This window comes from Rhizobium sp. WYCCWR10014 (assembly GCF_001657485.1).
Taxonomy (GTDB): Bacteria; Pseudomonadota; Alphaproteobacteria; order Rhizobiales; family Rhizobiaceae; genus Rhizobium.
On the sequence record NZ_LXFU01000039.1, the window covers coordinates 57,672 to 110,863 of the forward strand.

Sequence of the window (53,192 nt, forward strand, 5' to 3'; positions counted from 1 at the left end):
CCCCCGCCGACAAGGATGCGCTCGCCGGCGACCGCATCCCCAATCTCGGCATCATCACCGCCTATAACGACATGCTCTCGGCCCACCAGCCGTTCGAGACCTATCCGGCGATCATCCGTGAGGCGGCGGCCGAAGCAGGCGGCGTGGCGCAGGTGGCCGGCGGCGTGCCGGCGATGTGCGACGGCGTCACCCAGGGACAGCCGGGCATGGAGCTCTCGCTCTTCTCGCGCGACCTGATTGCCATGTCGGCGGGCGTCGGCCTGTCGCACAACATGTTCGACGCCGCCCTCTTCCTCGGCGTCTGCGACAAGATCGTGCCGGGCCTGGTGATCGCGGCGCTCTCCTTCGGGCACCTGCCGTCGATCTTCGTTCCGGCCGGTCCGATGACCACAGGCCTGCCGAACGACGAGAAGTCGCGCGTGCGCCAGCTTTTCGCCGAGGGCAAGGTCGGACGCGCTGAACTGCTGGAAGCGGAATCGAAATCCTATCACGGCCCCGGCACCTGCACCTTCTACGGCACCGCCAATTCCAACCAGATGCTGATGGAGATCATGGGCTTCCACATGCCCGGCTCGTCCTTCATCAATCCCGGCACGCCGCTGCGCGAAGCGCTGACGCGCGAAGCCGCCAAGCGGGCGCTGGCGATCACCGCACTCGGCAACGAATTCACGCCGGCGGGCGAGATGATCGACGAGCGCTCGGTCGTCAACGGCGTCGTCGGCCTGCATGCGACCGGCGGCTCGACCAACCATACGCTGCACCTCGTCGCCATGGCGCGGGCAGCCGGCATCCACCTGACCTGGCAGGACATTGCCGAGCTTTCGGAAGTGGTCCCGCTGCTTGCCCGCGTCTATCCGAACGGACTTGCCGACGTGAACCATTTCCAGGCGGCCGGCGGCATGGGTTTCCTCATCAAGGAGCTCTTGAAACACGGCCTGGTGCATGACGACGTGCGCACCGTCTTCGGCCAGGGTCTCCAAGCCTATACGGTCGATGCCCGTCTCGGTGAAAACGGCGCCGTCCTGCGCGAGCCGTCGCCGGAAAAGAGCGTCGACCCCAAAGTGCTTTCCAGCATCGAAACGCCGTTCCAGGCGAATGGCGGGCTGAAGATGCTGCGCGGCAATCTCGGCAAGGCGGTCATCAAAATATCCGCCGTCAAGCCGGAGCGCCACATCATCGAGGCGCCGGCAATCATCTTCCACAGCCAGCAAGAGCTGCAGGACGCTTTCAAGGAAGGCAAGCTCAACCGCGATTTCATCGCCGTCGTGCGCTTCCAGGGCCCGAAGGCGAACGGCATGCCGGAATTGCACAAGCTGACGCCGCCGCTCGGCGTGCTGCAGGACCGCGGCTTCCGCGTGGCGCTGCTCACCGACGGGCGCATGTCCGGCGCATCCGGCAAGGTGCCGGCCGCGATCCACGTCACGCCGGAAGCGGTCGATGGCGGTCCGATCGCCCGCATCCGCGAGGGCGACATCATTCGCCTCGACGCGATCAAGGGCACGCTCGAGCTGCTCGTCGATGCGGCTGATTTGGCCGAGCGCGAGCCGGTGACCGTCGATCTCTCCGACAATGAATTCGGCATGGGCCGCGAACTCTTCGCGCCGTTCCGCCGCGCCGTCGGACCTTCGGACCAGGGCGCGAGCGTGCTCTTCCACCACTGAGCGTGGTCACTGGAGATAGACAAAAACCCACGGGGCGCGCAGCACCCCGTGGGTTTTTAATATCGGTGCAGTGATACCCGTCAGGCGCGGATATCGAGAACGTAGTCGCGGTGCGCCGGATGGGTGCTGTAGACGAAGATCTTGTTCAGCTCCTTCTGCGTCAGCAGGCGCAGGAAGCGAACTTCCACTGTGTTGTTGGCGTTGACCTTCATCAGCAGGCATCCGACCTTGGTGATGCGGGCATCCGGAATATCCAGATAGAACTGCTTCGGCAGGCTGAACTGGGTCAGGATCGCGAGCGTCGCGCTGCTCATCGAGATCCGGACAATGTCGCAGCGGCGCGAAGCCGCGTGCATGACGCCCTTTTCCGTATATTCGATGCGCGCGGCGTTCATGGTGTCCTCCATTTTGAACCGCGCCTCGCGGTCATACATGAAGGATTCTTCCTTGCTCAGGAAATGAGATTTTGGCTGTGACGGATTGGAAGCGGCCACCTGCTTATCCCCCTCATAAATTGACAGGGAAAAGGTAGCAGCCGATCTTTAACAGAAAGTGAGAATTCGGCCCGCCCCGCACAATTCTTAGGACCATCACCCCAAAAATGGCCGCCTCATTTCCGGTAGGTATGGCCGGTTGCGTCAAACAGATGCAACTTCTGCCTGTCGGCGGCAAACCGCATCCTCTGGCCCTTCTTCACATCATAGATGCCGGGCAGCTTGACGACGATCGGCTCGCCCGGAACCAGACCCTCGATATAAAGCAGCGTCACTTCGCCGAGCGCTTCGACGATCGACACTTCCCCTTCGAAAAGGTAGTCGGCGCCATCGGCAACCCGGAGATCCTCCGGACGAACGCCGAAGCTTGCCTGCTTGCCCATTTCCGACGCGTCGGTCGCCACATCGAGGGTCACCGACATGCCGCCGGTCAGCGTCACCGTCGTCTGGGCTCCGGTTCCGGCGACCGTTGCCGGAATGATGTTCATCGCCGGCGAGCCGATGAATTTCGCGACGAAGAGATTTGCCGGGCGCTCGTAGAGGTCCAGCGGCGCGCCGACCTGCTCGATATTGCCGGCTGAGAGAACGACGATGCGATCGGCAAGCGTCATCGCCTCGACCTGGTCGTGGGTCACGTAGATCATCGTCGTATCGGCCATCTGTTCGTTGAGGCGGGCGATCTCGATGCGGGTCGCGACGCGCAGCGCGGCATCGAGGTTGGACAGCGGCTCGTCGAACAGGAAGACCTTCGGATCGCGGCAGATGGCGCGGCCGATCGCCACGCGCTGGCGCTGGCCGCCGGAAAGCGCCTTCGGCAGGCGACCGAGATATTGGGTCAGCTGCAGGCTCTCGGCCGCCGCTTTGACGCGGCGATCGATTTCCTGCTTGCTTTCGCCGGCGATCTTCATGCCGAAAGCCATGTTATCGAACACGGTCATATGCGGGTAGAGTGCATAGGACTGGAAGACCATGGCGATGCCGCGCTTGGAGGGCGGCACGTCATTGACGAGATGGCCGTCGATATACATCTCACCGCCGGTGATCGCCTCAAGACCGGCGATCATGCGCAGAAGCGTGGACTTGCCACAGCCGGACGGACCGACGAAGACGATGAATTCGCCCTGCTTGATATCGAGGTCGATACCGTGGAGAACGTCCACGGAACCGTAGGATTTGCGGATATCCTTCAGCGTCAGTCCAGTCATTTCTCTCTCCCCTGTTCCTTAGGCAAGACGGGCGAAATACGCCCCCCAGGCCGGAATATCGATCTTGTCGCCATAGTTGTTGCTGGTAAAGCCATGGCCCGTCAATGCCTGCCATTCTCCCGCAGGCAGAATGACGGCGACCTCGGCCGGGCTCATGTTGAAGATGCAGAGCAGTTTCTCGTTGCCGTATTCACGGGTGAAGACCAGGCTATCGCCCTGTTGTTCCTCGAATTCGATCTCGCCCTTGGCAAAAGCCGGGTGCAGCTTGCGAAAGGCGATGAACCGCCGGTAGTGCTCCAGCACGGAAGCCTCGTCACCCAGCTGGACGCTGACGGCACGCAGGATATGCTCGACCGGCACCGGCAACCAGGGCTTGACCGTCGAGAAGCCGCCCTGGGCGACCTGGCTGTCCCAGACCATCGGCGTGCGGCAGCCGTCGCGGCCCTTGAATTCCGGCCAGAACTGGATGCCATAGGGGTCCTGCAGATCCTGATAGGCGAGATCGGCCTCGGTCAGCGCCAGCTCCTCGCCCTGATAAAGGCAGACGGAGCCGCGCATGGTCATCAGCAATGAGGCATAAAGCTTGGCAAAGGCGTCGTGATCGGCGACCAGCCCGCCCCAGCGGCTGACATGGCGCATGACGTCGTGATTGGAGAAGGCCCAGCAGGCCCAGCCATCGGGTGCGGCAGCTTCGAAATCCTGCATCACCTCCTCGACGCGCTCCGGTGTCAGCGGATCGGGCGCCAGGAATTCGAAGGCGTAGCACATATGCATCTTGTCATTGCCGGAGGTGTATTCGCCGACAATTTCAAGGCCGCGCTGGCTGTCGCCGACTTCGCCGACGGCGGCGATCGCCGGGAATTCCTCGAGAACGGCGCGGAAGCGCTTCAGGAACGCAAGGTTCTCCGGGCGGTTCTTGTCGTAAAGATGCTCCTGAAAATTATAGGGATTGACCGCCGGCGCCGTCGAGGCGTTGCGGCGCTCGGGCGCAAGCGCCGGATTGTCGCGCAGCTGCGTGTCGTGGAAATAGAAGTTGATGGTGTCGAGGCGGAAGCCGTCGACGCCGCGATTGAGCCAGAAGCGCACCACGTCGAGCAGACGGTCCTGCACCTCAGGATTATGCAGGTTCATGTCCGGCTGCGAGGTCAGGAAATTGTGCAGGTAATATTGCATGCGCGTCGGATCCCACGCCCATGCCGAGCCGCCGAAGATCGACAGCCAGTTGTTCGGCGGCGTACCGTCCGGCTTGGCGTCGGCCCAGACATACCAGTCGGCCTTGGCGTTGGTCTTGCTGGAGCGGCTTTGCACGAACCAGGGATGCTGATCCGAGCTGTGCGAGATGACGAGGTCGATCATCACGCGGATGCCGAGGCGATGGGCCTCGGCGATCATCGTGTCGAAATCCACCAGCGTGCCGAAGATCGAATCTACATTCTCGTAGTCGGAAACGTCATAACCGAAATCGCGCATCGGCGAGGTGAAGAAGGGCGAGATCCAGATCGCGTCGACGCCAAGGTTTGCCACATGCGGCAGGCGAGCGGTGATGCCCTTCAGGTCGCCGATGCCGTCACCGTTCGAATCCTGGTAGGAGCGCGGGTAGATCTGATAGATCACCGCGCCGCGCCACCAGTCCTTGTCGGGGGTTGAGATCGATTGGGAAGCCACGTTCATAGAATATCCTGTTTGAAGTCACGGTCGGGAATGGTCAGCCTCCCTTGACCGAACCCGCCAACAGACCGCGCACCAGGTAACGCTGCAGCCCGAAAAAGACGAGCAGCGGCACGATGATGGTGACGAAGGCTGACGCCGTCAAAATCTCCCAATTGCCGCCGCGCGAGCCGAGCAGAGCGTTCAGGCTGCCGGTCAGCACGATGTGGTCCTTGTCGGTGCCGAGGAAGACCATGGCGACGAGCAGGTCGTTCCACACCCACAGGAACTGGAAGATGGCGAAGGAGGCGAGTGCCGGGAAGGACAGAGGCAAAACGATGCGGACGAAGATCTCGAAATCACTCGCGCCGTCGACGCGGGCGGATTCGATGATCTCCTTCGGCAGGCCGGCGATATAGGCCCGCAAGAGATAGATGGCGAGCGGCATGCCGAAAGCGGTATGAGCCAGCCAGATGCCGGGATAGGTCTTCGACGGCTGGCCGAGCATGTTGCCGATCTCGTTGTAGAGACGCAGCAGCGGGATCAGCGACATCTGCAGCGGCACGACGATGAGGCCGACGACGAGCGCAATCAGCAGCCCGCGGCCGGGAAACTCCATCCAACTCAGGGCATAGGCGGCGAAAGCGGCAATCAGGATCGGGATGATCGTCGCCGGGATCGTCACAGTCAGCGAGTTGATGAAGGATTGGCCGATGCCCTCGCCGGTCAGAACCGTGTTGTAGTTCTGCATCGTGAATTCCGGCGGCGCCGAGACGGATGCATAGATGCGCCGCGGGCGCTGGTCGGGCGAAAAGGCGGCGTTCTTCACATAGCGATAACTGCCGTCGCTGTTGATCTGCAGGGTTTCACCGTCGCCGAGATCGGCGGTCTCACCGGCTTTAAAGGCAGCCGGCTGCTGCACGCGGTTGCCGAAGGCCTTCACCGCGCGGCCGGTCTGGCCTTCCAACACGTTGCCCGCAATGACGTAGGCGGCACCTTCCTGCTGCTGCTGGTCCGGCGTGCCCAAGCGAACGGCCACGGTCTGCGTCGAGCCGACGAAGGCCGTCCACCAGCCGGAGACGACGATCTGGTCTTTGTCGCGCAGCGCGCTGACGAAGATGCCGAGCGTCGGGATGAGCCAGATGATGACGATCAGCAGAACGGCGAGGTGAACGAAGAGCCGGGCGGGGCCGATCTTGAAGTAGCTTCCGATAGCGGTCATATCAGTGCCCCTTCAGTTCGCGATTGGCGCGGCGCACGTTCCAGACCATGATCGGCGTGACGGCGAGCATGATGATGATGGCGATGACCGCACTTCGGCCGGAATCGCCGCCGCCGCGGAACATCCAGTCGAACATCAGGTTCGCCAGCACCATCGTCTGCCACTGGCCGTTGGTCATGGTCAGCACGATGTCGAAGACCTTGAGGACGAGGATGGTGATCGTCGTCCAGACGACGGCGATGCTGCCCCAGACCTGCGGCACCATGATGCGCCAGAAGATCTGCCAGCCATTGGCGCCGTCGATGACCGCGGCCTCGATCGTCTCTTCCGGAATGCCGCGAAGAGCGGCCGACAGGATGACCATGGCGAAGCCGGTCTGGATCCAGATCAGGATGATCATCAAGAAGAAGTTGTTCCAGAAGGGAATGGAGATCCACACTTCCGGCGTGCCGCCAAAGGTCTGGACGATGGCGTTCAGCAGGCCGATCTGGACGTCGTTGCCGCCGCGATATTCATAGATGAATTTCCAAATGACCGAGGCGCCGACGAAGGAGATCGCCATCGGCATGAAGACGATGCTCTTGGCGATATTGCCCCACCAGATGCGATCGGTCATCACTGCGATGACGAGGCCGAAGAAGGTGCAGGCAGCCGGCACGACGGCGAGCCAGAGAATGTTGTTGAAGATCGACTGGCGGAATTCGCGGTCGCCGAGCGCCCATTTGTAGTTAGCGAGGCCGACGAACTGCAGACCTGCACGGTCGTAGAAGGAGAGGATGAAGGTCGCAACGACGGGATAAACGAGATAGACGAGGAGCAGGAAGAGCGCCGGGCCGATGAACAACCAAGGCCGGACAAGTGCACGCCGGTTGAGATTGCGCGATGCGGCGCGGATGTCGCCATCCTTCACCGGCAGAGCGAGATCCAGGATCTTGTTCGAAAAATAGAAATAGGCCGAGCATGCGATAACGGCTCCGACCACGACGCCCAAAGCGGACACTATCTGCGACAGCATTTCGTCCCTCCCCTGCTTCCCCTGATCTTATTCCGACCGGTTTTTATTCTGACGGGTCAATGCCGGTCACCGTCAATCTATTTATATAGCCCAATCACAATATATCCTGCGATGGCCGGGCTCTTTGCGAGCCCGGCCAGTCATGCAAGCCATGCCGCCGGCAAGCCGGCGGCATAATTTTGAAAGATTACTTGATGCCGTCCCAGGCGCTCTGGATCTCGCCAGCGGCCTCTTCAGCGGACTTCCCGCCGACGAAATCTACCATGCCCGTCCAGAAGGCGCCGGCGCCGATCTTGCCCGGCATCAGGTCGGAACCGTCGAAGCGGAAGGTGGTGGCCGAGGTCAGGATATCGCCTTCCTTCTTCATCTGCGGGTTGGCATACGCCTCGGTGCTGACGCCCTTGTACGGCGTCAGGAAGCTCGACTGCGCCATCCAGACCTCATGCGCGATCGGGGTCTTCAGGAAGTCGATGAAAGCGCGGGCCGTCTTCGAGTCCTTGGCGATCGAGACGAGCGTGCCGGCGCCTAGAACCGGCTTGCCGAGTTCGGGATGCGAAGCAAAGGTCGGCATGTAGAAGAAGTCGGCATCCTGACCGAGCTTCGTGCCTTCGGGGAAGAAGGACGGGATGAACGACGCCTGATGGTGCATGTAGCACTTCGGCGGAACCGCGAAGAGGCCCTTCGGGCTGTCGCGGAAATCGGTCGAGGCCACGGCTGCGACGCCACCATCGACGTATTTCGCGTTCTTGGCGAACTTGCCGAACTCGTCGATCGCGGCAACGACGGCCGGATCGGTGAACTTCAGCTCGTTGGTCGTCCACTTGTCGTAGGCTTCCGGCGGCTGCATGCGCAGCATGATGTCCTCGACCCAGTCGGTCGCCGGCCAACCGGTGGCGCCGCCGGAACCGAGACCGATGCACCAGGGAACACCGCCGTCCTTGACAATCTGGTCGGTCAGGGCATGCAGTTCTTCCATGGTCGTCGGGATCTTGTAACCGGCTTCCTCGAAATTCTCCGGAACATACCAGACCAGTGATTTTACGTCGGCCTTATACGGAAAGGCGTAGAAGGCTTCCTTGCCATCCTTGCCCTTGTAGGTGCCGTAACCGACCCAGCTGTCGCCGGCGCCGTAATTGTCCTTGATCCACTTGGAGTTGTCATCGCCGAGCGGCGTCAGGAAGCCCTTGCTGGCGAGATCGGCCAGGAGGCCGGGCTGCGGCAGAACGGCAATGTTCGGCGGCGAGCCCGCCTGCGTGTCGATGACGATCTGCTGTTCGTAGTTTTCGGAAGAGGAGTATTTGGCATCGATGCCTGTGGCTTCGGTGAAATAGGCAAGCACGCTCATGAAGAACGCCTCGTCCTCGCCGCGCCACGGCCCGAAGATCGTCAGCGGCTGACCTTTCAGATCGGCATGCGCAGCCTTGAACTCGTCATAGCTCTTCCAGTTGAACTTGGAATCCTGTCCCGGGGCAAATTTCAAATCGGCCGCGGACGCAGCTCCGGCAAAAAGCGCTGCCACGGCAACGCCCATCAAAAATGACTTTTTCATGTGATCAACCTCCCATCACAATCCCAACAGCGCCGAATTCCCTCAATAAAGAAATTTCAAAGCGCTTTGACACCCAACTCATTCCACTTTCGGTGGAAAGGAGTCAAGTCAAATCGCGAAAACCCGCTGTGAACACCCCAGATATCGCGGCATATCGCGGCGCAACAGCGCCTATCGGGAAATATGGAGCGATTTTTCTTGAGTCAAGCGCGCCAGATGATACATATTTGAAAGCGCTTTGGATGCCACTGGGAGGCGGCGGGCCTTTTCAAGACGGCTGACGGGCGGGCCGGGAGGAAGCATAGCAGGTGAATCTCAAACAGCTATCGGAATTGCTGGGGCTGTCGCAGACGACGGTGAGCCGGGCGCTGAACGGCTATCCCGAGGTCAATGAGGCGACCCGGGAGCGTGTGCTCCAGGCTGTCAAGGAAACCGGGTACCGGCCGAACAAGGCGGCGCAGCGGCTTGCGACCGGCAAGGCAGGCTCGATCGGCCTCGTCATGCCGACGGCGCCCGGCCACCAGTCCGACGTGCATTTCGGTGAATTCCTGGCCGGGCTCGGCGAAGAGGCCGTGCGCCACGACTTCCACTTCGTGATCATGCCGGCCGACCCGGATGACGAGGTGGCGGCGCTGCGCCGCCTGGCGATCAGCGGCAATGTCGATGCCCTGTTCGTCGCCTATATGCGCGGCCACGATCCGCGGCTCGCCATGCTGAAATCGCTCTCTATGCCTTATGTCGTGCACGGCCGGTCCTTCGGTTCTGAGCCGGACTATCCCTATCTCGACATCGACAATGAAGGCGCCTTCTACGATGCGACGCGGCTCTTGCTGCAGCTCGGCCATACACGCTTTGCGCTGATGAACGGACCGATGCATCTCGATTTCGCCATCCGCAGGAAGAACGGCGTCATGTCAGCCCTTGCCGAGCGCGGGCTCACGCTCGAGGAGGGCTGCGTGAGCCACGCGCTGATGACAGACGAACAAGGCCTGCTGGCGATGGAACATTTCCTGCAATTGCCGGAGCGGCCGACGGCGATCCTCTGCTCCAGCACGGTGCTGGCGCTCGGCGCGATCCGCGCGGTCAACCAGGCCGGATTGCGGCTCGGTGAGGATATCTCGCTGATCGCCCATGACGACGTGCTGCCGCTGCTGAAACCGGAAAGCTTTTCCGTGCCGCTGACGACGACACGCTCTTCACTGCGGGCGGCGGGCGTTCGCATCGCGCAGCGGCTGATCGGCACGGTGAAGCAGGCCGGCCCCTTCCCCGACCAGGAGCTCTGGAAGACCGAGCTGATCGTCAGGGCTTCGACCGGTCCCGTTCCCCAGGCCTAGAGCCTTTCCTGGTTCAAAACTGCGGCGGTGTCTGCCCTGCTGTGCGATGGGCGGCGATGACCGTGTTGGCCATCAGCATGGCGATGGTCATCGGCCCGACGCCGCCGGGAACCGGAGTGATGGTGCTCGCAACCGCCGAGACCTCTTCGAAGGCGACGTCGCCGACGAGCCGGGTCTTGCCCTCGCCTCTTTCGGGGGCTGGCACCCGGTTGATACCGACGTCGATAACCGTCGCACCTGATTTCACCCAATCGGCCCTGACCATCTCGGGCCGGCCGACGGCGGCCACCAGGATATCGGCGTTGCGGCAGACCTCGGCGAGATTCTTCGTCCTGGAATGAGCGATCGTCACGGTCGCATTGGCGTTGAGCAGCAATTGCGCCATCGGCTTACCGAACAGGTTGGAGCGGCCGATGACGACGGCGTTGAGGCCGGAGAGATCCTCGCCATGGGTACGGCGGACGAAGACCATGGCGCCGGCCGGAGTGCAGGAGACAAGTCCGGTCTTCAGGTCGCCGGTGGCGAGCTTACCGGCATTGACGACGCTCAGACCGTCGACATCCTTTTCCGGCAGGATCGACTGGATGATCGCCTCGCTGTCGAGCGGCTTCGGCAAGGGCAGCTGCACCAGAATGCCGTGGATCGACGGATCGGCGTTGAGGGCGGCGACGAGAGCCGCCAGATCCTCCTGCTTCGTTTCGGCCGGCAGCGTGTGCTGAACGGATTTGAAGCCGCATTCCTTGGCCATGCGGCCCTTGGAGCCGACATAGGCGTGGCTTGCCGGATCGTCGCCGACGATGACGACCGCAAGGCCGGTGGTGACGCCGCTGCTCTTTTCCAGCGCTGCCGTCGCACTCTTGACCGTCTGAATGACCGATGCTGCTACGTTCTTGCCGTCGATTACTGTCGTCACGCGTCTCTCCGCCCTGTTTCGCGTCAATCTATGGATAGTTGACGAGCGTCAAATGCCCGCTAACGCCCTATCCTGTCGGAAAGCGGCAACGCAATATCAAAAATGCAAGGAAATGTTCGTTCAACGCAGCGGCTGCCGCGCTTCGAGCGCATGAACACGAAGCCGGTCGCGCAGGCCGGAGATTTGGGAGCGCAACAGCTCCATTTCGTCGACCGGCGCAGGGGCCGGCACAGGCATCGAGGGCGGTGGGGCCTGCGGCCGGGATACCGGCATTTTCTCGCTTGCGGAATCGGCGACAGGCCTACGCAGCCGGCGCAGGAAAGCCGCGGCAAGACCGGCCGCAAGACCCGCGGCTGCGCCCATCAGCGAGCGGCTGATCCGTCCATCCGTTGCCGATACCGCCGTCGTCAGCGCCGGCTTGAGGAGAACGATACGACCGTCGGCGGCCGCTACCACCGCTGCCGACGTCGCCTCTTCGAGACGCGAGCGCGCGGCATTGGCTTTTTCGCGCAACTCCGTCAGGCGTGACAAATCGACGCCGGTGTCCCGGCTCTGGGCGATCAGCGTGTTGCGGCGATCGTTCAGGCCCTTGCGCGCCTCGACGGCGGCCTTGGCGGCGAGGTTGGCAGTCTGGGCAAGACGGGTAAGCTCCTTGCCCATATTCTCCTTCAGACCGTCCGTTTCGGCCTGCTGCTGCAAGAGCCGCGGATGGCGCGGGCCGAGCTCGGCCGAAAGCTGCGCGAGCGTCGTTTTGGCGACGGCATATTTGTCGCGCCAGTCCTGCAGCGCCGGCGAGAGCATATCGGAGGGGAGCGAACCGTCGAGCACTTCGGCAAGTTTTGCGGCCTTGAGCCGATCGGTCTGCGCCTTGGCGGCAAGAATATTCTGGTCGGCCGCTTTCAGATCGGCATCCAGTTGGTCGATCTGACGACGAAGATCGATCGCCACCTTGACGTTGCCCTCGCCGCTCTTCGCCGTGAAGGCGGCAAGCTCCGCCTTCGCCTCGTCATAGGTTTTGCGCAAGGCGGCATCGGTTTCGACGTTGCCGGCAGGTCCGTCTGTTGCGGAAACCGCTTCGGCAAGCCTTGCGGCGATGCGCATGGATTTGCCGCTGTCGCCGGTCGTCACCTTGACGAGGATGGTGCCGGCGGCGGCATCGGGCAATATCTCGACCGCATGCTTCAACGCCGCCTCGGCGCGTGAGGCCGGATCGGCAGCGGCGCCGGTCGCCGAAAGGAGATCGAACGCAACGCCGAGCGCATTGGCACTGGCGCCGGCAAATTCGGGATCATGATCGAGTTTCAGGGCTGCGACCGTCGAAGCAACCACCTTCGCCGACAGCAGCCCTTTTGCCGCGGCCTGGGTGAAGGCAGCACGGCTTGCGGCATCGCTCTTCACCGCAAGCGTCGCCTCGGCACGGTAGAGGGCCGGCGAAGCTGGCATCAGCGCCGGCAAGCCCGCGCCGATGATCGTCGCGGCGCCCACCATCATCGCAAGGCCGATCCCGCTCGCCCGATGCCGCGGCGCTACCGGCCGGGGCTCGGCGGGTTCTTCACGGACCGCGGCCAGCGGTTCCTGTGAGACCATCTGCTCGTCGGCTGGAACGCTCAGCTCTTCATCGCCCGCCGGCTCCTGAGGAAGCGGATGGCCGACGTCGTTGGCGGCCCGGAGGCGGTTGCCGAGGATGGTTTCGATGCGGTCGACCAGCGGTGCGGTGCGCGCCGCTCTTGCGCGCTGTTCTTCCAGCGCGCGGCCGATGGCGCGCAGCAATTCTGCCTCAGGCGGCGCGATATCAGGCCGGCCCGACCGGGGCGCCCCATAGGAATCGTCATGGGGGCGCGGCCCTGCGGCTGCGCGATCCTGGAAGCTGTTTCTGGCCCTGATATCGTACATTTGCGCCACATCTCATGCACATGATGGCCGAGTTCGCTCATCCGCACGGACGCAGATGATTAAGCCACTCTAAATATTCATGGCAAAGAAATCGTTAACCGCAGCGGGTAAGAACTAAGCATAGTCCCTTAAATCGGAAACGATTTGAGGACAAAACTATGCGGCAATTTAAGGTGCTGCAGCGTCCTTTGCGCGTCTCAAAAGACGCGCGGCGCTGTGGGGTCAGCTCGCCTTCTTACGATCCGACTGCGGCTGCAGCGCGCTGCCGTGCTCTTCCGGATAGCTGAGGATCCTTTCGCGCCGGCGGAAGCGGTAGCGCAGGACATGGAAGAGGAAGACCGGGATGCCGATGACGTAACGGCGCCAGAGGCGCGCCGGCTCCTGCAGCAGGCGATAGGCCCATTCCAGGCGCATCATCCGCACCGTCTTCGGCGCACGCGGGACGGCGCCGGAGACAAAGTCGAAGAGAGCGCCGACGGTCAGCACCAGGCGCGCATGATCGGCGCGGATATTGTTGTGAACCCATTTCTCCTGCAGCGGCGTTCCCATGCCGACGATCAGGATATCGAGCTTCTGGTGCTCGAGCTCCTCGATGACCTCGGTGGAATCGACCTTGTCGAAGTAACCGTCGGAAACGACGACGAATTCGTGCCAAGGCGCGTGCTTGCGGAAATTTTCCGCCGCCGCCTCGACGACCGAGCGCTTGCCGCCGATGAGACCGATGCGGCGCGGAGCCTCCATGAAGGTCAGGAAGGCCGGCACGAAATCGGTGCCGTTCAGATTGGCGGGAAACGGCGCGCCATGAGCGATCTGCGATGCGATATTGAGGCCGATACCGTCAGGCAGCACCAGATTGTGCGACATGATCCGGTAATATTCGTCGTCGCGCAGCGTCGTCAGCATGTTGTGGGCGTTGACGAAGCAAACCACGGTCTGGCCGACGGGAATGGAGGCCAACTCGTTGATGAAAACGAGGGCGTCGTCCCAGCCGAGATCGCAGACCGGCAGATCGAAGATCGTCCGCCGCGATGCGAGCACCGCGAAGTTTGCAATCAAATTCATTCCTACCTCCTGCCGAGGGTGCTGCATGCGCCCGACATCCCGGAAAACAAGCCGATATTTCCGCACCGGAGGTCTCGAAAGGACCGGTCGCGTCCCGCCGGGTGGGCGTCGCTCCGATCCTGGAAAAGCGGCGCATGCCAAGCTGTGACACCTGATATAACAGGACGGTTTCAAACAACCCTTAGGAAAATTCCTTGAATTTCCATGCTCGCATAAGTGGATTATTAACCACACGCGCCAACGACAAACGGCGCCCTCGGGCGCCGTTTGTCGTTGCTGACCTGATAATGTCTAGTGGGCCGCTGCCGCCGGTGCTTCGGCGGCCGGTACGGTCTCGACGATCTTGACGGGTTTGCCGACCTTCTTCGGCTGACCGGCGGAGCTTTCCTTGACCTCTTCCTTGGAGAGATAGTCGAGCTGCTCCAGTATCACGTCGGCGACGTATTCGCCGCCGAGGCGCTCGTTCATGCCCTTCTTGATCTCCTCGCGGAAAGCCTTCGGATCGAAGGATTTGATGTGGGCGATATCGACCATCTTGTTGCCGACGAGCAGGCTGAAAAGCTCGTCCGTCGTCATCTCGCTCAGCGGCAGCGTCACGCCTTTCAGCATGTCCTTGTTCATCATGAACGAAACGCGGCCGAGGAAATAACCGGTGATCGCACCGTTGCCGATGATCGGCACCGTGATCGTTTCGCCCTTCACCAGTTCAAGCGCGCTCTGCTTGGAATCCGTTGCTGCGGGCGCCGGCGCGGTCGCCAGGTACACCGAGAAATAGACCGATGCCAAGGTGATGGCGCAAACCCAGACACCGGTGAGGACGAGCTTGATCATCAGTTTCCACGCGCGGCGAATTGTTCCTGGGAATAGGTGCCGTCGGCGTCGGCGTCCTGAACTGCGTTCTTCAGCAGGTCGGCGACGGCGCGAACCGCTTCGAGATGCGCCTCGACGCGACGGGCATTGAGAACCAGCTTCTTCTTCAGGCCATGCAGCTGATCGAGATGGGCAGCGGCAAGCTCGGCCGGATCGGTATCGCGGAAAAGCATCGACAGCTCGTAGAGGCAGCGGCTCTTATGCGCATTGGAGACTTTGAGATCGAACTGCGGATCGTTGCCGATCCGGGTGTTCTCATTGTCGATGATCATTTCGAGGCGTCCGAGAACGGATTTGATCCTGTAGTCGTTCGAAATTATTTCCATTGTACCCCCGGTTATGCGTCGCTTAGAGCATGATGCCAAAAACTGTGCGCGGTTTTCGGACGACATCACGCTCTAACTCTTTAATTTAGAACAGGATTCAGATTTCAGGCCAACGGACCTAAAATCATCCTGTTCTATTGGCCTTGGCTTCCGCCGTCGGCGTGCCAAAGGTCTTACGCTGGAAGTCGTCGATCATGCTGAGCGCGGTGTTGCGGTCATCGTCGTCGGTGGAGGCATTGACGATCTTGCCTTCCTGCCGGCGCAGCTGCTCGCTGTACATCTGCTTGGCAATGCCGATGCCGTCTCCCTTGGCCATGACGTTGCCGAGCTGTTCGGCCATCATGCCTTTCCAGATATCGCCGGTCGCGCCCTTGCCGTAGACGTCTTCGCTTTCGCTCGGCAGCATGGACTTGACGAAATTCTGCAGGACCATGGCCTCGAACTTCCGGTAGCTTTCCGGAGCTTCCTCGGACTTGGTGCGGTTCTGGATATTGTTGAGGCCGCTCTTCTGGCCGACATGATCGAGAACGTCGACCGTATTGGAGAAGCCCTTGCCATTCTCGGCGAGGCTCGTTGCGGCAAAGGCCGCACGATTTGCCTTCAACTTTTCCTGGGCCGCCTGAACCTCCATGGGGTCGGCAGCTTTGACAACGTCCAGGACCAGATCACTGGGGGGCGAAATAGCCACGTTACAATCCTCTAAATTTAAGATCGTAACGACTATGGTTTTTGAAGCTTGCTGGAGGCTGGCGTTGCGAATTGCTGATCGATGACATCGTAGACGGCATTGTCATCGGCCTCGCGGCGCTCGGCCTCGAGGGCTTCCTTCATGCCGTCTTCGAGGCGGTCACCCTTGGCGCGCTCGCGCGTCAGCCGCATCTCGTGGATCTGCTGCATGCCGGTCAGCTGCTGGTCCTTGATGGTGAGCCTGCCGAATCGGTCGGCGTAATTCTGCGAGAAGGCGTGGTGGACAGGGTCCATCGAGCCGAGCGCGAGGATGACGTCGTCCATCGCCACATTGACCTCGACGCGCTGACGGCTGGTTTCGGCCAGGTCGTTCTCGGCCATTCTTTCGATATGCCGCTGCACCGAGAGCAGCCGCTTGAGCTTCTGGGAGCGCTTCTTTTCGATCATATCAGCCTCACCGCCCGATATAGATCGAGCCGAAGGACTGGCCGAACTGGCTGACCATCGCCGCGATCGAGAAGTAGATCAGGAAGAGCCCGCCCATCAGCAGATAGGGCGTGGAGATGAAGTAGACCGGGATCTGCGGCGCCAGCTTGTTGATGAAACCGATCGAGACGTTGAAGATCAGGCCGTAGATCAAAAACGGGCTCGACAGCCGCAGCATGATGTAGGTGGTCTGCTCCAGCGTGTCGGTAAAGGAGATCAGCGTCGCGCGCACCTCCATCATGCCGCCGAAGGGCATGGTCGTGTAGGAATCGATCAGCGCGCGGAAGACGATGTGATGGAAATCCATCATGAAGAGAATCATCATGCCGGCAAAGGTAATGAAGCCGGAAAGGCTGGTCTCCGGCGTGTCTTCGAGGATGTCGGCGGAACCCGGCTGGGTGTAGCCGACCATCATGGCGGTGATCGTCGCTGCGAACTGCATGCCAAGCGTGTAGATTCTTGCCAGCATGCCGTACATCACGCCGATCAGCGATTCGCTGAAGATCAGGCCGATATAGGTTCCCGCACCGGTGTGAACGGCCGGATAGACGGTGTCCCAGAGCAACGGCATCACGGCGATCGAGAGCGCGCCGGCGATGAAGACGCGCAGCTGTTCGGGCACGCGCGCCGAGGAAAAACCCGGAAGAGCCAGCACACAGCCACCGATCCGGCAGAAAACCAGAAACAGCGCGAGAACGGTCCCTTGCGGGTCTGTTATCATGAAATAGAGCCCAAAATCTTTATCTCGATGCCCTTGGCCAGTTCGACATGCGATAGGACCGGGAGCGTGGCGAAAAGCCTCTCGATGATCATGCGCACATAGGAGCGTGTTTCCGGCGACGTGACAAGTGCGAATGGCAGGCCGCGATCCATGAACTCACGGATAACTTTGGTGGCCTGCTCGCTGAACTCCTCCAGGCTGCGCGGATCGATGTCGAATTCGATCACCTCGCCCTTGGCGTCGCGCTTCAGCGCCTGGTGGAAAGCCAGGTCCCATTTGCTGCCCAGCCGCAGCACACGCAGCACGCCGTTGTCGGCAAGGTCGCCGCAAAGCTGCTGGGCCATGCGGATGCGGACATGCTCGACGATCTGCTCGGTCTTCCTGACATGCGGGGCGAGCTCGGCCACCGCCTCGAGGATGAGGTGCAGGTTGCGGATCGAGACACGTTCGGCAAGCAGCAGCTTGAGCACCGCCTGCAGGCCGGAATAGGACATGTGCGACGAGCAGATCTCGTCGGCGAGCTTCTTGTATTCGGGGTCGAGCCGATCGATCAGCACCTTGACGTCCTTGTAGGACAGCAGCTGCGGCAGGTTGTTGCGGATGACCTCGCTCATATGGGTCAGCACGACGGAGACATTGTCGATCGGCTGGAAGCCCTCGCGTTTCAGATCGTCGGCGAAGTTTTCGAGGATCGAGACGGCAGGCATCCCAAAAGCGGGTTCGCGGATTTCGTCGCCGGGAATGCTCGGCCGGCGGCCGGCACCGGTCACGACGAGGACTTCGCCGACGCGCAGCAGGTTGGAAGCGACCGTCGTGCCGTGGATACGGATCTGATACGACTTCTCGGCGATGGCGATATCGTCGGTCACCTTGATCTCGGGCACGACGAAGCCGTATTGGGTGGCGAACTTCTTGCGCATCTTGCCGACGCGGAAGGCGAGCTCCTGGTGGGCGCCGAGCAGGCGCGTCGAGACCATCTTGCCGAGTGCGAGCTCGATTTCGGAGGTGCGCAGCACTGCCTTGACCGAATCCTTTTCCAGCTCCTTGTTCTGGACGACCTTCTTTTCTTCCTGCTCGCGGCGAAGCATGTTCTCTGCCTCGACCTGACGTGGGATGAACCAGGCGCCGAACGCGAGAAGACCGCCGAGGACCACGAAGGGCACAAAGGGCAGACCCGGCATCAAGGCCAGGATGAACATCAGCACCGCCGAGACGGAAAGCGCACGGGGATAACCGCTCAACTGGTTGACGACCGCCTGGTCAGTGGAACCGGTGGTGCCGCCGCGAGAGACGAGAAGGCCGGCGGCGAGCGAGACGATCAGAGCCGGCATCTGTGCGACGAGGCCGTCGCCGACCGAGAGCTTGACGAAGACGTCAGCGGCTTCGCCGATCGGCATGCCGTGGCGGAAGTAGCCGATGATGATGCCGCCGAAGATGTTGATGCAGGTGATGATCAGGCCGGCAACCGCATCGCCGCGCACGAATTTCGACGCACCGTCCATCGCGCCGAAGAAGGAGCTTTCCTCCTCGAGTTCCCTGCGCCGGCGCTGGGCTTCCCTCTCGTCGATGATGCCGGCCGAGAGATCGGCGTCGATCGACATCTGCTTGCCGGGGATGGCATCGAGGGTGAAACGCGCGCCGACTTCGGCGATACGCGTGGCGCCCTTGGTGATGACGATGAAGTTGATGGTGATGAGGATCAGGAAGACGATCAGACCGATGACGAAGTCGCCGGACATCACCAGGCTTGCAAAACCGGCGATGACGCCGCCTGCCGCATCGTGGCCCTCATGGCCATGCGAAAGGATCACGCGTGTCGTCGCGATGTTCAGCGCCAGCCGGGTCATCGTCGCGATCAGCAGAATGGTCGGGAAAGACGAGAAATCGAGCGGTTTCTGGATCCACAGCGCGACCATCAGGATCAGCACCGAGAAGGCGATCGAGAAGGCCAGTCCCATATCGATCAGGAATGGCGGGATCGGCAGAAAGAGAATGCAGATGATGCCGATGATGCCGAGGGCAAAACCGACATCGCGCAGGCTCGGGGCGACTTTTGGAAGGGGGAGTGCAGGTGGTTGCGCCATGACGATTCCGTCTCTTCATGAGAGGAGGCAGACATGCAGCCCGCCCAATTCGGATCGAGAGTTAAATGGCGAAGCTTGCGCGAAGGTGGCTCAGAAACCGGACTGGATGCGCGAGAAGACCAGATTGGTGAAAATCGAGATCTGCGAGCCGACGAAAGGCGCGGTGACGCCGACCGTGATCAGCACCGCGACGATCTTTGGCACGAAGGTCAGGGTCGCTTCCTGCACCTGGGTCAGCGCCTGGATCAAGGCAATGACGAGACCTACCACCATCGCCGCGATGACGGCGGGACCGGCGGCAATCAGCACGGTCCAGATCGCCGCCTGAAACAGATCCAATGCATCAGCTTCATTCATCCGAAGGCAACCTCATATCGCCTTGAAGCGGCCCCGCCGTGGCCGGACCGCCATTGATTGGTATCACCCGAGCATGCGATGCACCGGCGCCGTGGGTATCAGGTATCGCTGGTTGGCGCCTTGTCGGCAACAGTGATTCCCGCCTGCACGAGTATATTGCCGCCATCCGTTGTCGTCGCTATGATTCCATCCGAATAAACCTTGACGGATTCGATGGTGCCTTTGACGGTGCCATCGGCGCTTTCCATGTACTTGCCGACGTAGCTGCTGGCCTGGGTGAGGCTCGAGCTTGCAAGCAGCGTGTCCAGCTTGGTGTTGGTCTGGATCGTCTGCTCGACCTGCGAGAAGCTCGCCAGCTGCGACATCTGTTCGCTGGCGTCGACCGGATCGGTCGGATCCTGGTTCTTCATCTGCGCGATGAGCAGCTGAAGGAAATTGTCGTAGTTCAGCGTCGCCTTCTGCTGGGCCGAGCTCGTCGTGTTCGAAGTGCTCGTCGTGCTGACGCTTGATGTGGCATCTACCGCCATGGTGCAATCTCCCTGCGAATCTGCTCGACCATCGTCGGCGGCATTTCGTGGTTGTTGAGAATATTGTCTTCGATCGCGTAGAGGCCGCGGATCGCCTTGAGCGCGTCGAAGGCGCGGCCCGTCGAGACGAGCGCATCGATGCGCTTCAGTTCGGCGAGAATCTCCTCGTTCTTGAAGCAGGAGAGCAGCATGGTGATCGACTTGCGGAACAACGCCGTCGAGTGGTCCTTGCCCTCAGGGTTGATGAGGATCATCTGCGCGATGAAATAGAGCTGACGCAGCGGCGTCGTCGCGCCCTCCGGCTGGAGGACGTGGTTTTCGAGAAGGAACGTCACATCATTCAGGAATTCCAGCGCGACCTTGCGGTCGACGCGCAGGACGGCGCCGTTGATGAAGATTCTTTCTCCGGCTTTCAGAGAAATGCGAAGTGTACTTTTCATTTAAGTCCATCCCTGATGATGGTGGTAACGTCGATGATGCCCTGGTAGTTATTAGACTGACGTTTTCTGATCCTGTCGCATTCCTTCAATATCCAGATCGCGATCGAGATGAGGTTGGCCCTCAGCCCGATCTCCAGCTGGTTGTCGGGATGTTTGAGATCCTCGATGAAACTGATCCAGACCCGGCGCGTATAAAACAGGGCTTCAATGGCTTCCCGGCCGTATTTTTCCTTTTCGCGCGCCAACGACAGAAGGTCTATGGACCGGTCAAGAACCTGCCATTCCCGCTCTTTCGCGTCGGCCACCGAGTCCTGCATGACTTCGGCATATGAGAACTGATACATTCATGCATCCTTCTTTATTGCGCGCCTTTGCTCATCAAAGGTAGTTTACTAGACTCAACTGCTGGATCTTCGAGACGATCGTGTAAGCCGTTTCAAGCTGCGTTTCCAAAGTCTTGACGAGGGTCGATGCTTCGTAGGGATCGACGCCCTGGAGATCGACGAGCTTGTTCTTGATGATGTTCGATTGAGCGTCGAGGGCGTCGTTGGACTTCTTGACGCGCTCCTGCGAAAGGCCGAGCTGGCTTGCCTGGGTGACCAGGCCGCTGGTCGCCTTCGTCGTGTAGCTGATCGCCTGCTTGGACACCGTGCTCATCGCATCGCTGCTGAGGCCCTGACCCAACAGTGCCGAGGTCATTACCGAGGCGAGCGCGAAGTAACGCATGCCCTCGGAATTGGCATTGGTCGAGGATTCGATCACTTCGGAGTTGCTGATGCGGCTCGTCATGTTCTGGCTCGATGCCTGCGACCAGCCGGTCGTCGGATCGGTCCAGGCAGCCTCGGTAAACATCGGCTCTACCTTCGTGGTGATGAAGGTGCTCATTTCGGCGCCGGTCAGATCCTTGACCGCCTTCGGTGGGACAAGAGCGGCGGCGTAGGCATTCAACTGCGTGACGATAGCGGCACTCGTCGCGGTCGTCTTGTCGGTCAGCGGCTGCACATCGGTGTTGATGCCGGAGAACAGATATTCGCCGTTTACCATGGTATTGGCCGTGTCCATCATCGTGGACAAGGCGCTGGTCGCCGACTGGATGGCGACGGTGATGCTGCCGGGATCGTGGCTGCCCTGGAGCGCCGTCAGCTTCGAAACGAGGCCGTCGCCGACGTCCTTCATCTTGGAAAGGCCGAGCTGCGAGGATTCCATGCGCGCAGTGACAAGCGAGTTGCTTGATTTGATCGAGGCTATCCTGTCGACCTCGCGGCTGAAGTCCACGCTCCTGGCGGCATTGCCGCCGAGAGAGACACCGATATCCGCATAGACTCCCGTCGTCGCTTCCATCGTCGCCTTCGTCATCTGGTTCTGCGCCTGACGGATCGTCAACCGCATCGCATTCTGAATGGCCGAACTTGAAATAAATGAGCTCTTCATGGCTTAACTCGCAATATCCAGCAATGACTTCAACATTTCGTCAACGGCGTTGAGGATTTTGGTCGCCGCCTTGTAGGACTGCTCGATGTCGAGGAGCAGCGTCAGTTCCTCGTCGAGGTTGACGCCCGTCTCATTCGAATAGGCTTCGTCGGAGCGTGACAGCGCCGCCGAGGTGTTTTCCGCCGCCGTCGTGGCGTTGCTGCGGTACTGTTCCAGCCAGCCAAGCGAATTCGTGGCGAATTCCATGATGCTGACGTTTGAATCGATGCCTGTCGTGGCGTCGAACCCGACAGGCGTCCCCGCCGCTGGATCGAAATCGATGTCGGAGCCCAATGCGGTATAGAGACGATCGAGTTCAGTCGTATAACCGCTGGCGCCTGACGTGTTCAGGACGAGGCCGGTGGCGTTGACGCCACCATCGCGCAAGCGCATCGGATCGCCGCCTTGCGAGGTGATGACGCGGCTGCTGACCGTGATGGTCGCCGCCATGCCCGCCACCGCGGTGGCGCCGGTATCGACCGTGCCGCCGCTCCAGGTGAAGAGGCCAGGCACATAGGCCGGGCCGGCCACCGTGTTCTGCTCCTTGAAGAGAGAGACCAGGCCGCGGGCGACTTCGTCGAGCTGCTTCTGGAAGTTCGGCGCGATCTCGTCGCGCACCTGGAGGAGAGACTGAAGGCTTCCCTGCCCCGTCGTCGTCGATCCGCTGCCGCGCGGGAGCGCCACGCCGTCAACATAGACCGAATTGCCGGCGATGGTCGCGGTATAGACATCCTGGGACTTGAACGTCACCTTGCGCGGGATCGTCTCGAAGAGGATCGTCCCGTCAGACGTGCTCAGCACCATGTCGTTATTGTCGCGCGTCGTCGTGTTGACGCCGACGATCTGCGAAATCTGCTTGAGAGCCTTCTCACGCTCGTCGAGGGCGCCGGAAGCATCCGCACCGGAGGCCGTGGCAGTCTTCACCGCATTGTTGGCCTTCTCGAAGTCGCTGAGAAGCGTATTCAGTTTATCGACGTCGGTGGCGATCTGCTTGTCGGCGGTGGCGCGGACGTTCTGAACGGATTGCGAGGCATTGTTCAGCGAGTTGGCGACGTCCTGCGCGGCGGTGATGGCGCCCTGAGCGGCGACCGTGCTGCCCGGCGTCGTGCGGAAGGCCTGAAGCTTCTGCTGGAAAACACCGAGATAGGTGGATGGCGACGTTTCGTAGTCGTTGCCACCCACGATCGACTTGAGGTCCTCGAGACCGCCGAGCAATGCCTGCTGGGCACTGTCCTGAGAGGATGTCTTCAGGTATTGGCGCAGCAGCGCCTCTTCTTGCGCGCGGTCGATCTTGACGACCTGCGCGCCATTCAAGGACGTGGTGAGCATCGCCTGCCGGCGCACGTAATCTTTGTTGCCCGCATTCGAGATATTGTTCGATACGACACCGCTCTGAGTGCCCGTATTGTTGAATATATTCTGCGCGGTATTAAGTGCTGACGTGAGCGACATGGCTTACCCGGTACCTTGCTTATCTCTTGAGGTTGACGAGAACGTCCATAATGTCGGATCCCGTCTGGAACACCTTGGAATTGGCGGTATAGCTGCGCTGCGATTCGATCATCTCGGTCAGCTCGCCGGCGAGGTCGACGTTCGAGCCTTCGAGAGCACCTGATTTAATGGTGCCGAGGCCGTTGGTCTGCGGGAAGCCGGTGACGGTGACGCCCGACTGGCCGTTGGCGCTGTAGACGTTGCCGCTCATCAGCGTCAGTTTGTCGGGGCTGGCGACATTGGCCAGCGGAATGCGATAGAGCGGCTTGGTGCTGCCGTCTTCATATTTGGCGTAGACGATGCCGTCGCCATCGACAGTTACGTCCTTGACCGGGGTCGCTGCCTGACCGTTCGGCGTACCGGTGCCGGAGAAGTCGGCGCCGAGCTGGGTGAAACCGGAGAAATCCATGGCGATCGTCTGGCCAGTCACAGTATCGGCGATGTTAACGGCGCCGCCCGTGAGCATCTTGCCATCGCGGTCGAAGGTCAGCGTTCCTGTGCCGACAGCGGCAGCGGCACCACCGGGGGCGTATGGGAAGGAGGTCGTGCCACCCACCGCTGCGTCAGCGTTGCGATAGATCGAAACCTGCCAGGTGGCGGCCGTACCTGTCGCCGGCGGCGGTGTGACGACAGAAGTCTTCGTGAAGTAGAAGTCGTACATCACCTTGTTGCCGAGACGGTCATAGGCGACCATCGAGACCTTCTTGGTGTCGGTCGTCGTCGTGGCCAAGTTGTCGCTCGGCAGCGTCGCAGGAGCGACGGGAGCGACCTTGGCGTTGGAATCGAGGTTGCCCTTGAAGACACCTGAGGTCGAGGCAATGGCGGTCAGACCGTCCTGGTTGACATTGACGGGAACGAGGCCGTCGAAGCCGTTGACGACGACAGCCGGAGCGCCGGAGTCGTAGGAATAGCCCATCAGCTGGAAGCCGGCGGCGTTGACGAGGTTGCCTTCATCGTCCTTGGTGAAGTCGCCGGCGCGGGTCAGGACCGGCGTGCCATCTGCACCCTGGACGATGAAGAAGCCGTCGCCTGAGATTGCAAGATCGGTGCTCGACGTGGTGTAGGAGATGTCACCCTGGTCGGAGACGGCCTGGCGGACGGAGGTCTGAACTCCGCCGGAATTGTAGTTGCCGCCCGAGGAGGGCAGGACCAGCGACGAGAAACTCGTCGACACAGCCTTGTAACCGGTGGTGTTAACGTTGGCGATGTTGTCGGCGACGGTGCTGAGGCGGTTGGCCTGAGCGTTCATCCCCGATACTGCCGTCTTCATGCTGCCGAAAATGCTCATCTGAAAACCTCGTTTTACCTGTTATGCACGAGAGTATTTGTCGGGCCTTGCGTGAAGCTGTCTGTCATGGCGAGTTGCTAGGCCAACTTGCGGTTCAGCCGGGCGCCGCCGCCCGGCCGAGAAATCAGGCCCAATCGATGCAGTAACCAAGGAAGCGCTTGGAATCGACCGGATCGACGCCGAGCTTTTTGCGCAGCTTTTTGCGCAGCTTCGAGATGTGGCTTTCGACGACGTTCTCCTCGACCTCTTCATCGAAGATGCCGTAGATGGCGTTGAAGATCTGGGTCTTGGTGACCCGGCGACCGCGATTGGCGATCAAATATTCGAGGATGCGGCGCTCGCGCCGGGGAAGTGCGAAGACTTCGCCGTTGATCTCGGGGTCACGACCATCCGAGAAGACGCGGATACCGCCGATCTCGGTGTAATTGGTGATCGCCTTCAGCCGGCGCCGGATCGCAGCCGCCCTTGCGAGGATCTCGCGGGGATGCACCGGTTTGCGCACCACGTCGTCGACGCCGCAATCGAAAAGCGCAAGAGTGTTTTCGAGCGAGTGCTGGTCGCTGACCGCAATCACTGGCGCCATCGACCGGTCCCGGATCGCCCGGGGCAGTTCGAAGTTGCGCTGGCCCTGACCGATCAGAAAGGCCTCGACTGCAGCTATATCGGAATCGGCGGCGGTCTGTACCCACTCGCCAAATTCCGCTGGATCAAAGCCGGTTGAGGGAATGCCCTCACGACCGAACAGAGATGTGTATCCATCTTTCACGAGCTCACGCTCATCAACCACTACGATCATTCGTCCGCCTCCGAATCAGTGTGGCACTTCGATGATCTATGGGTACGAATCGCACGAATCGGCGACAACTCGTTAAAGTTAATGGCAGAAACTAATAATTGATTAAGATCTGGGTAGCGATTTGATCTATATCTAGTGGGTGCGCCTGATTATGCACACCAAAATTTCGTGGAAAAGTTAACGAGCGGTTAAATATGGCTTGCGCATGGGATTCATGCCGGATTCCCGCCACATTGTGACACAGTTTCGTCACAATACGCCTCTTCCATCTTTGGTTGAATCAATTTCGGCAAAAGTTACTCGCATTGGGAGTCCACTTGCCATAGCCCGTGGCGACGAGATTGGAGATGACGCGGCAGACATATTGCTTCTGCGCCGGATTATTGTTCGGTCCGGCATGGTATCTGGCTACCGCCATCGTCCATGTCTCGTGACGGTCATGCAGATTGCGGAGGAATTTTGCCGCATACTCGACGTTGCGATGCGGGTCGAACATCTCCTCGGCGGAGCGGAAATTCTCGCCGTGAAAGTAATGGTTGATCTGCATGCAGCCGATGTCGATGAGCTTGGCGCCGCTGTTGCGGGCGACATCGAACTGCCGCATCGCGTCCTGCTCCGAGGGCGGAAAGATCGCCTTGCCTTCGACGTTCATGGCGTAGGGATAGAGCGAGCCCTTGCGGCCGGTCTCCGTCAGCCCAACCGAATAGAGGATGCCTTCCGGGATGCCGTATTTGGCCGCTGCCGACTGGATCTCGCGTTCGCAGGCGCCGGTGGAGGCGATCGCCTCAGAGGTAAACGCCGCCAGTGCCGCTGCTGCCGCCAGAACGAGCGTCTTCAATACTGGTATCGCCTGCGCCATTGAAGCCTCCGTCCGTCCGCTGTGCCGTCTGATTGTGGCGCTCGCGCGCCTCGCCGCCCTGCCCCTGCTGAGGAAGCGACTGCTGCTGGGAGGCCTGGCCCTGATTGCCGGCGTCGGGACGCTCGACCGGCGCCATGCTGATGGTGACGTTTTCGACCGCGTAACCCTGGCTGCGCAGAGCTTCGAGAATCTTGCCGTGATCTTCCTTCATTTGACGATAGGCCGCTCCGGTATCGACCTTGAGGTCGATGTTCAGGGCGTCGCCGGACAGGCGCATGGTCGCCGTCACCAGGCCGAGATCGAGCGGATTCATCTGGATCTTCAACGTATTGACCACCTTGCCGGTGCTCGTCCATTCCGCCGCGTTGGAGAGCGCCGAGCTCGGCTCCATGGCGCGCGCCCATTCAGAATCGCCGGAGAGAGCGGCGGTGACAGCGGCGGAATTCGAATTCTGCATCAGGCCGATATAGCGGCGCGATTCGAGCACCGAAACGTTTTCGACATCGGCCTTCTTCGAACCATCTTTCGGCCCGGCCTGATCCGTACCGATGTGGACATCCATCGACACGCCGCGGCCATCGGCGCGGCTGACCCTGAATGTCTTGCCATCGGCAGCTTCGGCAGTCTCCGATCCGGGGACCTTGATATCATCCGCCTTGCCGTTGCCGCTGACGGCGGCAAGAGCGTCGGACGCATGACCGCCCGCCTTGGCTTCGATACCATCGAGCTTCTTGTCAGCCGCTCCAGCCTCATCGGCCTTGGCGGCGAGATGATGCGCGGCGGCCGCCTGCAAAGTCACGGTCCCGTCAGCAGGCTCCTGCTTCAGCAGACCAAGAACATCGGAAATGCCGCCGTCATCATCGTCGCTGGCCTTGTCCGCATCGGTTTCCAGCGCGTCGGCCTTGGCGTGCTTGCCGCCTTTGGCTGCCTGAACGACTTCGTCGGTCGAGCGGTCCTTCGGGTCGAGCTTGTCGAAAGCGAGATCCGCCGGCATTTTGACCTCGGCCTTTGCGGGTTTTGCCGCAACCTTTTCGACACTGGCAATCGTTTCCGGCTGCACCTCCGCCTGTGCCTTCAGCCCGGCGTCGCCGAGGTCGATCAACGGCTTTGCGCCGCTGCGGCCGCGGATCGTCCGCGCCACTTTTTCCGCAGCGCCATCGGCAGCCAGTCCCTGATCCGGCTGCGCATCATCGGGCTCGTCATTGACGGCATCGCTGCCTGCCTTGGCGAGCGCGTCGAAGAAGCCGTTTTTCTGGCCGTCAGCATCACCTTTTCCGGCCAGTCGCGCGGATTTCGCAACCGCAGCCGTCTCCGTACCGGAGGCTCCGCCCGAGACGCTTATATCCATCATTGTTCGTTGCCTTCTTGCGCCAGAAGACCGTCGATCTCGTCGAGCTTGGATCGATTGGTCGTCACAAATGCGTTGAATGAGGGGTCGGTATCCTGGCTTTGGCCAGTCGATGCCACACCTCCCGGAATAGGCTCGGGAAGCGCGCCTGGCGCTCCCGGTTGCGGGGCTATAGCCGCAGCCTTTTCAGAAGTGATTTCTTGATGATCAGTGTTAGGATTGGAGGCTTGCGTCAAGCTTGCCGGGTCGGGAGCGCGCAGGATCTGCTCGGCAACGGATCGCGCCGCCTCCTGCAGCGCCTGATCCCGCGGCGACAGCGCGTTGCCGTCGATGCCGCTGACATTCTTTGCTGCCTGATCGATATCCTCCGTGGGAAGGCCGGCCATGCCGCCATAGAAATCCGCGAGCGGACCGAAAGCATTGTCGGTGCCGCCGCCAAGCGACTGCACGCGTCCGACCGCCATGCGCGCCAGCTCCGGCTTGCCTGATATAGCGGCAGCGCGGGCGATACGCAGATAGACCTCGCGCTGGCGCGGTGCGTCCATGAAGGACAGGATGTCGATGACGTCCTGCGGTTTCACGTCGTGATCGTGGCCGACGACGAGGGTGACGAAAAGATCGGCGAACTGGCTGGCATAGGGCGAATGCAGGAAGCGTCTGACATAGCGCTGCGAATAGGCCATTCCCCTGTCGAGCATCCCCTTGTCGACGCAAATGGCGACGGAGCGGCGCAACGCCGCCTCCTCGACGATCGTACCGGGTGCTGCAAGGCGCGCCTGGTCGTAGAGATCCAGCGCGTCTGTCGGTTTCGTCGCGATCAGCACGTTGCCGCCGATCAGCGCAAGGTAGGGGCCGATCTTCTTGTCGCGATATTCCCTGGCCGTCTCCTCCAGCGTCTTGGCGACGAGGAGCCCCTTGCCGCTCAGATATTTGCGCAGCACGTCGGTGACGCGATTGTCGAAATAGCCGTTGACGTCGTGGGCGATCAGATATTCGAGCGTCTGGGGATTGCCGCCGCTCATCGTATAGATCAGCGCCGCGTCGACATTGCGGTCATCCTCGAAGGTCGACGGTTCGACGGTGCGCAGCCGCGTGTCGATCGTGCCCAGCATGAAGCGCTGCATCTCACCGGCTGAATGATCACCGGTAACGACGGAATCCTGCACGAATTGCAGCGACCGCAGCATTTTGTAGGGCGCGAGATCGTCCGGATCCTGCGCATTGGCTGCGGCCGGCGAAAGCATCGCCAGGCCGAGAGCCACAAATCCGACGTAACGATGCTGCCGACGCGCCATCCGACTATCCTTGATCCGCCTGCACCAGAATCTCGATCCGGCGGTTGGTCGCGTTGAATGGGTCAGACGGCAGCTTCAGCCGACGGTCGGCGAAGCCGGAGACCTGGGAGATACGCTTCTCGTCGAGCCCGCCACGCACAAGCATGTAGTAGGCGCTCTGGGCGCGGTCCATCGAGAGCCGCCAGTTCTCGTTCTGCGTGCCCTTATACTGGCGACCGTCCGTGTGGCCGCGGATGGCAACCGCACCACCCCTCTCCTTCAGGATCGCGCCGATCTTTTCCATGGCGAGCACCATTTCCTGGCGCGGAACGGCAGAACCGATGTTGAACATCGAATCGTCGGTCTGGTCTGAGATGCTGACCAACAATCCGCCTTCGGACGCCGTCACGGTCAGGCCTTCGGCGAGCTTGCCGGCAACGCCGCCGATCTGCTGGGCGATCTGCGCCTGCAGCTGCTCGGCTTCCTTCTGCTGCTTCTGCTCGGTCTCGGCGGCACTCTTGTCCGCATCCTTCTGATGATCGGCGTCCTTCTGAGCTTCGGCCTTCTTGTCTTCGGGCGACTTCCCCCCTGACGTCTTGCCGTCCTTGGCCTCGACCGCGCCTTTGGTTTCCTTGGTTTCTTTGGTCTCCAGGGCGGCCTTCTGATCGGTGGTCAGCGGCATCGGCTTGGCGTCCTCAAGCTTGGCGATCTCGGTCGTCTCGCTCTCGACCACCTGCTCGTCGCTCTTGCCGGGCGGCAGCGGCTTGCCGGCCGTCGTGACCTCGACCTGCTTCGTCCAGAAATCCGGATCGAAGGGATCACGATAGGCCTCGCCGCCATCTGCGCCGGTGGCTGGGCCGGAATCGGCGGCACCGCCATCACCCTTGGCGCTGACATTGGCCTGCTGGCCGACTTCCTGCGCGATCTCGGCGAGAACCGAATAAGGGTTTTCGAAGAAATCGGCCTCGGAATAATTGGTTTGGTCGCCGGAGGTCGATGTCTGGTCGTCACCATCCGCTGCGGCCTTGCCGTCGTTCGGATCTTCTTCCTTCTGTTTCGACTTCTCCTGCTTCTCCTCGCCCTCGGCGTTGTCGACGGGCTTCTTCAGGCCCTTCTCGGTTGGCTTTTCGTCGGAGAGCTTGATCGGATTGAAATAGGTCGCGACCGAGGCCTTGGTCTCCTCGTTGGCGGCATTGACCAGCCACATAACCAGGAAGAACGCCATCATCGCCGTCATGAAGTCGGCATAGGCAATTTTCCACGCACCGCCATGGGCGCCATCGTGATCACCGCCGCCATGTCTCTTGACGATGATGATCTCGTTCTTGCCGTGGTGGTGGTTTTCGCCTTCGCTCATTCCAGAACTTTCTTCAAGCTGGCCGCCCAGGCGGACATACGGGTGACGATGACGGAATCACCGATTTCGACGGCAAGATCGATATCGTCGGTCTCAACGTGGCGAACCGCGCCTGCATGTTCGCCGAGCTCGGCCTTCAATATGTCGAAGAGCCGGGTCGGGCCCCTGACGACGATCGCTCCGGCCGCGCCTTCGAGGATCGCATCACGCAGCAGGGCGGCGAGGCTTTCGGCAGCCTTGGCCGCAAGCGCTTCCGTCATCACAGGCGCGATGGCCTCAGCGGCGCCGGCGCTGACCAGCTGAGCGACCTCTTCGGCGATGTCGCGGATGCGGGACGCAATGACCGCCGCCGCCTCGACCTCGTAACGAAGCTTCAGTTCCTCGAGTTCTCGCGCATGGACCTCCGCCAGCGTCCGCGCCTCGCGTTCGTATTTTTCGGTCAATTCCACGGTCGCTGCGGCATGACCTTCCACATAGGCTTCGCGGCGCTCCGCCTCGACGTCGATCGCCGGTTCGCTCGGCATTTCGAGGAAATCGTCACCGCCGAAATCGTTCATGTCGAGGATCGGCGCTGACGATTCCGGTTCACCGAAATCCTTCAAATACCGGGAAAGCGTAATGCTCATAAAAAACCATCCAGCATTCGGGAGGCATGCAGCATGCCCGCCCCCGCTCAAAGTGACCTTGCGCGCCGGCATCCCCTTCGGAACGGACAAGGGCCTGACCTTGCGCCGGCACGGATTCGGACGATGCCTTCATGCCGGAAACTAGGCAGTCAAACTTGCGCGAGGATGAATGGCGCCGCCGCCACCCGTGATCGCGCCCGCCCCTATTCCAGCAGGATCAGGATCTTGCTTGCGGCCGTGTTGAGGATCGAGATCGCTTCGACCGCCATCTGCTTCTGGGTCTCGATCGCCTTCTGCCGGATCGAAGCCTCGTCCATGTCGGTGTCGACGAGCGCGCCGACGCTCTTATCGATCGAATCGGCCAGATCGGCGGTATAGTCGATCTGATCGTCGATGCGCGTCTTCATCACGCCGATGGACGCGGCCGTCGTCGTCAGCGAGGAGAGAAGCGCGTCGGTGACGTCAAGCATGTCGGTGAGTTGCTCACCGGTCGTGTTGTTGTCGATCGCAATTTCCGTACCCGTCGCCGGCGTGGTCGAGTTGGCGTTCAAAAGGTAGTAGTTGCGCGACGTCGCACCACTGTTGTTGATCGCGTTGGCATCGACCGACTTGGTCAACAGGCCGCCACTCGCATTGTTCTTGTCGATGAGAATGGTCTGCGAGGATGGGAAATCGATGGTCTGGGCCTGATATTCGCCGGTCGGAGCGCGCACGAAACCCGAAATGACCTGCCATGTCGGCGGCGCAGCGGTGTCGCCGTTCAACAGCCAGTTTTCACCCGCAAACGACGTCGATTCAACGATCGTCTGCAACTGCTCTTTGTATTCTTTGATCTCGGCGTTGATCTTGTCCTTGTCGGCGCCGGGCTCTCTTGCCGAAACCAGCTTGGCGCGAATATCGCCTAGGAGATCGATCGCCGAGTTCATCGCCGTATAGGTCGCATCCACCTTGGCAGCGCCGAGACCGAGCGCATCGCCGATCGTTCCGAGATTGGTGCTGTCCGAGCGCATGACGGTCGCGACCGACCAATAGGACGCATCGTCGGCGGCAGTCTCGATACGATATCCCGAGGACACTTGCTGTTGGGTCTGGTTGGCTTCTTTGTTGATGCTGCGCAGCACTGCAAGCGCATTCACCGCGGACGCGCTGGTAATCTTAACGGTCATCGACAGGGTCTCGGAATAAGGTGAAAGGGCAGGCCGGATTGCCGGCGGCGACTGAGGTGGCATCATGCCTCCGGCAGGGTTTCTGCCGGTGTGTCGCAAAAGCAAATCAACTCAAGGCGAAGGTAACTCGATATCAACCTGTTGGGCAAGAGCGCAGCACTGAGCGTGGCGTGCCGATCGCCAAGTCGATCAAGCCGTTGATATAAAAGAAAGAACCGCGCCGTTTCGGGCGCGGTCCGGGGGACTTTACGCTTGCGGCCAGATGACGGCGCAAGATTGGGTCCAGCTTCAGCCTCTGATTTAGCTGCGGAACAGCGTGAGGATGTTCTGAGCGCTGGAGTTGGCGATCGACAGCGACTGGATGGCCAGCTGCTGCTGCGTTTGCAGCGCCGTCAGCTTGCTCGATTCCTCTTCCATGTCGGCATCGACGAGGCGGCCGACGCCCGATTCGATCGAGTCGCTGAGCGCGCCGACGAAGTTTTCCTGCAGCTCGATACGCGTGGAAATCGAGCCGAGCTGCGATGCAGCCTTGGTCATCGCCTCCAGTCCGGCCTCGATCGACGTCAGGGCCATGGAGATCTCAGCCGAGCCGAAAGTGCTGATGTCCATCGAGTAGATCGAGCCGATCGTACCGTATGATGTGCCGATGATGCCGGAACTCGTTTCGATCACGCCGGCCGAGGTCATGCCGAAGAGGACGTTGCCCGTGGAGCTCGAGTTCAGGATATAGTCCGTCGTCTTGACGGAGACATTGCCGTTGCCATCACGCACGAAGGTGGAGACGACGCTCTTGGTGCCATCGGCGCCGGCAACCCAGTTTTCACCGGAGAAGGAAGCCGATTGCGCGATGCTCAGGAGCTGCTGCTGCAGCTGGCTGATTTCTTCCTGGACCTTGGTCTTGTCGACGCCCTTTTCGGTCGCGGCGACAATCTTCGCCTTGATTTCGCTGATGACATCGATGGCGCTGTCCATGGCAGAGTAAGCGGTGTCGACCTTGGCGGCGCCGAGACCGAGAGCGTCTGAAACAGCCCCGAGGGCCTTGTTGTCCGAACGCATGGTCGTTGCGATCGACCAGTAGGCGGCGTTATCGGCTGCCTTTTCGACGCGGTAACCCGACGATACGTGGTTCTGCGTCGTCTCAAGGCTGTCGTTGATTCCGCGGAGTGTCTGAAGAGCGGCCATCGCCGCGACGTTCGTCAAAATGCTGGTCATGAAATGATTGCCCCTTGTCGGCATGTGGAAAAAAGGGACATTCCGGAAAGCCACCGGGAACGGGAAGCAGCCTCATGCCTGTTAACCGGTTCTTAAATTTGGTTAACTCTCCGTCTCGTTAACCGCAGAAGACAGCATTATGGTTAATCAACTGTTAACGGAAATTAAAAAAGCCGCGCTCCATTGAAGCGCGGCTCGATTCCTGGATGCCCGCCGGAGTCCGGCGGGCCGATATTTCTGCGGGCTATTAGCCGCGGAACAGCGTGAGGATGGTCTGCGAAGAGGAGTTCGCGATCGACAGCGACTGGACTGCCAGCTGCTGCTGGGTCTGCAGGGCGCTGAGCTTGGAAGATTCTTCTTCCATGTTGGCATCGACGAGACGGCCGACACCGGAGTCGATCGAGTCGCTGAGAGCGGACACGAAGTTTTCCTGCAGCTCGATGCGCTTGGAGATCGAGCCGAGCTGAGCGCCGGCGCTGGTCATGGCCTTCAGAGCCGCTTCAACGTTGGTCAGAGCCGACTGGATTTCGCCGAGGGTGAAGTTGGTGATGTCCATTGCGTAGACAGAACCGGTCGCACCATTCGAAGTACCGAGGATACCCGTGGAGGTTTCGACCGCGCCGGCGCTCATGCCGAACAGAACGTTGCCCGTGGAGCTGTCGTCGAGAATATAGTCGGTCATCACGACCGAAACGGCGTTGGAGCCGTCGCGGACGAACGACGAAACGACATTCTTGGTGCCGTCAGCGCCGGCAACCCAGTTTTCACCGGAGAAGGAAGCCGACTGCGCGATGCTCATCAGCTGCTGCTGCAGCTGGCTGATTTCTTCCTGGACCTTGGCCTTGTCGACGCCGCTTTCAGTGGCGGCAACCAGCTTGGCCTTGATGTCGCCGACGACGTCGATGGCGCTGTCCATGGCGGAGTAAGCGGTGTCGACCTTGGCAGCGCCGAGGCCGAGAGCGTCGGAGACGGCCGAGAGAGCCTTGTTATCAGAACGCATGGTCGTTGCGATCGACCAGTAAGCAGCGTTGTCGGAAGCCTTGCCGACGCGATAGCCGGACGAAACGTGAGCCTGGGTTTCCTGGAGACCCTGGTTGATGCCACGGAGAGTCTGGAGAGCTGCCATTGCAGCGTTATTGGTGTTGATGCTCGTCATAGTTTGCTTGCCCCTTGTTGGCAGATTTTAAGAAGGGACATTCCGGATTTTCGGCCGGCCCACAGCGATCAGCATCATGCCTGTTAACCATCTCTGTTAGGGTTAACTCGCCGTTTCGATGGGCCTAGAAAACACCAAGATGGTTAAGGAAAGCTAAAACGATATTGGAAATTACCTAAAAATATCTGAGGCTTAGAAGAATTTTCATTAACCTTATATTAAAACATTTCGCGGCCGGGGATGACCCGGCCGCGAAACTTGGAAGCCTTGTGCCAACCGGTCTTAGCGGAAGAGCGAGAGGATGTTCTGCGAAGAGGAGTTCGCGATCGACAGCGACTGGATCGCCAGCTGCTGCTGGGTCTGCAGGGCGCTGAGCTTGGAAGATTCTTCTTCCATGTTGGCATCGACGAGACGGCCGACACCGGAGTCGATCGAGTCGCTGAGAGCGGACACGAAGTCGTCCTGGGCGTCGATGCGGCTGGAGAGCGAACCGAGAGCAGCGCCGGCGCTGGTCATGGCCTTCAGAGCCGCTTCAACATTGGTCAGAGCCGACTGGATCTGGCCGGAGGTGAAGCTGGTGATGTCCATCGCGTAGATCGAACCGGTTGCACCACTCGAAGTGCCGAGGATACCCGTGGAGGTTTCGACCGAGCCGCCGCTCATGCCGAACAGAACGTTGCCCGCAGAGCCGCTGTCGAGAACGTAGTCGGTCGTCTTGATCGACACGGCGTTGGAGCCATCGCGGACGAACGACGAAACGACGCTCTTGGTGGTGCTGTCAGCGCCGGCAACCCAGTTTTCGCCGTTGAAGGAAGCCGACTGAGCGATGCTCAGGAGCTGCTCCTGCAGCTGGCTGATTTCTTCCTGGACCTTGGCCTTGTCAACGCCGTTTTCAGTGGCGGCAACGAGCTTGGCCTTGATGTCGCCGACGACGTCGATGGCGCTGTCCATGGCTGTGTAAGCGGTGTCGACCTTGGCAGCGCCCATGCCGAGAGCGTCGGAGACGGCCGAGAGAGCCTTGTTATCAGAACGCATGGTCGTTGCGATCGACCAGTAAGCGGCGTTGTCGGAAGCCTTTTCAACGCGATAGCCCGACGAAACGTGGTTCTGCGTCTGGTTGAGGCCCTGGTTGACGCTACGCAGCGTCTGGAGAGCGGCCTGTGCGGAAGAATTCGTGTTAATGCTTGTCATAAGTCTGTCCCCTGGAAAACAAGATACAAAAAGGAGGACATACCGGACTATAGTACCGGCGATGACGGACCAGCTTCATGCTACTCGGCGCCTTTTTTGTTTGGCCCAAACCCGTCATGTCCAGGGCAATCTCGCAGCCAATGCTTGCCAACTCCTTAAAAATACAGACCCTGAGCCGGCTCCTCGCAGGGCATAGTTAATGCTTGCTGAAAATATTCCTTGGCATCCTAATTCCCTTGAAAACCAAGTGTTTTCCTTAGGCAAAAGCCGGCATTTCTCCGCGAAAACGGAGGTTCGCCAAGCACACCGGTTTCAAGCAAGCTTCGAATGCCAATGTGGCAGACGCCGGGATAGCACCATCGGACCGATCCGCCTCTTTTTGCGGAGGAAGGACTGTCTGTGCCTCGGCGATCGACGCCAGAACATTTCCTTCACGGAGTTGGGTTTTGAACAGCAAAGTTTCGTTCTCTGCGGCATCCAAGGATTACCAGATGGGCCGCTACACACAGTCCTTGGCGACGCTCAACCAGCTGATGGATATCCAGCAGGACGCCAAGACCTATGCGTTGCTGGCCAAGAACCTCGTGCAGCTCGGCTTCAAGGCCGATGCCGCGAAAGCCTACGGCCTGGCCGGCAACTGCGAAGGACCGAATTCCTACGAATACCAGAAACAGGCGGCCAAGCTGCACTACGAGACCGGCAGCGAGGACGACGCGCTACTGATCGCCATGCGAAACCTTAGCAAGGCGCAGGAAGACCCGGAACTCGCCTTCATCATCACCGCGATCTATCTGAAGCGCCAGCAGCGCGATATCATCCGCCCGTTCAAGACGGTGCTGTCGGAGAGCATGAACCCCGATCATATGCGCCTGGCAGCCCTGCTTCTGAGCGACGATCTGAACGACGCTACCAACCAGGCCCTTGCGCGCAACCTCTTCAAGCGGTTTCCGGGCAATCTCGCATTCCGCTTTCTGCATCTGGTTTTCGCCCGCGAATTCAATGAGTTCGAAGAGGCGAGCAAACATCAGGCGGTGATCGATGCCTCACTCGCCAAGGGCGATATCGAGATCCTGCGCAAGGATAACCCGTTCTATCATCTGCACTGGTGCGGCAATGAGGATTTAAACCGATATGCGACGATCGGCACCACCCCCCTCAACCCGGAACGGGTGGCCTTCCGCCGCAACCAGCCGCACACTTGGTCGGACAAGATCCGGATCGGCTACATGTCATCGGACTTTTGGGATCGCCATGCGACGATGAAGCTCTTGCAGCGCATCCTCGAACTGCACGACAAGGACCGGTTCGAGGTGACGCTCTTCTGCCATACGGGCCCTGAGTACCTCAAGCACAACAATACCGACCGCAGCCGCTGGGGCCGGATCGTCACCGTTCACGGCTTCTCAGATCAGGCCATGTTGAACGCGGTGCGCGAGCACAATATCGACATCATGGTCGACCTGAAGGGTCATACCTCGGGCAGCCGCGCGTCGGCTTTCAACTTGCCGCTGGCACCCGTACATGTCGGCTGGCTCGGTTTCCCCGGCAGCACTGTCAATATCGATCTCGACTACGTCATCGGCGACCACTCGGTGCTGCCCGAGGTGGCCAAGCCCTTCTACCACGAGAAATTCTGCCGCCTGCCGGAGAGCTATCAGCCAAACGACCCGATGCATCGCCCGAAGCCGCGCCCTGTCACCCGCGAGCAGCTCGGCCTGCCGGAAGGCGCCTTCATCTTCGCGTCCTTCAACGGCAACCGAAAGATCACGCCGGAGACGATCGACAGCTGGTGCCGCATTCTCAAGCGCGCGCCGAACAGCGTGCTCTGGCTGATGGCAAATACGCCGCGCAACCACGCGAACCTCTTGAAGCAATTCCAGGCGGCGGGGATCTCCGCCAAGCGGATCATCTTCTGCCCCCGCGCGCCTTATGAAGAACATATCGACCGTCAGCAGGCGGCCGACATCGGCATCGATACCTTCCCCGTCAATGGCCACACGACCACCTCGGAGCAGCTCTGGGGCGGCCTGCCGGTCCTGACCGTCAAGGGCACCAACTTCGCGTCACGCGTCAGCGAGAGCCTGCTCAGGGCCATCGACCTGCCCGATCTCGTCGCGCCCGACCTGCAGGCCTATGAGGATATGGCCGTCGAACTGGCTGAGAATCCCGGGCGGATCGCCGAATACAAGGCACACCTGAAGGAGAAGCGCTATATCGCGCCGCTCTTCGATGCCGAACGGTTCTGCGACCATCTGGAGCAGGCCTATGAAATCATGGCCGAGCGTGCCAAGCAGGGTCTTGCACCCGATCACATGGACATCCCGGCGCTGCCGCCGCGCACGGCGCCCTTCGCGGCCGAGTGAGGCTTTTCGACCACTACAGCGCCGCGCGTTTTTCAGACGCATAACGGACGCTGTAGCACTTTGAATTGTTGCATAATGAAAGAACCCGCCGGAGCAATCCGACGGGTTTTCTCATTGGCGAATATCCAAGCGGCGCAGCCGGTCAGCTGAACGAGCGCACCAGGCTGCCGACGAGCAGGTTCCAGCCGTCGATCAGCACGAAGAAGAGAATCTTGAAAGGCAGCGAGATCGAGGTCGGCGGCAGCATCATCATGCCCATCGCCATGGTGATGGTCGCGACGATGAGGTCGATGACGAGGAACGGCAGCACGACGAGGAAGCCGATCTCGAAGCCGCGGCGAATCTCGGAAATCATGAAGGCCGGGATCAGCACGCGGTAGTCGATCGGATCGGTCGTCTGGATATTCTGCCCGCGTTCGCGCGCCAGATCGACGAAGAGCGCCAGATCCTTGTCGCGGGTATTGGCGGCCATGAAAGTGCGGAAGGGTTCGCCGATACGCTGGACTGCCTCGGTCTCGTTGATCTGATTGGCAAGCAGCGGCTGCACGCCGTTCTGCCAGGCCTGATCGAAGGTCGGCGACATGACGTAGAAGGTCATGAACAGCGACAGCGACAGGAGGATCATGTTGGAGGGCGTCGAGGAGAGGCCCATCCCTGAACGCAGGATCGAGAAAGCGATGATGAAGCGCGGAAAGCTCGTCACCATGATCAGGATGCCCGGCGCGACCGAAAGAATGGTCAGCAGGCCGAATGTGCGGATGATCCAGGCGGCGACGGAGCCATCGACCGGCACGTTCAACAAGTCAGTCGGCAGCTGCTGTGCCACCGCCAGTTCCGGTACCGCCATCATGGCGGCAAGGAAAACTATGAGACGAATCATTCGATGACAAATGTCCTGAACATGACCTTCGATACCCGCCCTTGCGAGCGAAGGTCAACACGTTCCTGTATGTCATCCTTGAGATATTGAAAGCCCCGCGGTCCCTCGATCTGCTGGAGGGAAACGGTCCTGATATAGGCGAGGATATCCTGGTGAATATCCTCGGAAACCTTGACATCCGGTGGCCCGTTGAACAGCAGCGCGACTTCGAGTCGCACCCAGTTTTCGGAGGGGTAGGCGAGGTTCGAGGTGATCGGTTCGAGCTGGACGACGTTGTTGGCCTCGGTCGAGATGCGCGCCAGGCCTTCCTCGGCCTTCTTCTTCGCCTCCGCATCCTTGGCCTGCTCGACCTCCTTGGCGCCCTTGACGTTGGGCGCGACGATCGTGCCGACCGCCCAGCCGCCACCGGCGCCCAGCAGGGTCAGGACGGCGATGCCGATGATCGTCATCAGCGCGCCGGACTTCTTGTTCGATTGACCTGCGCTTGCGTCTGGTTCTGCCATCGTCGTTCAGCCTCAAAGCGGCGAGAAAAGATCGACGGCCTGCTGGCCGCGCGGAGGCTGCTGCACTTCCATCAGACGGCCGCGGCCGCCGTAGGAGATGCGGGCTTCGGCGATCTTGTCGTAGGAGATCTGGTTGTCGGCATTGACGTCCTGCGGACGAACGATACCGGCGACATTCAGGATGCGCAGCTCCTGGTTCAGGCGGACTTCCTGCGAGCCTGATATGACGAGGTTGCCGTTTTCGAGAATGCCGGTGACGACGGCGGCGACCAGAAGGGTGAGCTTGTCGGTGCGCTCGATCTTGCCCTTGCCGTCGGTGCTGGTGTCGGAGCCATAAGTCAGGTCGGTCTTCGACTCGGGCGTCCAGCCGAAGATCTGGGCGTTGACGTCCCAGTTCATGCCGCTCGAATTCGTACGGCTGCGGTTGGTCTCGTTGTCGAAGGAGGCCTTGTCGTTGATCTGGATGTCGACGGTCAGGATGTCGCCGACGTTGAGCGCGCGCGCATCCTTGAAGAGGGCGGCCTGCGAATCGCTCCACAACGAATAGCCCTGCGCCACGGCGCGCGGCTGTTTCGGATAGAGCGCCATCTGCGGCGTCTGACCGTAGGCGAGGCCGCTGCCGATCGGGCTCATGGCAGGCGCACGGCCGATCTCGCTGACCGCCGTCGGAGACTGGCAACCTGCAAGGAGTGCGAGGGCGGCGATCGCGGCCGGGAAACGCTTATTCATGAAGGATCCTTCGACGTATTGGGGTCGGACGCACTGGCGATGACGCCGGCGATGACCGCGGCCTTCTCAGGGTCCATCTCGTTGAGGATGAGGCTCGACTGACGCGGGCCGAGCCGCATGATCACGGCGGAGGCCACCTCGATCTTCATGTCCTGCAACTGAAGTGCGGCCGCATCCGGCTTCATCTTCCTGTAGATTTCGGTGAGGCCGGCTTCCGCCTGCTTCAGGAAATCGTCACGGCGCTTCAGCCAGTCCTGGTATTCGGCCTTGCGCTTGTCCATTTCCGCCATGCGGGCGTCGATGTCGGCGCGAAGCTTTTCCAGTTCCTGCTTCTGCAGGAGGTAACGCTGGTCGCGGGCGGGCTCGGCGATGTTGGTGCAGAACTGCTTGATCTCATCCTGGGAGGTGATGTCGCCTGCCGGCGCATGTTCCTGCGCAAAGGCGCTGGGGATCGACAGAAGGACGAGGCCTGCGGCCGGCAGCGCCAGCCGGCGCAGCAATTGCAGGACCGTCATGTCAGGGTTGATGATATCAATCATTGCAGCACAAGCTCCGCCTGCAGGGCGCCTGCCGACTTGATGCCCTGGAGAATGGCGATGATGCCATCCGGTTTCACACCGATATTGTTGAGGCCGGCGACAAGGGTCCTGAGATCCGGACCATCGATGATGGCGACGCGCCCGCCGGTCTGCTCGGCCGCGATATCGGTCTGCGGCTGGACGGCGGTCCGGCCGCGCGAGAAGGGTTCGGGCTGGATGATCTGCGGCGTCTCGGTGACCTGAACCGTCAAGGTGCCGTAGCTGACGGCGACCGGCGAGACGCGGACGTCGGAGCCGATGACGATCGTTCCGGTGCGCTCGTTGATGACCACCTTGGCCGGCGTATCGGTTTCGACGATGAGATTTTCAATATCGGCCATCAGCCGGGTGAGATCGGCCGCGCGCGGCTTCTGGATCACGACTTCCTGCGAATCCTTGGCTTCGGCGACCGGGCCGCCGAAACGCGCCGAGGCATAACCGTTGACGATGTCGGCGATGCGGATCGCCGTCGAGAAGTCGGGGTTGCGCAGCTGCAGGACGAGATTGACCGAGTCCTTGAAGCGGGACGGCAGTTCACGTTCGATGATCGCGCCGCCGGGCACGCGGCCGGCGGTGGTGACACCTTCGGTCACGGTCGCCGCCTGGCCCTGCGCCTGAAAACCGGAAACGATGGCGGCACCCTGCGCAACGGCATAGATCTGGCCGTCGGCGCCGGAAAGCGAGGTCATGACGAGCGTGCCGCCGCGCAGCGACGTCGCGTCGCCGAGCGAGCTCACCGTGACGTCGATACGGCTGCCGGGACTTGCGAAGGGCGGCAGGTTGGCGGTGACCATCACGGCCGCCGTGTTCTTGGCGCTGGACTGGCCGCCCTGCGTCGAGATGCCGAGATTTTGCAGCATCGCCCGCATCGACTGCTCGGTGAAGGGCGAGGAACGGAAGCCGTCGCCGGTCCCCTGCAGGCCGACGATCAGACCATAACCGATCAGCTGGTTGTCGCGACCGGCCTGAAGGGAGGCGATGTCCTTGATGCGGGAGGTCAGCGCCCAGGCGGGCGCGACATCAGCCATATTCATGGCGAGAACCGCGACAAGGGTGAGGAAACGGAAGAACAATTTCATTTTGCCCTCACATGGACCGTGCCGTCCGCAAGCACGGTGCCGCTGACGATGACGCCGGAGTCCATATTGCGGGCGCGGACGACCTGCCCGGTCGTGCCGTCTTCGAGCGGCGTGCCGGCGGCGGAGATCGTCATCGCGCCGAGCGATAAGACCAGGCGGATCGAAGAGCCGCGGGTCACCGTATAGGCTTCGCGCAGACCCGAAACCGAAATCGTGCGGCCCGGCAACAGCGTGCGCTTGGAAACCATGCCTTCAACCTGGGAAATGGATTTGGCATAATCGCCGGCGAGGTTGGGGTTGGTGACCTCGACCTCCTGAAGCTGGCTGGACGACAATGTGTCGCCGGGGTAGATGATCGTCGTCGGGACGACGGCATAACCCATGCCGGCATCCACGTCCGCGGGCAGGAAAATGCCCGCGACTGCGATCGTGGCTGCCGCCACCCATCCTGAGATGTGTCCTGCCCGGCAAAACATCATGTTTCGGCCCTTCCCTTTACTTCAGGTTCTTGCTGACGATGGAGGCCATTTCATCAGCGGTGGTGATCACCTTGGAATTCATTTCGTAAGCACGCTGGGCCGAGATCAGCTCGGTGATTTCCTTCACCGGATCGACGTTCGAAGATTCCAGGTAACCCTGCTTCATGTAGGCGAAACCTTCCTCGTCAGGATTGCCGATGACGGCTTCGCCGGAGGCCGGCGTTTCCTGGAAGAGATTGTCGCCGAGCGGCTGGAGACCCGCCTCGTTGACGAAGTCGGCAAGGGTCAACTGGCCGAGCTCGGTCGCCTCCGTCGCTCCTGGCAGCTTGGCCGAGACCTGGCCGGAGCGGCTGATCGTCAGTTCGGTCGAGCCCGTCGGAATGGTGATGCCGGGAAGGACCTCGTAGCCGTCGATGGTGACGAGCTGGCCCTGGTCGTTTTTGTTGAAGGCGCCGGCGCGGGAGTAAAGCGTCGTACCGTCGGTCGACTGGATCTGGAAGAAGCCCTTGCCGATCAGCGCCACGTCGAGATCGTTGCCAGTCTGGGTCAGCTCGCCCTGGAGATGCAGGTTGCGGACCGCCGAGGTCTGAACGCCGAGGCCGATATTGGCACCTTCCGGAACGACGGCCTGGTTGGCGCGGTTGGCGACACCCTTGGCACGTTCGGTCTGGTAGAGAAGATCCGAGAATTCGGCGCGGGCGCGCTTGAAACCGGTCGTATTGATGTTCGCGATGTTGTTCGCGATGACTTCCAGATTGGTCTGCTGGGCATCCATGCCCGTTGCTGCGATGGCGAGCGCTCTCATGTGTTCGTCCTCAAATCAGTTACATCTGCATCTTGGTGACTTCGAGAAAGGCCGAGACGACCTTGTCGCGGATGGCAATCGCGGTTTGGAGCGTCTGCTCGGCCTGGAGCATGGAATCGACGACTTCGCGCGTCGTCGCCGTGCCCTTGATACCGGCAAAGGACATGCTTTCCGCACCCTTCAGGCTGCTGACTGCGTCGCTCGCCATGTTGCCCATGACAGAGGCGAAGCTCATGCCATTGGCCGCACCTGCGGCGCCCGGCATGGTGGCGGCAGACGACGAGGCGGAATTTTCGGTGTCGACGGCGCCGAGCGCACGGGTCATCGAAAGGTTGCTGACATTCTGGACGCTGCTGATCATTATTATTGGCTCTTCAGGAGGTCGATCGTGGAGGAGATGAGATCGCGGGTTTGTTTGATGGTCTGCAGATTGGCGTCATACGAGCGGTTGGCTTCGCGCATGTCGGCCATCTCGACCAGGATATTGACGTTCGGCAGTTTGACGACGCCCTTCTGGTCCGCAGCCGGATTGCTGGGGTCGAATTCAGTGCTGAAGTCGCCTTCGTCGACGCCGACCTTCTTGACGCCGACAGTCTCGACGCCGTTGCTGCGATCCATCTGCTGGCCGAAGGTGATCGTCTTGCGGCGATAGGGGTCGGCGCCGGGCGTGTCGCCGGTCGAGCGGGCATTGGCGATGTTTTCCGAAACGATGCGCAGGCGCGTCGACTGCGCCTCGAGCCCGGAACCGGCGATTTTCATTGCTGCTGAAAGCGGATCCATGACTTTACCTCCTGACCGTCATCAACATCATGCGGTTGAAGGAACTGACCAGCGAGGTGTTCAGATCGTATTGGCGCTTGATATCGCCCGACTTGGAGAGTTCCTCGGCCAAACCGACCGTATTGCCGGATTCCTGGACGCCGATTTCCTGGTCGAGTGCGGCGTCCTTGACGTCGATATCACCGCTGTCGCTGAAATCGTTGCCGCTGAGATGCGCCGGATTGGTGCGCGCCATATTGATATTCGAATTGTCGAGCACCGCATCAAAGGGCGTAACGTCCTTGGCGCGGAACTTCGGGGTATTGGCATTCGCGATGTTGCCGGCAACAACCTGCTGACGGATCGTCAGCCATTCCGCCTGCCGCGAAGCCAAGTCGAAAAGTTGGATCGGTTGCATGAGAACTCTCCGTTTTTACTGTCCCGAACCTAGTGCGGTAATCTTGCGTGGGACTTACGGGGAATTCAGGCTTCGGGGCAGTTTTCGTTGAACGCCGCCGCGATGACAGCGCCGCGCGTCTGTCGGACGCGCAGGGGCGCTGTAACTCTTTGAATCACGGAGAAAAAAGGGGCTCCGGCCGGTTCGCGGCGGAGCCCCTGTAGCCTTCGGCATTTGCCTACAGGTTCAATTGTTCTGGTAGATCTCGCCCTTGGAGGTGACGATTACCCATTTGCCGTCGCGCTGCTCGAGTGTCGCAAGGCGGCTTTCGTCGGGCAGGATCGAGCCGATGCGCACCACATACATGCCCGAGGGATCCTCGATCAGCGCCCGGCCGTTGGAAACATGCAGCAGGCGGAAGGAAGATTTGCCGGGGAAAGGCTGGTCCTCCTGTATGGCGCGGCCATCGCGCTCCTTGCCGAGGTCGGAGACCGTCGCCGTCGTCAGCGGATCGATCGGCGGGGCCTTCTTGTCCGCCTCGTTCTTGTTGACCATGGCAAGCGGCGAGACGCTGAAAACGTTGCGGGCCGGCCAATCCGGCAGTTCACGCGAATTCTCGCTGGCGGCGACATTGATGCCGAATTTGTCCGCATTGAAGAAGACGTACCAGGGAAAGAAGGCGGAGGCGCCGGCAAGCGCCAGGCCGGCGAAGGTCAGAAACCGATCCAGGATGGCGGCTTTCCTGCGCTGCGTCAGGGAAGCGATACGTTCGTCGTCGAAATCAGCCACGTCTAGCCTCTCCTCTGAATAGGGGCGCCCTGATTGCCCATGCCGGCTGCAGCCTTGAGCGCGCCGGCGAGATCGGCGAAAGCGTCGAGCGAGTCGCGATCGCCCGGAGACTGCTTCAGAACGTCGTAAATGATCGGCACCTGCTTGATCGCCATGTCGAGATCGGGATCAGCACCCTGGCGGTAACCGCCGATCATGCGCAGGTCGCGCGTCTCTTCGAAACGATGGATCAGCACCTTCAGCCGCGATACCAGCTTTTCCTGATCCGGCGTCCAGGCCTTGCGGGCGAGACGCGAGATCGAGGCGAGCGGATCGATCGGCGGATACCGCCCTTCTTCGGCGAGACTGCGCTGCAGAACGATATGACCATCGAGGATGCCGCGGGTCGAATCGGCGATCGGATCATTGTGATTGTCGCCGTCGACGAGGATGGAGATGATCGCCGTGATGGTGCCGGCGCCCTCGGGACCGGGACCGGCGCGTTCCAGGAGGCGCGGCAGCTCGGTGAAGACGGAGGCGGGATAACCGCGCGCGATCGGCGGCTCGCCGGAGGCGGTCGCCACCTCGCGGATCGCATGGGCGAAACGCGTGACGCTGTCGACGATGAAGAGGACGTTCTCGCCCTTGTCGCGGAAATGCTCGGCGATGGTGACCGCCGTCAGCGGCGCCATTTTGCGCAGCATTGGGCTCTCGTCGCTGGTGGCGACGACGGCAATCGCCTTCTTCATATTGCTGCCGAGCGTATCCTCGATGAATTCGCGCACTTCACGGCCACGTTCGCCGACCAGCGCAATGACAACCTTGTCGAAGGCATCGGCGCGGGCGAGCATGGACAGAAGCGTCGACTTGCCGACGCCGGAACCGGCGAAGATGCCGAGGCGCTGGCCGAGGCAGAGCGGTGAGAAGATGTCGATCGCGCGCACGCCGGTCTTGAAGCCGGTCTCGACACGCTTGCGGGTCATCGAGGGCGGCGCGGTATTGGAGATCGAGCGGCGATTGAGGCCCTCGGTGATCGGGCCCAGCCCGTCGATCGGCTCGCAGAGCGAGTTGACGGTGCGCCCGCACCAGCTGTCCGTCGGTGAAATGCGGAAGGCGCCCTTGCGGATGACGGTATCGTGGATGCCGATCGGTTCGCCGGGTTCGATCGGGCAGACATAGATCAATTCCGGCTCGACGCGCACGACCTCGCCGAGATGAATGCCGGTGGCCGATTTATGAGCCACGAACTCGCCGAGACGAACATGGCGGGAGAGACCGTGAACCGTGTAGTGGCCGGCAGCGATGGTCTGCACGCGACCGCCATGGGCAACCGCGAACTCCGGCGATGCGTATCGATCGACGAGATCCGCCAGATGCGCCAGCTTCGGAGAAAGACCGTCCACAGACAGTAGCGTGGTGCTCATGCTTCAAATCCCACCCTAAAATACGTCGCGTGCAGCGTGCTGCATGCGACGTATTTTAGATCTTTGTTCTTGTGCATGTCGTTCTCCCAAAACCGCCGGATACTTTTGGGCGACATGCATTAGCGGCTGCCCCCAAGCGTCTGAACGGCTTCCTTGAAGGAATCCTCGCTGTCGCGCATCAGCGACGAGACGCTTTCGAAGGCGCGGTTGACTTCGATCAGCTGGGTGATCTCGCGCATGGCGTTGACGTTGGAGTTTTCGAGATAACCCTGCTCGACACCGACATTGAAGCGGTCGACGACGGCGCGCGGCTGGTCGGTGGTCATGATGCCGCTGTTTTCGTAGCGCAGGTAACCCTTGCTGACATCGGCCTCGAACAGGCCGAGCGAGCCGATCTGGCGGCCGCCCTGATAGATGATGCCGTCTGTACCGACGGCCGGCTCGCCGCCTGTCGTGTTGAGCTGGATCGGCGCGCCGCCGGCGTCAAGAACCGGGTATCCGCGGATCGAGACAAGTTCGCCGGTATCCTTGATCGTAAAGCGGCCGTCCCGTGTCAGAACGCGGCCGGCCGGCGTGTCGAGCGCAAACCAGGCATCACCCTTGATGGCGAAATCGAGCATGTTTCCGGTGTGCTGCAACTCGCCATTTCCCTCGTTCAGGTAGTCGTTGCCCTGGGAAACGAAGGCGACCTTGGTGTTCAGCTTGTTCTTGGTGGCTGCCACCATCTCGTCGAACTTCACCTCGGTGGCGCGAAAACCGGTCGTGTTCACGTTCGCCATGTTGTCTGCGATGGTGGTCAGGCGCTTTTCGAGGGCCATCTGCGACGACAGAGAAACATAAAGACCGGATTGCATGTCGGTAAACTCCAAGCATTGGCGATGAACGGAACGAAAAAGCCGGGCGTCGTCTTATTGGTTCGGCCGGGATTTCGCTGAGGCGGCATCTCAGAAACGGGCGCGGGCACCCATTCGTCCCCTTTAGACTGACGGCAGATGCTTGCGCGAAGCTGGCACGCGGAAATGCCTCGCGGGCGGGCCTTTCATCAGCCTCACGCAAGGCAGAAACCATATCGGTCTCAATGAAAAGCAACGTTCAGATTGGGCTGACGATGAACATCATTATCGGATTTATAGTGACTTGCGGCTGTGTCATCGGCAGCTTCATGGCGATGGGCGGCGACGTGAACGCTCTGTTCCAGCCCTTCGAATTCGTCATTATCGGTGGCGCCGGTCTCGGCAGCTTCATCATGGCGAACCCGATGAAGGTGGTGAAGGATTCCGGCAAGGCGCTCGGAGAAGCCTTCAAGCATGCCGTGCCGAAGGAACGTAACTATCTCGATACGCTCGGCGTGCTCTATTCGCTGATGCGCGACCTGCGCACCAAATCGCGAAACGAAATCGAAGCCCATATCGACAATCCGGCCGAATCGACGATCTTTCAATCGGCTCCGACCGTTCTGAAGAACAAGGAACTGACGGCGTTCATCTGCGACTACGTGCGCCTGATCATCATCGGCAACGCCCGCAGCCACGAGATCGAGGCGCTGATGGATGAAGAGCTCAACACCATCATGCACGACAAGATGAAGCCCTACCACGCGATCCAGATCATGGGCGATTCCTTCCCGGCGATCGGTATCGTCGCGGCCGTTCTCGGCGTCATCAAAGCGATGGCCCACATCAACGATTCGCCCGAGGTGCTCGGTCACCTGATCGGCTCGGCGCTCGTCGGAACCTTCCTCGGCATTCTCTTGTCCTACTGCGTCTGCTCGCCGCTGGTCTCCCAGATCAAGGTCGTGCGCAACAAGCAGCACCGCCTCTACGTCATCGTCAAGCAGACGCTGCTTGCCTATATGAATGGCTCGGTACCGCAGGTCGCTCTCGAATACGGTCGCAAGACGATCTCGGCTTACGAGCGTCCGTCCATCGATGCGGTCGAGCAGGAAATGATGAACCCAGGCGGCGAAAACAAGGCGGCTTAAATGACTATGAGCAATGCTTCGCACGACAAACCGGCAATGGATCCTGCCCTCCTCGCCAAGCTGACAGGCGGGCTTGGCGACAGAGGCAGGGTTGCCAAGATCTGCAGCTCCTTCGGGGAAATCTACAGCGAATTCTTTCCCGACGTCATCAAAAGCGAGACCGGCCTCGACGTGACGGTCAACTATCTCGGCTGCGAGATCGGCTACAAGAACCACTTGATCGAGGACCTGAGCGCGAACGTCACGCTCGTCGATGCGACGTTGCGCAACTGGTCGCAGAACATTACGCTTGCCTGCGGCAACGGCTTCGTCATCACGCTGATGGAGCATCTGCTCGGCGCCACAGCCGATACGATCGAGGAACCGGCCGACCGGCTGCTGTCGATCATCGAGCTCGATCTGGCGGTCATGGTCTTCGACAAGATCGCCAAGGTGCTGCGCTCGGCCGTCAACGCGCCGGGCGGTTTCGAACCGAGCCTTTCGGCCCCGTACGCCCATGACATGCGCGCCCGGCCGCAAGAGGATCGTCCGGATGAATTCGCGGCCGCCATCAACATGTCGATCACGCTTGCCGGCATCGTTTCGGAATTTTCGTTGATCGTTCCGCAGACGGCACTGCTCAAGACCAAGGTGACGCCGCCGAAGCCGAAACGCCAGGCGAGCAGCAACTCAGCGGAATGGACCGAACAGCTCGGCGACCAGGTCCGCCGCTCACATGTCACGCTTGAGGCCAAGATCAGGCTGCAGGACCTGACGCTGCGCACCATATCGAAGCTGATGGTCGGCGACGTCATTCCGTTCCGCGACCACGGCGACGTGCGTGTCGAGGTCAGCGCCAACAGCAAGGAATTGTATGTGTGCGAGTTCGGGCGTTCAGGCGAAAACTACATGGTCCGCGTCAAGGATACGATGAACTCGGATGATGAACTCATCCGTCATTTAATGAATTAATCGGTTCTCTGGCTTTTGGGCTGCAAAGGCAGTTTGAGGCAAGTTTCAACTGGAATAGTGATTTCATGGCTACGAAGAAAACACAGCAGAACAGCGACCTCTCCCTGGATCTTCCGGGCAGCGAAGCGGATCTCGATCAGGCGATCGACGATCTGCGCGGCGTGCTGAAGCAGGATGCCGATGGCGACCTGTCGCAGTTTGGCGACGACCTGCAGAGCGACCCCTTCGCAGCAGGAACGGACCTGGCCGCCTTTGGCGGCGAGACTTCGGAAACCCCGTTTGGCAGCGACGATTTCGGCGGCGACTTCGGCGGCGGCGATGCCAGCCCGGCGGCCGGCATGGATTTCGGGAGCAGCCCCTCCTTCGAGGCGTCGCCGGCCCCGCTCGGCAGCGCTTTGAATTCCAACTTCGACCTGATCATGGACATCCCGATCGACGTCCAGATCATGCTCGGCACCAGCCGCATGCAGGTCTCCGGCCTGATGAACCTCAATGAAGGGGCGACGATCGCCCTCGACAAGAAGATCGGCGAACCGGTCGAGATCATGGTGAATGGCCGCAGGATTGCCCGCGGCGAAATTACGGTGCTTGATAACGACGACACGCGATTCGGTGTGAAACTGATTGAAGTTTTGAGTACGAAAAAAGCCTGATCCCTGTGTGGGACGGAGAGGTTAGACCATGATGGACTTTGACGATTTCGGCGGCGCACTAGCCGGGAAACCGTTGACCCAGGCTGAAAAGGCGGCGGCTGTTCTTCTCGCTATGGGAAAGGGCGTCGCCGGCCGGCTGTTGAAATATTTCACCCAGGCCGAACTGCAGACCATTATCTCATCCGCTCAGTCGCTGCGCGCTATTCCGCCGGACGAGTTGCTGTTGCTCGTCTCCGAGTTCGAAGATCTCTTCACCGAGGGCGCCGGACTGATGGACAACGCCAAGGCGATCGAGGCCATTCTTGAAGAAGGCCTGACGCCCGACGAGGTCGACAGCCTGCTCGGCCGCCGCACCGCATTCCAGGCCTACGAAACCTCGATCTGGGATCGCCTCAGCGAGGCTGAGCCGACATTCGTCGCACAGTTCCTGCTGCGCGAACATCCGCAGACCGTCGCCTATATTCTTTCGATGATGCCCTCCTCCTTCGGCGCCAAGGTGCTGCTGCAGCTTCCCGACAACCGCCGCGCCGACATCATGAACAGAACGGTCAACATGAAGGCGGTCAGCCCGAAGGCTGCGCAGATCATCGAAAACCAGGTCATGACGCTGCTTGCCGAGGTCGAGGCAGAGCGCAATGCAGCCGGCTCGACGAAGGTCGCCGATCTCATGAACGAACTCGACAAGCCGCAGGTCGACACGCTGCTCACCTCGCTCGAATCGATCAGCCGCGAGTCGGTCAACAAGGTTCGCCCGAAGATCTTCCTGTTCGAGGACCTCATGTACATGCCGCAGCGCAGCCGCGTCATGCTGCTCAACGACATCTCGACGGACGTGCTCACCGTCGCGCTGCGCGGGTCGCCCCCCGAGATCCGCGAATCGGTTCTCTCCGCCATCAGCCCACGCCAGCGCCGCATGATCGAATCGGATCTGCAGAGCGGCATGGGCGGCGTCAATCCGCGCGAGATCGCGATTGCTCGCCGCGCCGTGGCGCAGGAAGCGATTCGCCTGGCCAATTCCGGCCAGATCGAGCTCAAGGAAAAGGAAGGCGACGCTTCGGCGGCCGCCTAAAACGCGTCGCAGTGAACTGATTCATGCGGCTCGTTTTAGCTCCTTGTTTTATGCACGTCGTTATCCCGGAGCCGCTGCACACTTCCGGGCGACATGCATCGGCACGTCGAGACTGTTGACAAATCCGGCATGCCGAAAGGCGGCTGTTGATCGCCGTGCCACAGACGACTACCCTTCCAACAATAGACCGTGCTCTAAGGCGCGTCGCATAGAACTTGGTTCTTGCGACGCGCTTTAGGTCTTTGTTCTGATGCATGTCGTCATCCCAAAAGCGCTGCACGTTTTTGGCCGACATGCATTAGCTGCGGCCTGTTTCTTTGACGGAGGGCCGCGACTTGGCAGACGATGACAAGGACAGCAAAACAGAAGCCCCAACCGCGAAAAAGCAAAGCGATGCCGCGGAAAAGGGCAACGTGCCGTCTTCGCGCGAACTTTCGATCTTTGCGACGATCCTCGCGACCTTCATTTACCTGGTATTCTTCCTTCCCGACAGCGTCGGACGCATGAGTGAAACGCTGCGCGACATCTTCGAACAGCCCGACCAGTGGAAGATCGAGACGGGGCCGGATGTGCTGGCGCTGTTCGTGCGGATCGGCTGGGCAAGTGCCGCGCTGCTGGCGCCCGCCTTCATCCTGTTCATGGTGTTCGGCGTCGCCTCCTCCGTCTTCCAGAATCTGCCGACACTGGTGCTTGAGCGCATCCGGCCACAGGCCTCGCGTATCTCGCCGATCAAAGGCTGGTCACGGCTCTTCAGCGTGCCCGGCCTGGTCGAATTCGGAAAATCGCTGTTCAAGGTGGTCGTCGTCGGGGTGATCCTGTTCTTCGTGCTCAGGAGCGAATATTTCGGCTCCATCGACGCAATGTTCTCCGATCCGCAGACGATCCTGGTGCGAATGATGGCAGCGATGCGCAAGATCATCATCGTCATGCTGATCGCCACGGCGATCGTGGCGATCGCCGATCTCTTCTGGACGCGCCATCACTGGTTCACCGAGTTGAAGATGACGCGGCACGAGGTGAAGGAAGAAAACAAACAGGCGCAGGGCGATCCCCTCGTCAAAAGCCGGCAGCGCTCGCTGATGCGCGACCGGGCGCGCCGGCGCATGATCGCCAATGTGGACCGCGCGACGCTGGTGATTGCAAACCCGACGCATTATGCGGTGGCGCTGCGTTACGCGCGCGAAGAGAACGACGCGCCGGTGGTGCTGGCCAAGGGCCAGGACCTGATTGCGCTCAAAATCAGGGAGATCGCCGAGAAGAACGGCATACCGGTGTTCGAAGATCCGCCACTTGCGCGCTCCATGTTTGCGCAAGTCTCGATCGATAGTGTCATCCCGTCAGTCTTCTATAAGGCGGTAGCGGAGCTCATCCACCGGGTCTACGCTGCGGACGCCAAGAACAAACGGGTCAGATAAGCCGAATGAAAAAATGCCCTCACTCTACCCAGCGTGAAAAAATCCTCGCAGACGCGATCAGCCCGGTCGCTACTGAACTGCGCCTTCTGGATGCTTCTGACCTTATTTCACTGCTGCGCTTCGAGTATTACGGCAATCTTTCCGATCTCGTCGCTTCGGCGGCGGAGCTTTTCTTTCATCCGGGCACGGTGAATTTCGGCCTGGGCGGCAACTATACTCTGGAGTGGGGTGGCAAGCCCGAAGTCGTTCTCGATCTGGAAATCAAGCCGCGCGGCGTCACCGTCTACGCGCAGCTCACCCTTGCCGAAGACCATGCCGGCATCGAGATCAGCCATATCGCTTTCCAGGAGCCCTCGGCCGATCCGGACGAAAACACCATCTTCCTCAAAAAGAGCCTTCGGGAAGCGCGTTACAGCGTCAACCAGCCCCCGCAGGCGCTGACCGGCTGATTTTCTTTCAAGACAATCGCGCTTTTATTCGCCTTGGATAACAATTCAAAGCGTTGCAGGCTTAAAGCGCGTCGCGATCTTTCAGATTCGCTTGTCGCGCTTTAGAGTCTGTCAGCGCTAATCGGAATCGTGTGGAGAGATTCCCTTGCCTTTGATTTTGTGATTCAAGATCGTTGCTGGTGT

General features: G+C 60.7%; 54 protein-coding genes (1 of these 54 only partly in view). 9 read left to right on the forward strand and 45 right to left on the reverse strand.

Going from position 1 to position 53,192, the window contains the following annotated elements:
• Nucleotides 1-1,661 carry the 3' portion of a phosphogluconate dehydratase gene (edd, locus tag A6U98_RS21425; RefSeq protein WP_064652550.1) on the forward strand. 163 nt of this gene lie to the left of the window's left edge, so only the last 1,661 of its 1,824 coding nucleotides appear in the window; the start codon falls outside the window, past its left edge; the stop codon is at nucleotides 1,659-1,661.
• An 80-nt stretch (nucleotides 1,662-1,741) separates the two neighbouring features.
• Here edd and A6U98_RS21430 read toward each other — a convergent pair whose 3' ends face one another.
• From A6U98_RS21430 to A6U98_RS21455, 6 genes are all read right to left on the reverse strand, one after another.
• Entirely contained in the window at nucleotides 1,742-2,095 is a 354-nt protein-coding gene (locus tag A6U98_RS21430) for a hypothetical protein (protein WP_003545591.1), read from the reverse strand.
• 176 nt (nucleotides 2,096-2,271) lie between these two features.
• Nucleotides 2,272-3,360: a sn-glycerol-3-phosphate ABC transporter ATP-binding protein UgpC gene (ugpC, locus tag A6U98_RS21435; protein WP_064652552.1), complete on the reverse strand. Its 1,089-nt coding sequence runs from the start codon at nucleotides 3,358-3,360 to the stop codon at nucleotides 2,272-2,274.
• Nucleotides 3,361-3,378: 18 nt separating this feature from the next.
• On the reverse strand, nucleotides 3,379-5,031 hold the full coding sequence (locus tag A6U98_RS21440; RefSeq protein ID WP_064652553.1) for an alpha-glucosidase: 1,653 nt from the start codon (nucleotides 5,029-5,031) through the stop codon (nucleotides 3,379-3,381).
• Nucleotides 5,032-5,065: 34 nt separating this feature from the next.
• Nucleotides 5,066-6,229: a carbohydrate ABC transporter permease gene (locus A6U98_RS21445; protein WP_064652555.1), complete on the reverse strand. Its 1,164-nt coding sequence runs from the start codon at nucleotides 6,227-6,229 to the stop codon at nucleotides 5,066-5,068.
• Between the two features lies 1 nt (nucleotide 6,230).
• A complete protein-coding gene (locus A6U98_RS21450; RefSeq protein WP_064652558.1) occupies nucleotides 6,231-7,244 on the reverse strand; it encodes a sugar ABC transporter permease in 1,014 nt (337 codons plus the stop codon).
• Nucleotides 7,245-7,431: 187 nt separating this feature from the next.
• Nucleotides 7,432-8,793, reverse strand: coding sequence for an ABC transporter substrate-binding protein (locus tag A6U98_RS21455; protein ID WP_012756090.1), 1,362 nt, complete (start codon nucleotides 8,791-8,793; stop codon nucleotides 7,432-7,434).
• Nucleotides 8,794-9,101: 308 nt separating this feature from the next.
• On the opposite strand from A6U98_RS21455, the gene A6U98_RS21460 reads away from it, so the two are divergent.
• Nucleotides 9,102-10,127 (forward strand): substrate-binding domain-containing protein, encoded by a 1,026-nt coding sequence (locus A6U98_RS21460; RefSeq protein WP_064652560.1) that lies wholly within the window; start codon nucleotides 9,102-9,104, stop codon nucleotides 10,125-10,127.
• A gap of 13 nt (nucleotides 10,128-10,140) precedes the next feature.
• On the opposite strand, the gene folD is transcribed toward A6U98_RS21460, so the two are convergent.
• From folD to A6U98_RS21590, 26 genes are all read right to left on the reverse strand, one after another.
• Complete coding sequence (gene folD, locus A6U98_RS21465; protein ID WP_064652562.1) at nucleotides 10,141-11,040, reverse strand: bifunctional methylenetetrahydrofolate dehydrogenase/methenyltetrahydrofolate cyclohydrolase FolD; 900 nt, start codon at nucleotides 11,038-11,040, stop codon at nucleotides 10,141-10,143.
• A 120-nt stretch (nucleotides 11,041-11,160) separates the two neighbouring features.
• Nucleotides 11,161-12,933, reverse strand: a complete 1,773-nt coding sequence (locus A6U98_RS21470; protein ID WP_064652564.1) for a hypothetical protein — start codon at nucleotides 12,931-12,933, stop codon at nucleotides 11,161-11,163.
• A 222-nt stretch (nucleotides 12,934-13,155) separates the two neighbouring features.
• Entirely contained in the window at nucleotides 13,156-13,995 is an 840-nt protein-coding gene (locus tag A6U98_RS21475; protein ID WP_064652566.1) for a WecB/TagA/CpsF family glycosyltransferase, read from the reverse strand.
• A 291-nt stretch (nucleotides 13,996-14,286) separates the two neighbouring features.
• Complete coding sequence (locus A6U98_RS21480) at nucleotides 14,287-14,826, reverse strand: hypothetical protein (protein ID WP_064652567.1); 540 nt, start codon at nucleotides 14,824-14,826, stop codon at nucleotides 14,287-14,289.
• On the reverse strand, nucleotides 14,826-15,191 hold the full coding sequence (locus A6U98_RS21485) for a hypothetical protein (protein WP_064652569.1): 366 nt from the start codon (nucleotides 15,189-15,191) through the stop codon (nucleotides 14,826-14,828). The genes A6U98_RS21480 and A6U98_RS21485 overlap by 1 nt, the downstream gene beginning before the upstream one ends.
• A 124-nt stretch (nucleotides 15,192-15,315) precedes the next feature.
• Nucleotides 15,316-15,879, reverse strand: coding sequence for a rod-binding protein (locus A6U98_RS21490; protein ID WP_064652571.1), 564 nt, complete (start codon nucleotides 15,877-15,879; stop codon nucleotides 15,316-15,318).
• 32 nt (nucleotides 15,880-15,911) lie between these two features.
• Nucleotides 15,912-16,325, reverse strand: coding sequence for a hypothetical protein (locus A6U98_RS21495; RefSeq protein ID WP_064249895.1), 414 nt, complete (start codon nucleotides 16,323-16,325; stop codon nucleotides 15,912-15,914).
• Between the two features lie 7 nt (nucleotides 16,326-16,332).
• Nucleotides 16,333-17,085, reverse strand: coding sequence for a flagellar biosynthetic protein FliR (locus A6U98_RS21500; protein WP_064652573.1), 753 nt, complete (start codon nucleotides 17,083-17,085; stop codon nucleotides 16,333-16,335).
• Nucleotides 17,082-19,169 carry a flagellar biosynthesis protein FlhA gene (gene flhA / locus A6U98_RS21505; protein WP_064652575.1) on the reverse strand — a complete coding sequence of 696 codons (2,088 nt, stop codon included), beginning with the start codon at nucleotides 19,167-19,169 and terminating at the stop codon, nucleotides 17,082-17,084. Before flhA ends, A6U98_RS21500 begins: the two co-directional genes overlap by 4 nt.
• A 90-nt stretch (nucleotides 19,170-19,259) precedes the next feature.
• The gene (gene fliQ / locus A6U98_RS21510; RefSeq protein WP_009992823.1) at nucleotides 19,260-19,526 is read right to left on the reverse strand and encodes a flagellar biosynthesis protein FliQ; all 267 of its coding nucleotides are present in this window, start codon (nucleotides 19,524-19,526) and stop codon (nucleotides 19,260-19,262) included.
• A 98-nt stretch (nucleotides 19,527-19,624) separates the two neighbouring features.
• Complete coding sequence (gene flgD, locus A6U98_RS21515; RefSeq protein WP_064652577.1) at nucleotides 19,625-20,053, reverse strand: flagellar hook assembly protein FlgD; 429 nt, start codon at nucleotides 20,051-20,053, stop codon at nucleotides 19,625-19,627.
• Nucleotides 20,044-20,493 carry a flagellar biosynthesis repressor FlbT gene (gene flbT, locus A6U98_RS21520; protein ID WP_003556571.1) on the reverse strand — a complete coding sequence of 150 codons (450 nt, stop codon included), beginning with the start codon at nucleotides 20,491-20,493 and terminating at the stop codon, nucleotides 20,044-20,046. The genes flgD and flbT overlap by 10 nt, the downstream gene beginning before the upstream one ends.
• Nucleotides 20,490-20,837 carry a flagellar biosynthesis regulator FlaF gene (gene flaF / locus A6U98_RS21525; RefSeq protein WP_027666404.1) on the reverse strand — a complete coding sequence of 116 codons (348 nt, stop codon included), beginning with the start codon at nucleotides 20,835-20,837 and terminating at the stop codon, nucleotides 20,490-20,492. The genes flbT and flaF overlap by 4 nt, the downstream gene beginning before the upstream one ends.
• Nucleotides 20,838-20,871: 34 nt before the next feature.
• Complete coding sequence (locus A6U98_RS21530; protein ID WP_064652579.1) at nucleotides 20,872-21,924, reverse strand: flagellar hook-associated family protein; 1,053 nt, start codon at nucleotides 21,922-21,924, stop codon at nucleotides 20,872-20,874.
• Nucleotides 21,925-21,927: 3 nt separating this feature from the next.
• On the reverse strand, nucleotides 21,928-23,415 hold the full coding sequence (gene flgK / locus A6U98_RS21535; protein ID WP_064652581.1) for a flagellar hook-associated protein FlgK: 1,488 nt from the start codon (nucleotides 23,413-23,415) through the stop codon (nucleotides 21,928-21,930).
• A gap of 19 nt (nucleotides 23,416-23,434) precedes the next feature.
• Nucleotides 23,435-24,742, reverse strand: a complete 1,308-nt coding sequence (locus tag A6U98_RS21540) for a flagellar hook protein FlgE (protein WP_064652582.1) — start codon at nucleotides 24,740-24,742, stop codon at nucleotides 23,435-23,437.
• A gap of 124 nt (nucleotides 24,743-24,866) precedes the next feature.
• The gene (locus A6U98_RS21545) at nucleotides 24,867-25,538 is read right to left on the reverse strand and encodes a winged helix-turn-helix domain-containing protein (RefSeq protein WP_003545558.1); all 672 of its coding nucleotides are present in this window, start codon (nucleotides 25,536-25,538) and stop codon (nucleotides 24,867-24,869) included.
• Between the two features lie 280 nt (nucleotides 25,539-25,818).
• The gene (locus A6U98_RS21550; protein WP_064652584.1) at nucleotides 25,819-26,376 is read right to left on the reverse strand and encodes a lytic transglycosylase domain-containing protein; all 558 of its coding nucleotides are present in this window, start codon (nucleotides 26,374-26,376) and stop codon (nucleotides 25,819-25,821) included.
• Entirely contained in the window at nucleotides 26,324-27,748 is a 1,425-nt protein-coding gene (locus A6U98_RS21555) for a flagellar hook-length control protein FliK (RefSeq protein WP_064652586.1), read from the reverse strand. Before A6U98_RS21555 ends, A6U98_RS21550 begins: the two co-directional genes overlap by 53 nt.
• Entirely contained in the window at nucleotides 27,745-29,040 is a 1,296-nt protein-coding gene (gene motC / locus A6U98_RS21560; protein ID WP_064652588.1) for a chemotaxis protein MotC, read from the reverse strand. The genes A6U98_RS21555 and motC overlap by 4 nt, the downstream gene beginning before the upstream one ends.
• Nucleotides 29,041-29,044: 4 nt before the next feature.
• Nucleotides 29,045-30,376 (reverse strand): MotB family protein, encoded by a 1,332-nt coding sequence (locus A6U98_RS21565; protein WP_064652590.1) that lies wholly within the window; start codon nucleotides 30,374-30,376, stop codon nucleotides 29,045-29,047.
• A complete protein-coding gene (locus tag A6U98_RS21570; protein WP_064652592.1) occupies nucleotides 30,373-31,002 on the reverse strand; it encodes a hypothetical protein in 630 nt (209 codons plus the stop codon). Before A6U98_RS21570 ends, A6U98_RS21565 begins: the two co-directional genes overlap by 4 nt.
• Before the next feature lie 203 nt (nucleotides 31,003-31,205).
• A complete protein-coding gene (locus A6U98_RS21575) occupies nucleotides 31,206-32,168 on the reverse strand; it encodes a flagellin (protein WP_064652622.1) in 963 nt (320 codons plus the stop codon).
• Between the two features lie 300 nt (nucleotides 32,169-32,468).
• Nucleotides 32,469-33,380, reverse strand: a complete 912-nt coding sequence (locus A6U98_RS21580; protein ID WP_064652624.1) for a flagellin — start codon at nucleotides 33,378-33,380, stop codon at nucleotides 32,469-32,471.
• Between the two features lie 247 nt (nucleotides 33,381-33,627).
• On the reverse strand, nucleotides 33,628-34,536 hold the full coding sequence (locus A6U98_RS21585; RefSeq protein WP_064652594.1) for a flagellin: 909 nt from the start codon (nucleotides 34,534-34,536) through the stop codon (nucleotides 33,628-33,630).
• 282 nt (nucleotides 34,537-34,818) lie between these two features.
• Nucleotides 34,819-35,727 carry a flagellin gene (locus A6U98_RS21590; protein ID WP_064652596.1) on the reverse strand — a complete coding sequence of 303 codons (909 nt, stop codon included), beginning with the start codon at nucleotides 35,725-35,727 and terminating at the stop codon, nucleotides 34,819-34,821.
• Between the two features lie 446 nt (nucleotides 35,728-36,173).
• On the opposite strand from A6U98_RS21590, the gene A6U98_RS21595 reads away from it, so the two are divergent.
• The gene (locus tag A6U98_RS21595; protein WP_064652598.1) at nucleotides 36,174-38,090 is read left to right on the forward strand and encodes a glycosyl transferase; all 1,917 of its coding nucleotides are present in this window, start codon (nucleotides 36,174-36,176) and stop codon (nucleotides 38,088-38,090) included.
• A 142-nt stretch (nucleotides 38,091-38,232) separates the two neighbouring features.
• Here A6U98_RS21595 and fliP read toward each other — a convergent pair whose 3' ends face one another.
• The 13 genes from fliP to flgF all read right to left on the reverse strand — a co-directional run bounded on the left by fliP (nucleotide 38,233) and on the right by flgF (nucleotide 47,345).
• On the reverse strand, nucleotides 38,233-38,970 hold the full coding sequence (gene fliP / locus A6U98_RS21600) for a flagellar type III secretion system pore protein FliP (RefSeq protein ID WP_064652600.1): 738 nt from the start codon (nucleotides 38,968-38,970) through the stop codon (nucleotides 38,233-38,235).
• Nucleotides 38,967-39,473 (reverse strand): flagellar basal body-associated FliL family protein, encoded by a 507-nt coding sequence (locus tag A6U98_RS21605; RefSeq protein ID WP_064652602.1) that lies wholly within the window; start codon nucleotides 39,471-39,473, stop codon nucleotides 38,967-38,969. The genes fliP and A6U98_RS21605 overlap by 4 nt, the downstream gene beginning before the upstream one ends.
• Nucleotides 39,474-39,485: 12 nt before the next feature.
• Nucleotides 39,486-40,202, reverse strand: coding sequence for a flagellar basal body L-ring protein FlgH (flgH, locus tag A6U98_RS21610; RefSeq protein ID WP_064652603.1), 717 nt, complete (start codon nucleotides 40,200-40,202; stop codon nucleotides 39,486-39,488).
• Nucleotides 40,199-40,741, reverse strand: a complete 543-nt coding sequence (locus A6U98_RS21615) for a MotE family protein (protein WP_064652605.1) — start codon at nucleotides 40,739-40,741, stop codon at nucleotides 40,199-40,201. The genes flgH and A6U98_RS21615 overlap by 4 nt, the downstream gene beginning before the upstream one ends.
• Nucleotides 40,738-41,859: a flagellar basal body P-ring protein FlgI gene (locus A6U98_RS21620; RefSeq protein WP_064652607.1), complete on the reverse strand. Its 1,122-nt coding sequence runs from the start codon at nucleotides 41,857-41,859 to the stop codon at nucleotides 40,738-40,740. The genes A6U98_RS21615 and A6U98_RS21620 overlap by 4 nt, the downstream gene beginning before the upstream one ends.
• The gene (flgA, locus tag A6U98_RS21625) at nucleotides 41,856-42,338 is read right to left on the reverse strand and encodes a flagellar basal body P-ring formation chaperone FlgA (RefSeq protein WP_064652609.1); all 483 of its coding nucleotides are present in this window, start codon (nucleotides 42,336-42,338) and stop codon (nucleotides 41,856-41,858) included. Before flgA ends, A6U98_RS21620 begins: the two co-directional genes overlap by 4 nt.
• Before the next feature lie 16 nt (nucleotides 42,339-42,354).
• The gene (gene flgG / locus A6U98_RS21630; protein ID WP_003545534.1) at nucleotides 42,355-43,143 is read right to left on the reverse strand and encodes a flagellar basal-body rod protein FlgG; all 789 of its coding nucleotides are present in this window, start codon (nucleotides 43,141-43,143) and stop codon (nucleotides 42,355-42,357) included.
• A 19-nt stretch (nucleotides 43,144-43,162) separates the two neighbouring features.
• The gene (locus tag A6U98_RS21635; protein WP_028734021.1) at nucleotides 43,163-43,504 is read right to left on the reverse strand and encodes a flagellar hook-basal body complex protein FliE; all 342 of its coding nucleotides are present in this window, start codon (nucleotides 43,502-43,504) and stop codon (nucleotides 43,163-43,165) included.
• 2 nt (nucleotides 43,505-43,506) lie between these two features.
• Nucleotides 43,507-43,923 (reverse strand): flagellar basal body rod protein FlgC, encoded by a 417-nt coding sequence (gene flgC / locus A6U98_RS21640; RefSeq protein ID WP_003545531.1) that lies wholly within the window; start codon nucleotides 43,921-43,923, stop codon nucleotides 43,507-43,509.
• Nucleotides 43,924-43,927: 4 nt separating this feature from the next.
• Complete coding sequence (flgB, locus tag A6U98_RS21645; RefSeq protein ID WP_003545529.1) at nucleotides 43,928-44,320, reverse strand: flagellar basal body rod protein FlgB; 393 nt, start codon at nucleotides 44,318-44,320, stop codon at nucleotides 43,928-43,930.
• Nucleotides 44,321-44,545: 225 nt separating this feature from the next.
• Nucleotides 44,546-45,088 carry a hypothetical protein gene (locus tag A6U98_RS21650; protein WP_064652611.1) on the reverse strand — a complete coding sequence of 181 codons (543 nt, stop codon included), beginning with the start codon at nucleotides 45,086-45,088 and terminating at the stop codon, nucleotides 44,546-44,548.
• Nucleotides 45,089-45,090: 2 nt separating this feature from the next.
• Nucleotides 45,091-46,491: a flagellar protein export ATPase FliI gene (gene fliI, locus A6U98_RS21655; protein ID WP_064652613.1), complete on the reverse strand. Its 1,401-nt coding sequence runs from the start codon at nucleotides 46,489-46,491 to the stop codon at nucleotides 45,091-45,093.
• 119 nt (nucleotides 46,492-46,610) lie between these two features.
• The gene (gene flgF / locus A6U98_RS21660; RefSeq protein ID WP_064652615.1) at nucleotides 46,611-47,345 is read right to left on the reverse strand and encodes a flagellar basal-body rod protein FlgF; all 735 of its coding nucleotides are present in this window, start codon (nucleotides 47,343-47,345) and stop codon (nucleotides 46,611-46,613) included.
• Between the two features lie 254 nt (nucleotides 47,346-47,599).
• Here flgF and motA point away from each other — a divergent pair, with 254 nt between their 5' ends.
• From motA to A6U98_RS21690, 6 genes are all read left to right on the forward strand, one after another.
• The gene (gene motA, locus A6U98_RS21665; RefSeq protein ID WP_011650470.1) at nucleotides 47,600-48,472 is read left to right on the forward strand and encodes a flagellar motor stator protein MotA; all 873 of its coding nucleotides are present in this window, start codon (nucleotides 47,600-47,602) and stop codon (nucleotides 48,470-48,472) included.
• Nucleotides 48,473-49,423 (forward strand): FliM/FliN family flagellar motor switch protein, encoded by a 951-nt coding sequence (locus tag A6U98_RS21670; protein WP_003545522.1) that lies wholly within the window; start codon nucleotides 48,473-48,475, stop codon nucleotides 49,421-49,423.
• 65 nt (nucleotides 49,424-49,488) lie between these two features.
• Nucleotides 49,489-50,076, forward strand: a complete 588-nt coding sequence (gene fliN, locus A6U98_RS21675) for a flagellar motor switch protein FliN (protein WP_027666382.1) — start codon at nucleotides 49,489-49,491, stop codon at nucleotides 50,074-50,076.
• Between the two features lie 28 nt (nucleotides 50,077-50,104).
• Nucleotides 50,105-51,145: a flagellar motor switch protein FliG gene (gene fliG, locus A6U98_RS21680; protein WP_003556501.1), complete on the forward strand. Its 1,041-nt coding sequence runs from the start codon at nucleotides 50,105-50,107 to the stop codon at nucleotides 51,143-51,145.
• A gap of 335 nt (nucleotides 51,146-51,480) precedes the next feature.
• Nucleotides 51,481-52,560, forward strand: coding sequence for a flagellar biosynthesis protein FlhB (gene flhB / locus A6U98_RS21685; RefSeq protein ID WP_064652616.1), 1,080 nt, complete (start codon nucleotides 51,481-51,483; stop codon nucleotides 52,558-52,560).
• A gap of 5 nt (nucleotides 52,561-52,565) precedes the next feature.
• Complete coding sequence (locus A6U98_RS21690) at nucleotides 52,566-53,009, forward strand: hypothetical protein (protein ID WP_064652618.1); 444 nt, start codon at nucleotides 52,566-52,568, stop codon at nucleotides 53,007-53,009.
• The last annotated feature ends 183 nt before the right edge of the window (nucleotides 53,010-53,192 follow it).

What these genes read in the sequence shown, in the direction of transcription:
- A6U98_RS21430 (WP_003545591.1), bottom strand. Translation starts at nt 2,095, where the DNA reads ATGTATGACCGCGAGGCGCGGTTCAAAATGGAGGACACCATGAACGCC.
- ugpC (WP_064652552.1), bottom strand. Translation starts at nt 3,360, where the DNA reads ATGACTGGACTGACGCTGAAGGATATCCGCAAATCCTACGGTTCCGTG.
- A6U98_RS21440 (WP_064652553.1), bottom strand. Translation starts at nt 5,031, where the DNA reads ATGAACGTGGCTTCCCAATCGATCTCAACCCCCGACAAGGACTGGTGG.
- A6U98_RS21445 (WP_064652555.1), bottom strand. Translation starts at nt 6,229, where the DNA reads ATGACCGCTATCGGAAGCTACTTCAAGATCGGCCCCGCCCGGCTCTTC.
- A6U98_RS21450 (WP_064652558.1), bottom strand. Translation starts at nt 7,244, where the DNA reads ATGCTGTCGCAGATAGTGTCCGCTTTGGGCGTCGTGGTCGGAGCCGTT.
- A6U98_RS21455 (WP_012756090.1), bottom strand. Translation starts at nt 8,793, where the DNA reads ATGAAAAAGTCATTTTTGATGGGCGTTGCCGTGGCAGCGCTTTTTGCC.
- A6U98_RS21470 (WP_064652564.1), bottom strand. Translation starts at nt 12,933, where the DNA reads ATGTACGATATCAGGGCCAGAAACAGCTTCCAGGATCGCGCAGCCGCA.
- A6U98_RS21475 (WP_064652566.1), bottom strand. Translation starts at nt 13,995, where the DNA reads ATGAATTTGATTGCAAACTTCGCGGTGCTCGCATCGCGGCGGACGATC.
- A6U98_RS21480 (WP_064652567.1), bottom strand. Translation starts at nt 14,826, where the DNA reads ATGATCAAGCTCGTCCTCACCGGTGTCTGGGTTTGCGCCATCACCTTG.
- A6U98_RS21485 (WP_064652569.1), bottom strand. Translation starts at nt 15,191, where the DNA reads ATGGAAATAATTTCGAACGACTACAGGATCAAATCCGTTCTCGGACGC.
- A6U98_RS21495 (WP_064249895.1), bottom strand. Translation starts at nt 16,325, where the DNA reads ATGATCGAAAAGAAGCGCTCCCAGAAGCTCAAGCGGCTGCTCTCGGTG.
- A6U98_RS21500 (WP_064652573.1), bottom strand. Translation starts at nt 17,085, where the DNA reads ATGATAACAGACCCGCAAGGGACCGTTCTCGCGCTGTTTCTGGTTTTC.
- flhA (WP_064652575.1), bottom strand. Translation starts at nt 19,169, where the DNA reads ATGGCGCAACCACCTGCACTCCCCCTTCCAAAAGTCGCCCCGAGCCTG.
- fliQ (WP_009992823.1), bottom strand. Translation starts at nt 19,526, where the DNA reads ATGAATGAAGCTGATGCATTGGATCTGTTTCAGGCGGCGATCTGGACC.
- flgD (WP_064652577.1), bottom strand. Translation starts at nt 20,053, where the DNA reads ATGGCGGTAGATGCCACATCAAGCGTCAGCACGACGAGCACTTCGAAC.
- flbT (WP_003556571.1), bottom strand. Translation starts at nt 20,493, where the DNA reads ATGAAAAGTACACTTCGCATTTCTCTGAAAGCCGGAGAAAGAATCTTC.
- flaF (WP_027666404.1), bottom strand. Translation starts at nt 20,837, where the DNA reads ATGTATCAGTTCTCATATGCCGAAGTCATGCAGGACTCGGTGGCCGAC.
- A6U98_RS21530 (WP_064652579.1), bottom strand. Translation starts at nt 21,924, where the DNA reads ATGAAGAGCTCATTTATTTCAAGTTCGGCCATTCAGAATGCGATGCGG.
- flgK (WP_064652581.1), bottom strand. Translation starts at nt 23,415, where the DNA reads ATGTCGCTCACGTCAGCACTTAATACCGCGCAGAATATATTCAACAAT.
- A6U98_RS21540 (WP_064652582.1), bottom strand. Translation starts at nt 24,742, where the DNA reads ATGAGCATTTTCGGCAGCATGAAGACGGCAGTATCGGGGATGAACGCT.
- A6U98_RS21545 (WP_003545558.1), bottom strand. Translation starts at nt 25,538, where the DNA reads ATGATCGTAGTGGTTGATGAGCGTGAGCTCGTGAAAGATGGATACACA.
- A6U98_RS21555 (WP_064652586.1), bottom strand. Translation starts at nt 27,748, where the DNA reads ATGATGGATATAAGCGTCTCGGGCGGAGCCTCCGGTACGGAGACGGCT.
- motC (WP_064652588.1), bottom strand. Translation starts at nt 29,040, where the DNA reads ATGGCGCGTCGGCAGCATCGTTACGTCGGATTTGTGGCTCTCGGCCTG.
- A6U98_RS21565 (WP_064652590.1), bottom strand. Translation starts at nt 30,376, where the DNA reads ATGAGCGAAGGCGAAAACCACCACCACGGCAAGAACGAGATCATCATC.
- A6U98_RS21570 (WP_064652592.1), bottom strand. Translation starts at nt 31,002, where the DNA reads ATGAGCATTACGCTTTCCCGGTATTTGAAGGATTTCGGTGAACCGGAA.
- A6U98_RS21575 (WP_064652622.1), bottom strand. Translation starts at nt 32,168, where the DNA reads ATGACCGTTAAGATTACCAGCGCGTCCGCGGTGAATGCGCTTGCAGTG.
- A6U98_RS21580 (WP_064652624.1), bottom strand. Translation starts at nt 33,380, where the DNA reads ATGACCAGCATTTTGACGAACGTCGCGGCGATGGCCGCTCTTCAGACA.
- A6U98_RS21585 (WP_064652594.1), bottom strand. Translation starts at nt 34,536, where the DNA reads ATGACGAGCATCAACACCAATAACGCTGCAATGGCAGCTCTCCAGACT.
- A6U98_RS21590 (WP_064652596.1), bottom strand. Translation starts at nt 35,727, where the DNA reads ATGACAAGCATTAACACGAATTCTTCCGCACAGGCCGCTCTCCAGACG.
- fliP (WP_064652600.1), bottom strand. Translation starts at nt 38,970, where the DNA reads ATGATTCGTCTCATAGTTTTCCTTGCCGCCATGATGGCGGTACCGGAA.
- A6U98_RS21605 (WP_064652602.1), bottom strand. Translation starts at nt 39,473, where the DNA reads ATGGCAGAACCAGACGCAAGCGCAGGTCAATCGAACAAGAAGTCCGGC.
- flgH (WP_064652603.1), bottom strand. Translation starts at nt 40,202, where the DNA reads ATGAATAAGCGTTTCCCGGCCGCGATCGCCGCCCTCGCACTCCTTGCA.
- A6U98_RS21615 (WP_064652605.1), bottom strand. Translation starts at nt 40,741, where the DNA reads ATGATTGATATCATCAACCCTGACATGACGGTCCTGCAATTGCTGCGC.
- A6U98_RS21620 (WP_064652607.1), bottom strand. Translation starts at nt 41,859, where the DNA reads ATGAAATTGTTCTTCCGTTTCCTCACCCTTGTCGCGGTTCTCGCCATG.
- flgA (WP_064652609.1), bottom strand. Translation starts at nt 42,338, where the DNA reads ATGATGTTTTGCCGGGCAGGACACATCTCAGGATGGGTGGCGGCAGCC.
- flgG (WP_003545534.1), bottom strand. Translation starts at nt 43,143, where the DNA reads ATGAGAGCGCTCGCCATCGCAGCAACGGGCATGGATGCCCAGCAGACC.
- A6U98_RS21635 (WP_028734021.1), bottom strand. Translation starts at nt 43,504, where the DNA reads ATGATCAGCAGCGTCCAGAATGTCAGCAACCTTTCGATGACCCGTGCG.
- flgC (WP_003545531.1), bottom strand. Translation starts at nt 43,923, where the DNA reads ATGGATCCGCTTTCAGCAGCAATGAAAATCGCCGGTTCCGGGCTCGAG.
- flgB (WP_003545529.1), bottom strand. Translation starts at nt 44,320, where the DNA reads ATGCAACCGATCCAACTTTTCGACTTGGCTTCGCGGCAGGCGGAATGG.
- fliI (WP_064652613.1), bottom strand. Translation starts at nt 46,491, where the DNA reads ATGAGCACCACGCTACTGTCTGTGGACGGTCTTTCTCCGAAGCTGGCG.
- flgF (WP_064652615.1), bottom strand. Translation starts at nt 47,345, where the DNA reads ATGCAATCCGGTCTTTATGTTTCTCTGTCGTCGCAGATGGCCCTCGAA.
- motA (WP_011650470.1), top strand. Translation starts at nt 47,600, where the DNA reads ATGAACATCATTATCGGATTTATAGTGACTTGCGGCTGTGTCATCGGC.
- A6U98_RS21670 (WP_003545522.1), top strand. Translation starts at nt 48,473, where the DNA reads ATGACTATGAGCAATGCTTCGCACGACAAACCGGCAATGGATCCTGCC.
- fliN (WP_027666382.1), top strand. Translation starts at nt 49,489, where the DNA reads ATGGCTACGAAGAAAACACAGCAGAACAGCGACCTCTCCCTGGATCTT.
- fliG (WP_003556501.1), top strand. Translation starts at nt 50,105, where the DNA reads ATGATGGACTTTGACGATTTCGGCGGCGCACTAGCCGGGAAACCGTTG.
- A6U98_RS21690 (WP_064652618.1), top strand. Translation starts at nt 52,566, where the DNA reads ATGAAAAAATGCCCTCACTCTACCCAGCGTGAAAAAATCCTCGCAGAC.